Raw genomic sequence first — 57,671 nt, 5'->3', positions numbered from 1 at the left:
CGACGAACGAGCCGATGGCCGCGGTCGCGAGCGCCTGCGCCGCCCTCCCCGCCTTGGCCATCCTGTTCCCCTCGATCGCGGTGACGACCGAGGACGACTCGCCGGGCGTGTTGAGCAGGATGGAGGTCGTCGAGCCGCCGTACATGCCGCCGTAGTAGATGCCGGCGAACAGGATGAACGCCTGGGTCGGGTCCATGCCGTACGTCACCGGGAGCAGCAGCGCGACCGTCATGGCAGGGCCGATGCCGGGAAGCACCCCGACGGCGGTCCCGGCGACCACGCCGAGCAGCGCCATGAGCAGGTTGCCGGGGGACAGCACGTTGACGAACCCGTCGAGCAGGTTGCCGAGGTTGTCCATCACAGGATCCCCTGCAGCACGCCGGCCGGCAGGTTGACCCCGAGGCCGATCGCGAACGCGTAGAACGTGGCCAGCGACAGCACGATCGCGATCACGAGTCCGCGCACGTGGTGCCTGTTGCCCAGGGCGAAGGCCGCCCCCCAGAACAGGACGGTCCCGCTGATGACCCAGCCGAGGGGCTCGATCAGTACGGCGTTGGCCACGAAGGCGCCCGCCAGCAGCAGGACCGTCCGCCAGTCCACCGCCGTGGACAGGTCCACGTCCTCACCGGCCTCGGGTTCGCCGCGGCCTCCCCTCGCGACGTCCACGCCGTACACGACCGCGACCGCCAGAAGGGCCACGCCCAGGAGCACCGGCACCGGGCGGGGGCCGATGGGATCGTTGCTGCTGGTCAGAGGGGCGATCCTGAGAGCGTCGACGATCACCAGCGCGCCCAGCAGGGCGAGGAACGCGCACACGCCGTACTGCGCGCGGTCCCCGTCCCGGGGCCCGCCGTCCGCCGAGGGCCGCTCATCCGGCGAGAGCCGCTCCCCCGGAGACCGCTCGCCCGGGGAAGGCCGCTCGCTCCGCGAGAGCCGTTCACCCGCCCGCACGCCGGCGTGGCCGTCCTCGCGGCCCTCCCCGGGCTCGCGGGCGGGCTCGCTTCCCCCGCTCATGCCAGTCCGAGCTCTGCGAGGATGGAGGCGACGCTCTTGTCCTGCTCGGCCAGATAGGCGGCGAACGCGTCACCGGTGACGAAGGAGTCGGTCCAGCCGCGCTTGGTCAGCTCGGCCTTCCACTGCTGCGAGTCGTGCATCCGGGTGAGCGCGTCGGTCCACATCCGCCTGTCGGCGTCGCCGATGCCGGGCGGGGCCACGATCCCGCGCCAGTTCGTGAAGACCAGGTCGATGCCCGACGCCTTGAGGGTGGGGACGTCCTTCAGCACCGGGACCGGCTCCGTGCTGGTCACCGCCAGCACCCTCAGCTGGCCGGCGTTCACCTGGTCCAGGAACTCGCTGTAGCCGCTCGCGCCGAAGCCGACCTTGTCACCGAGGATCGCCGGCAGCAGTTCGCCGCCGCCGTCGTAGGAGACGTAGTTGACCTGCCGGGGATCGATCCCGACGACCTTGGCCAGCCGCATCGGCAGCAGGTGGTCCGGCCCTCCCGGCGACGAGCCGCCGCCGACCGTGACCTTCTTCGGGTCCTTCTTCCAGGCGGCGACGAGGTCCTCGATCGTCCGGTAGGGCGAGTCCTTCGACACGACGATCGCGCCGGCCTCCTCGATGAGCTTGGCGAGGGGGGTGGTCTGGGACAGCGTCGCCTCCGACTTGGACGTGTACGACGCGCCGACGACCCCCAGGCCCATCTGCATGGCCAGCTTGCCGTTGCCCTTCTCGTTGATCATCCGCTGGAGGCCCACCGTGCCGCCCGCGCCGGGAAGATTGAACACCTGGACGCCCGAAGCGATCTTCGCGTCCTCCATGACCTTGGCCGCCGTCCGCGCGGTGGTGTCGTATCCCCCGCCGGGGGTGTTGGGCACCATGAGGCGCAGCCCGGTGACCGGGCCGCCGCCCGCCGCCGCGCCGGTTCCCTTCTCCGCCGTCGCGCCGCAGCCCCCCGCCGCCAGGGCCGACAGCGCCGCGAGGGCGGCGAGGAGAACGCTGATCCGGTTTCTCACAATCGTCTCTTTCCTGGTGAGAGGTTTCGCGCCATGATTATGCGAGCCGGGCGGCAGGCCGTCTTCCTTCTGTGAGCAGCGGAGATTGAGTTCATTGTGGTCGTCAACGACCCCCTCCTGAGGGAGGGGGCTTCCAGATGCGGCACCGTGCCTGGAAGCCCTGTGTTGACCAGCCCGTGTCGATCATGGTGAAGGAGGTGCCTTCGGTTGGCGGCGTTTCACGTAGGTGAGCGGACCCACCAGGCCGTGCTTCCTCAGCGGCCTGCTCTGGAATCCGCGGGAGCAGACAACCCCCGGGGTGGGGACGAAACGGCTCGCGGACTCCCGGCTGTGCCGGGCACCGGCGTGGAACAGGGGCGAGGGGAGATCGGTCCGGGTGGCACCCGCCCGGACCGGCGTCACCCCGACGGCATTTCAGCGCCGGAGGGAGCGAACCGTGAGGTTCACCCGGCCGTGTTCGTTCTTGACAAGCACGGTCGTCCGCTTGATCCGTGTCATCCGGCCCGAGCTCGCCGCCTGCTGGCCGCAGGGCGGGCCGTGGTGATCCGGCACACCCCGTTCGTGATCCGGCTGAAGGATCGGACCCGCGCCGAGTCGACCGTCCAGGGCGTCGCGGTCGGGGTCGATCCCGGCTCCCGACACACCGGTATCGCGGTGTTCACCGAACATGGCGGGAGAAGAGCCGGGAAGTACAGCCTCCGGCTCGGCCATCGGGGACCGGCGATTCGTGACAAGCTCGCCACCCGCGCCGCCTACCGGCGGGGGCGACGTTCCCGCAACCTGCGCTACCGCGCCCCCCGTTTCCTCAACCGCACCAAATCCACCGGGTGGCTGGCGCCGTCGCTGCGCCACCGGGTGGAGACCACGATGTCGTGGGTGGGACGGCTGACCCGCTGGGCGCCGGTACGGGCCGTCCACGTCGAGCGGGTCTGTTTCGACACCCATGCTTTGTCGGCGGGCCGGCCGCTGGAGGGGGCGGAGTACCAGCGGGGCGCCCTGGCCGGATACGAGGTACGCGAGTATCTCCTGGTCAAATGGGGCCGAATATGCGCCTACTGCGGCGCGAGCGGTGTGCCGTTGAACCTCGACCACATCCATCCGCGCAGCCGGGGCGGCTCCGACCGCCTCAGCAACCTCACCTTGGCCTGTATCGCGTGCAATCAGGCCAAGAACACCACCCCGATCGGAGAGTTCCTCAAGACCAAGCCCGCCCTCTTGGCGAGGATCCTCGCGAAGGCGAAGACTTCGCTGCGGGACGCGGCGGCGGTCAACGCGACCCGGTGGGCGCTGTGGCGGGCGCTGGAGACGACCGGGCTGCCGGTGCACGCCGCCTCGGGTGGCCGTACGAAGTGGAACCGCTCCCGCACCGGCGCACCGAAGTCCCACACCCTCGACGCCTTGCACGTCGGCGACCTGGAAACCGTCACCACCTGGCCGTCGATGGTCCTCATCGCGCGCGCGACCGGCCGTGGCGTCTACTGCCGCACCCGCACCGACCGCTACGGATTCCCCCGGCTGCGGCTGCCCCGTACCAAACGCGTCAAGGGTTTCGCCACCGGCGACCTGGTCCGCGCCGCCGTGCCGAGTGGCAGAAACACCGGGACGCACATCGGCCGGGTCGCGGTCCGCTCCACCGGCAGCTTCAACATCACTACCCGGCACGGCACCGTGCAGGGCATCGGCCATCGGCATGTCCGGTTGCTCCAGCGCGCCGATGGCTACGGCTACACCGCTGAGCCCGAAGCGCGGCACCGTGCCACGTTTCTCATCGGCTCTGAAGGACCGGGTCTTCACGCTGAAGGTAGTTGATGAGATCGCGTGGCCCGACCCTGGCGGGCGAGTTGCTGGCCCTGCAACTCGTCATCGTCGTGGTGGTGCTGTTCGCCGTCGGCGCCATCTCGCTGGCCCAGTCCGAGGCGACCTTCGACCGGGTGGAGGGACGCCGGGTGACGGCGCTGGCCGAGCAGCTGTCGTGGAACCCCCTGGTCCGCAGCCAGATCGACCAGCCGGCGCCCGCCGAGGTGCTCGCCCCGCTGGTGCAGTCGACGCTCACCGAGTCCGGCGTCACCTCCGTCTCGATCGCCGACGTCGGCGGCAGGATCGTCGGTTCCTCGGACGCCACGCTGCTCGGGACGCCACTGCCGCTGAGCGCTCCCGGCGCCGCCCGGACCCGGGGCTGGTCCGGTTACCTCCCGGTCGGCGGGACCCGTGAGCTGGTCGCCCAGGTCCCGGTGCTGGGGGCCGAGCCGGAGGACCACGGCCGCCACCTCGGGACCGTGATGATCGGGGTCGCCGCTCCCACCGCCTGGCAGCGTCTGGTCGGCGCGTCGTCCTACCTGCTGGTCCACCTGGGGGTCGCCAGCGCGCTGGGGGTGCTGGGCTCCTGGCTGCTGGCCCGGCGCATCAAACGGCAGACCCTCGGCATGGAGCCGCGCGAGATCGCGGGGCTCGCCGAACACCGGGAGGCCATGCTGCACGGCATCGCCGAAGGCGTCGTCGCGCTCGACCCGCAGTTGCGGCTCACGCTGGTCAACGACATGGGCCGGACGCTGCTGGACCTCCCCGGCCACTGCGTGGGGATGACCCTGCGGGCGCTCGGCGTCGAGGGACGCCTGTACGACGTGCTCGCCGGGAACGAGGAGGCCCGCGACGAGATCGTCATCCACCGTGGGCGGGTGCTGGTCATGAACCGGATGAGCGTCGTCAAGGACGGACGGCGCCTCGGCTCGGTGACCACCCTGCGCGACCGGACCGAGCTGGCCCAGCTGGAGCGCGAGCTGGGGTCCTTCCGCAGCTCCACCGAGCTGCTGCGCGCCCAGGCCCACGAGTTCGCCAACCAGCTCCACGTCATCTCGGGACTGATCCAGGTGGACGAGCACGACGAGGTGGTCCGGTACATCCGGGCGCTGAGGAAGCACCGCGAGTCCCTCGACCTGGCCCTGGCCACCAGGGTCCGTGACAACGCGGTCGCCGCGCTGCTGACGGCGAAGTCCGCGCTCGCGGCCGAACGCAGGGTCGAGCTCCGCCTGTCCGACCGCACCACCCTGGACCGGCTGGACCCGGTGGACGCTGCCGACGTGGCGACGGTGACGGGTAACCTGGTCGACAACGCCATCGAGGCCGCGGTCGACGTGGCGGGCGCCGCGAGCGGCGAACCGGAGGCGTGGGTGGAGGTCGAGCTGCGTCAGGACGCCTCCAGTGTCGAGATCGTGGTGCGCGACTCCGGTCCCGGCGTCGCCCCCGAGCTCGCCCGGGAGGTCTTCACCCGGGGTTTCACCACCAAGGCCGCGCTGGGGGGCGAGCGAGGGATCGGCCTGGCGCTCACGCAGCTCGTCTGCCGCCGCCGCGGCGGTGAGGTGGCCGTCACCAACACCGCCGACGGGGCGATGTTCACCGCCCGGATGTCCGTCGGCCGCGTGCCCCGGGAACTGCTGGAGGCGTCCCTGTGATCGACGTGCTCGTCGTCGACGACGATTTCATGGTCGCGAGGATCAACAGCGGGTTCGTCGGCAGGGTCGGCGGGTTCCGCGTGGTGGGCACGGCCGGCACCGGGGAGCAGGCCCTCACCCGCGTCGGTGAGCTGCGTCCGGACCTCGTGTTGCTCGACCTCTACCTGCCCGATGTCTTCGGGCTGGACGTCATCAGCCGGATCCGTGCCGGGGGCCACGACTGCGACATCATCGTGATCAGCGCGGCGCGCGAGATCGAGGCTGTCCGCGGCGCCGCCCGGCGGGGGGTGAGCAACTACCTTCTCAAGCCGTTCGACTTCGACGACCTGCGCGTACGGCTGGAGCGGTACGCCGCCCGGCGGACCGAGCTGGGCGGCGTGGTCATCAGCAGCCAGGCCGACGTGGACCGGGTCCTCGCCGGGGCCGGGCCGTCGCCCTCCCCGGTCCTGCCCAAGGGCATGAGCGTGGAGACGGCGGAGCTGGTCCGGCGGGAGCTGTGCGCGGCGGACGGCACATTGTCGGCCGGTGAGTGCGCCTCCCGCGTGGGCATCTCCCGGGTCAGCGCCCGCCGCTACCTGGAGCACCTCGTCACCCTGGGACACGTCCACGTCTCCCTGAAGTACGGTGCCGCGGGACGCCCGGAACGCCGCTACCGGTGGGACCGCCCCCGGTGATCTCCCGGTTCCCCTCCGGTGAGGGAGAACGCGTCGATGTCGCGTCCCAGAAGTACGGGGCGGCGGTGAAGGCCCGCGAACCGCTGCCGCCGGCCGGTTCCCGGCTTCCGGGGGCGCCCGCCGCGCCGTCCGCCCCGGTGCCGCCCTCCTGAGGTTCCGCGAGAGGAGCCGGCCCGCGTTCCGGCGCGACGGCGGGTGCCGGGGCGGCGGGCGTCATAACCGGTGTGATCCAGGATCATGATCCGTTAGCGTTCGTACCCGGCACCCGTCCTGAACCCTCTGGAGGCCCGATGTTCGCCCTGCCCCTCACCGAGCACGCCGAGCTGCGGCCGCTCGACCCCTGGAGGGCCGAGGAGTTCCTCGCCCATCTGGATCGGGCGCGCGAGCACATCACGCCGTGGGTGTCGCCCCTGTTCGCCGCCTCCGACGTCGCCGGGGCCCGCGCCCTGTTGCAGCGCTACGCCGACAGATGGGCCCAGGACGCGGGCGGCATCTGGGGGATCTGGCTGGAGGGAACGCTCGTCGGCGGCGTGCTGTTCGTGTCGTTCGACGCGGCGCTGGGGCTCTGCGAGGCGGGCTGCTGGCTGGAGCCCGCCGCCGAGGGGCGCGGGCTGGTCGGCCGCGCCGCCGGGCGGATCATCGACTGGGCGGTGACGGAACGCGGCATCCAGCGCGTGGAGTGGCGGACCAATGCCCGCAACACCCGCAGCATCAACGCGGCGAAGCGGCTGGGCATGTCGCTCGACGGCACCCTGCGCCAGGTGTACCCCGGCGACGGCGGCCGCATCGACATCCAGATCTGGTCGGTACTGGCCGAGGAGTGGCGGACGCGTGAGGCGCGGGCGACCGCGGAACGGACCGGTTCAGCGAACTGACGACGGTCTCTCGTGACCCCGGAGCCAGGGCCCGCCTCCGGGGTCACGCCCCGCTTCCGTGCGGCGCGAGGTCGGTGGAGGAGAGGTCAGGACCGGCGGGGCTTCCCGGTGGCCTTCGCGGAGACGGCCGCGTGCTCACCGTGGTCCGCGTCCGGCGTCCCCGTGAGCTCCGGGGGCCGGTAGCCGAGCTGCCGGAGGATCGCCGTGAAGTAGGCCTTGATGGCCCCGGCGTCCTCGGTGTCGGGGTAGGAGCCCAGGTGGTGGAGCACCGAGCCGTTGAGGATCTCCTGCAGGACGGCGAGGTCGGAGTCCGGCGGGAGGTGGCCGCGCTCGCGCGAGCGCCGTAGCGCGGCGTGCTCGGCGGCTGCGCGCCGCTCGCCGTTGGCCCCCCGGTACGCCCGGAGCAGCTCGGGGTAGTCGTCCACCGCGCCGTAGAGCCGGCGCAGCATGCGGCGGTTGCGGGAGTCACTCAGATAGACCGCCCAGTCGTCGAGCATGCGCTCCACGTCGGGCCATTCCAGCGCGTCGGGGGCGTGGTCCCGGTGCACGGACTCGATCGCCTGGATCAGCAGGGCCGTCTTGTCCGGGAACCTGCGGTAGACGGTGGCCCGGGTGACGCCGGCGCGCTGGGAGACCCGTTCGATGCTGGTCTCGCCCGCGCCGCGCTCGATCAGGAGGTCGAGCGCGGCCGTGAGGACCGCCACGTCCACCTCCTGACTGCGTGGCCGCCCCGGCAGGCGCGAGGTGCGCGCGTCGCCGGTCATGCCCCGGCTCCGCACCGCGTGAGCGCGGCGCCGTCCTCGCGGCGGCCGGGCGTCTCGGGTTCGGCGGCGACGCGCCGGCCGGAGCCGGCGGGCCTCTCCCGGTCGGCGATCAATTCCGCGGTGTCCTTTCTCTCAGGTCCCGGTCCCGGTTCCGGTCCCCCGGATGAGACGTTAGCCGGTCCTCGTGACCAGGGCGTCGAACGCCCGATCGGGCAGGATCCTGTTCAGCGTCAGCAGCGTTCCCGCCAGATGGCCGACGTGGTAGCGCGGTCTCGGCCTCGGGGACTCGATCACGGACCTGATCGTCTCGGCGACCACGGCGGGGTCCGATCCCCGGGTGGCGCCCTCGGCCCGGCTCGCCATCGTCTCGGCCAGCGCGCCGTACGCGCCGCCGCCGGAGACGGCGCGCAGCCTCCGGGATGTGTCCTCCTCGAACTCCGTCTTGATGATGCCCGGCTGGACGACCACCACGCTGACGCCGAACGGCCGGCACTCCTGGCGGAGCGAGTCGGAGTACGTCTCCAGGGCGTGCTTCGACGCGTGGTACCAGGCCACGAGGGGGAGGGAGATCTCACCGGCGATCGAGGAGACGTTGACGATCGTTCCCGATGACCGCTCGCGCATGTGCGGCAGGACGAGCCGGGTGAGTTCGGCCGGTCCGAAGAGGTTGACCTCGAACAGGCGACGCGCCTCCTCCACGGGTACGTCCTCGATCGCGCCGTGCAGTCCGGCTCCGGCGTTGTTGACCAGCACGTCGATCCGGCCCTGCTCGTCGAGGACGGTTCGCACGACGCGCCGCAGGTCGTCCTCCCTCGTGACGTCCATCGCCAGGGCGTATCCCCCGGCGTGGCGCAGGTCGTCCATCAGCCGCACACGGCGCGCGACGCCGTACACGATGTGACCGGCCCCGCTCAGGCGCAGCGCGGTGGCGCGTCCGATCCCCGACGAGGCTCCGGTGACCAGACAGACCCTGCCCGCGACCCGTCTCCTCCCCCAGCGGACCATGTGTCCCTCCCGGATCTATTTGAATACAGGTATGTACTGTATTGTAATTGAACCTGGAGGCGATGTCATCCGGACGGCCTCCCTACGCCGCGGACCCGCACGGGTGAGCCGGAGCGCTCTCCGCCGGGCCCGGGGCGGACCCGGCCCGCGCACGAAAGACGAGAACCAGCCATGGACGCCTGCATACTCGGGTTCCACGACGTCGACAGGACACGACTCGCCCTGGCGGGAGGCAAGGGCGCCAACCTCGGCGAGCTGTCCGCGATCCCCGGCGTCCCCGTGCCGTACGGGTTCTGCGTCACCACCGAGGCCTACGAGGAGGTGGTGGAGCGTGACGCGTCGGTCGGCGCACTGATCGGAGAGCTGTCCGGACTGCGGGCCGACGACCGGGCGGGGATCGCCGCAGTCTGCGGGCGGCTGCGGGCCGCCGTCGAGGGCCTGACCGTACCCGCCGGGGTCCGGCGCGACATCGCCCGTCACCTGGAGGAGGCGGAGGCCCGGGAGGCGGAGGCCCGGGACGCGGACGCCGGCGGCCGGGGCGAGACGGCGGGCGGACGGGGCGCGGCCTACGCGGTGCGCTCCAGCGCCACCGCCGAGGACCTGCCGTCCAACTCCTTCGCCGGGCAGCAGGACACCTACCTGAACGTACGTGGGGCCGACGCGGTGATCGACGCCGTACGGCGGTGCTGGGCCTCCCTGTTCACCGACCGCGCGGTGGCGTACCGCATCCGGAACGACGTCGACCACCGCGCCGTACGGCTGGCGGTGGTCGTCCAGCGGATGGTCTTCCCGGACGCGGCGGGCATCATGTTCACCGCCGACCCCGTCTCGTCCAACCGCACGGTGGTCTCGATCGACGCCGGGTTCGGCCTGGGAGAGGCCCTCGTCTCCGGGCACGTCGACGCCGACACCTACCGGGTGCGAGCGGGACGGATCATCGACAGGAGGATCGCCACGAAGACGAAGGAACTGCGCGCGCTGCCGTCCGGCGGAACCCGGGAGCACCCGGTCGAGCCCGCCCGGCGGGACGCCCCGGTGCTCGGCGACGAACAGATCCTGGAACTCGAACGCCTGGGACGGCGCATCGAGGCGCACTTCGGCGCGCCCCAGGACATCGAGTGGGCCCTGTGCGACGGCGCGTTCCACATCCTGCAGAGCCGCCCCGTCACCACCCTCTACCCCGTGCCGCCCTCACCCGCCGGCGCACCCGCCGGCGAGAAGCGGGTGTACGTCTCCTACGGGCACCGGCAGATGATGACCGACGCGTTCGCCCCCCTGGGCCTGTCGTTCTTCTCCCTCCTTCACGACAGGCTCGGCCGTACGGCGGGCGTGGTGGCCGGCAACCGCTTCTACAAGGACGTCTCGGCCGAGCTCACCTCGCATTGGGCCAGGCCGGCCATGCTCAGGAGCCTCGACCAGGTCGACGTGCTGATGGCCGACGCGCTGCGCGCCGTGCTGAAGAGGAAGGACCTCGTCGCCTCCCTGCCGCACGGCAGAACCTCGATGCTGGACTTCGGCAAGGGCGGCCCGTTGCCGATCGCCCGCCAGTACCTCAGGCTCGCCCGCGAGGACGACCACCGCGTCGTGCCCGAACTCATCGCGCGCACCGAGGCCACGGTGGACCGGCTGCGGCGCGGCATCGCCGGAAAGACGGGCGACGAGCTGTTCGCTTACATCATCGACGACCACGACGTGCTGGCCGAGCTGACCTTCGACCCGCGCAGCGTGGCCGCGGCGTTCATCGGCATCCAGGCGGTGAACTGGGTCGACAGGCACATGGAGGCCTGGCTCGGCGAGAAGAACGCGGCCGACGTCATCGCCCGGTCCGCCGACCACAACGTCGTGGCCGCCATGGGTCTCGACCTGCTGGACGTCGCCGACGCCGTCCGCGGGCACCCCGGCATCGTGCGCCACCTGGAGACCGCCGGGCGTGACACCCTCCTCACCGGCCTCTCCCGGTTCGAGGGCGGCGCGGCCGTACGGGACGTCATCCTCGGTTACCTGCGCCGGTACGGCATGCACTGCGCCGGCGGCATCGACATCACCAGGACCCGGTGGAGCGAGGACCCGACGCTGCTCGTTCCGCTAATCCTCGGCGACGTCAGGAACTTCCCGCCCGGGGAGCGCGGCCGCAGGGTGGAACGGGGCCGCGCCGACGCCGAACGCGCCATGGAGGACCTCCTGCACCGCGTCGGAAAGCTGCCCGGCGGCGCGGGCAAGGCCAGGAAGGCGGCCAGGAAGATGAGCCTGATCCGCCACTTCATCGGCTACCGCGAGTACTCCAAGCACTCCCTGCTCCTGCGCTACGGGATCTACAAGACGGCGCTCATGGAGGAGGCCGCCAGGCTGGCCGCGCGAGGAATCGTCGAGCGGCCCGAGGACGTGTACTTCCTGTCCATCGAGGAGTTCAGGAAGGCGGTCGTCACCGGCGAGCTGGACCACGCGCTCATCACGGCCCGGCGGGAGGAACACGACGCCTACCGGAGGCTGACCCCGCCACGGGTGATCACCTCGGAGGGCGAGGTGATCACCGGCGGCTACGACGCGGGAACCCTCCCGGAGGGGGCGCTGGCGGGCGTCGCCGTCTCCTCCGGCGTCGTGGAGGGACGGGCACGGGTCGTCCTCAGCATGGCCGACGCCGATGTGCGGGAGGGGGACATCCTCGTCACCGCCTTCACCGACCCGAGCTGGTCCCCGCTGTTCGTCTCGGTGAGGGGCGTCGTCATGGAGGTCGGCGGGGTGATGACGCACGGCGCCGTGGTGGCCCGCGAGTACGGGCTGCCCGCGGTCGCCGGGGTGGAGGCGGCCACTCGGCGCATCGGGGACGGGCAGCTCATCCGGGTGAACGGCTCCGAAGGATACGTGGAGATCCTGCCGGACTCCTGACCGCGGCGACCGCCCCGGGGCGACGCGGGCGACGCGGGCGACGCGGTCCGGTGGCCGCGACGACCGCCGAGACGGCCCGTGGTCAGGCCCGAGGGGGCGTCATCCTCCGGCACCGCCGAAGCTGATCTCGTTGCCCTCCGCGTCCCGGTAGGTCACCTTGGTCACGCCGCCGTCGTACGTCTCACGCCTGGCGGGCTCGACGCCTCGCCGCGCGATCTCGGCGACCCGGTCGTCCAGGTCGTCGACGAACGACAGCACCAGGGCGTTCCCCGCCCGTTCCGGGTCCTGAACGATGTAGACGTACCGGTTCTCGGCCATCTCCCACACCGCCTCGACGTCGTTCGGCAGGAACGAGGGCTCCCGGCCGAAGAGCCGCTCGTACCACGGCAACGCCGCGGCGCAGTCGGTGACGGGGATGCCGACGAAGAGGTCACGTGCCATGCCGTCCTCCGTACGGGGCCGAGGTGTCGTCGGCACTGATTCTGACAGCGCCGGAAACCCCTCGGCACCCATCCGCGAGGCAAGGAACTCCAAGGGGGCCGTTGCCCGGCCTCACCCGCCGAGTTGCCGGCGGGCCTCCTTCTCCATCATCGCGGTGAAGCGCGCGTCGCGCTCGCCCTCCGCGCGCCGGGCCGTGTAGACGACGGTGTACCCGTCCGGGTCGGTGACGCGCAGGTCCCTGGTGTTCCACGGGGTGTCGGCGGGACCGTCGACCGTGCCGCCGCCGTGTGCGCGGGCCCGGTCGGCGAGGGCGTCGAGCTGCTCCAGCTCGGCCATCACTCCGATCGTCCAGCCCTCCCCCGGGTCGGCCTTGCCGGGACGCACCAGGATGTCCTGGTACCGCCAGCGGCGCAGGTGCACCAGCGCGGGCTCGCCGCCGGGTCCGGGCACGGTGAACAGCGATATGAAGTCCAGCCCGTTGACGTACCAGTCGACCGTGCGGTCGAGGTCGGCGACGGTCAGTGAGACGAAGGCGGGCATGCCGTAGATGTCGCGGGTGATCTCCGCGGGAATCGAATCCATGCGGCCCATCGTCGAGTCTCCAGCCGCTGGAAGGTCAAACGCTCCCCGGCTCCTCTCCTCGCCGGGCGGCGCGCGGGGTTCCTCGCCGGGCGGCGCGCGGGGTTCCTCGCCGGGCGGCGCGCGGGGTTTTCGGACACGCGCCTCGCCCGGTACGGCGCGTCCGGGGGCGGTCTCCGGCCAAAACGTGGTGCGGCGTCGTGGGAGATCGAAGTCCTCGGCGGCCAAGAGGCGAAACCGTCCTACGAGGCCGCACGCCTCAGACTGCGGAGAACCCACGGCGGGCAGTCCGCGGTCGACTCGGCCTCGGCGACGGTGAGCCAGACGAACCCGGCCACCTCCTCCACCGAGGCGGCCACGGGCTCGGCGTGCGCCGGTAGCTCGCCCCGGAACACCACGTTGATCACCGGGTCGCCGTCGTCGGTCACGAAGAACCCGCTTCCCGCATAGACGAGCGCGGCTCCCGTCATGTCGACGCCGATCTCCTCCGCCACCTCCCGGCGCGCCGTCTCCTCCAGCACGTCGGCTCCGGCTCCGTCGAGTTCGACCTTGCCGCCGACACCGGCGAGGGCACCGGGAGCATGGGACTCCCCCATCCCACGCCGGATGAGCAGCCAACGGCCGTCCCTCTCCAGGAAGACCTCGACGTTCACGACGAAGGCCGGTCGGCCTCCTCGCGTCGTACAGGCCGACACGCCGGACATGTGAGTACTCATGCTCGGAACCCTACGCGTGAAGGAAAACGAGAGGTTCGTGGATCCGGAGGAGGCCGTCCCGCCCCGCGGGCCTCCGGCCGGTGTCATGCGCGCGTTCCCCCGAGCGCGGCGGTGAGTTCGCCGGTGGTGGTGATGGCGTGGGCGAACGTGGGGCCGTTCAGCTCGTGGGCGGCGTGCATCATCTCGGGGAGGAACGCCGCGGTGGCGTCCCGGACCAGCGTGACGTGGTAGCCGAGCTCCATGGCGAATCGGCCGGTGGACTCGATGCAGGTGTTGGCCAGCAGGCCGACGAGCACGACGTGGGTGACGCCGTGCTGCTTGAGCTGGAAGTCGAGGTCGGTGTTGGCGAACCCGCTCTGCGCCCAGTGCTCCCCGGCCACCACGTCGCCGGGCTGCGGCTGGAAGTCGGGGTGGAACTCCCCGCCCCAGGTGCCGCGGGCGAAACTGTGCCGCCCCATGATGGCGCGCTGGGTGGGGTTGGGGTGGTTCCACGTCTCGTAGTCGCCCGGCTCCCAGCGGCGGTGCGGGACGAACATCACCCGTACGCCGGCGTCCCGGGCGGTTTGGATCACGGAACGCAGATGGTCCAGCAGCCCGACCTGCCTGGCCACGGACTCCACGCGCGGCCAGATCTTGCCGCCTTCTGACAGGAAGTCGTTGTAGGGGTCGACCAGCAGGACGGCGGTGTGGCGGGGGTCGTATGTCTGGGACATGGCTCCGCTCCGGTGTGGATGGTGAAGAACATCCGCAGTCAAGGCTATTCCCCTCCCCCGAGGATCAGAGCGTCGGGTGAGGCGATGACGTCACTCCGCCGCGCGCGCGGAGCACCTCGCGGCCACGCCGCGACTCGGGGAAACGGCCGAGCATGGCGCGCAACTCGACCGCGCCGACGTTCGAGCCGAACGGCTCCGTTCCCGGCTCCATCCGGACGCCTTCGGCGAGCGGGCCGGCGATCACCGGGTCGAAGCCGAGCGCGTCCACGATCGAGGCGGCGACCTCGACGTCGTCCGGATCGTCGCCCGCCACGGCGACCGCGCGGCGGCCGGGCGTGCCGGCGGGACGGGCGCCCTCCTCCAGATCGTGGTAGCCCATGTGGTTGAAGGCCTTGACGACCCGGGCGTACGGCAGGAACGCCTGGACGACCTCGCTGGAGGACGTACGCGGGTCGGTGAGATCGTCGCGCACGCCGTCCACCTCCCACCAGTGGTTCATCGCGTCGAGCACCAGCTTGCCGCGCAGCGCTTCGGCGGGGACGTCGCGGTACTTGCCGAGCGGCAGGGCCAGCACCACGACATCCGCCTCGGACGCGGCCTCCGCCGCGGTCACCGCGACCGCGCCAGGCGTGACGACCTCGACGATGAGGGAGATCCGTGCGGCCTCCCCGGAGCCCGCGATCAGGACGCGGTAGCCCGCCGCGACTGCGAGGCGGGACAGTACGGTGCCGACCTTGCCGGCGCCGAGGATGCCGATGGTACGGATGTCACCGGGTTTCATGGTCGCTCCAGCTCGTGGGTGGATCACGCGTGGACCGGGTCCGCCGCGAGCAGCTCGCGTACGCGCGGGGCGACCTCCCGGCCGAGCAGCTCGATCGTGCGGGCACGGGCGTCGCGGGGAAGATGCAGGATGTCGTACTTGAGATCGAAGCGGCTCAGGTGGAGATCGCGGGCCACCTCGGCGATCCTGCGGGCGACCGTCTCGGGCGATCCCACGAAGAGCGCGCCGTGCTCGATCTCGGCTTCGTAGCGTTCCCGGTTCGGCGCGTAGAAACCCCGCTCGGCCGCGAGCGCCTCGACGACGCCCTGCCAGTATCGCCACCAGGTCTCGACGGCCTCCTCGTCGGTGTCCGCGACGAGACCGAGCGAGTGCTGGCCGATCGGCAGCTCGGGACGGCCGAAGCGCTTGAGCGCCGTGAGGTACAGCTGGACGTTCCGGGCGAACCGCTGGGGCCGCCCGCCGATGACGGCCATCATGAGGGGCAGGCCGTGGCGGGCGGCGCGCACCACGGAGTCCGGGCTGCCGCCCACGCCGATCCAGGTGGGGATGCCTCCCGGTCTCATCCGGGGGTGCAGCCGCTGCCCGGTGAGAGGCGGCCGCACCGTTCCCGACCAGGTCACCTCCTCCTCGCGCTCGAGACGCAGGAAGAGATCGAGCTTCTCCTCGAACAGCCGCTCGTAGTGGGCCAGGTCATAGCCGAACAGTGAGAACGACTCCGTCGCGGAGGCGCGGCCGAGCACGATCTGCGCGCGGCCGTCGGACACCGCGTCGAGGGTGGAGAACTGCTGGTACAGCCGGACCGGGTCGTTCGTGCTCAGCACGGTCACGGACGTGCCGAGCCCGATGCGCCGGGTGGCGGTGGCGATCGCGGCGAGCAGCACCGGGGTCGCGGAGTCGTTGTGCCCCTCCCGGTAGTGCTCGCCCACGCTGAAGACGTCCAGCCCCACCGCCTCGGCCAGCCGGGCCTCCTCCACGAGCAGGCGCACGGTCTCGGCGTCGCTGAGCACGCGTCCGCCGTCCGTCGCCACCTCCCCGAACGAGTTGAGCCCCAGCTCGAAGCGTGGGTGTTCGGCCTTGCCGGCGATCACGTTTCCTCCTGCTTGCGTCGTGTGTGTGGTGTACGGAGGCCGCCGTGCGGCCGGGATGTGCGGAACGGCCCCGGCCGGCACGGAGTGTGTCGGACGGCCCCGGCAGGCACGGGGTCAGGCGGCCTGGCGGAGCGGGGCCAGGGCGCGGCTCCAGGCGACGATCTCGTCGAGCATGGTCGCGAGGGCCGCCACCTGATGCTCACCGGCTGCGAGCTTGCTGAAGTCCTGAAAGTCGGTGAACAGGGACAGGGTCACGTTGGTCCGCACGTCGGCGAGCTTGAGCTCGCCGGCGATCAGCCGCAGGTGCTCCGCCGCCCGGGCGCCGCCGACGCTTCCGTAGGACACAATGCCGAAGGCCTTGTGGTTCCACTCGGCGTACAGGTAGTCGATCGCGTTCTTCAGCACGCCCGAGATGGAGTGGTTGTACTCGGGCGTCACCATGACGAAGCCGTCGTAGGAGCCGATCTCGGCGGCCCACGTCCTGGTGTGCTCGTTCTGGTACTGGCCGTAGGCCGGCGGCATGGGCTCGTCCAGGTGCGGGAGCGGGTAGTCCAGCAGATCCACGATCTCGAAGGTGGCGTCGATGCGCCGGGAGGCGTTCTCCAGCACCCACCGCGCCACCTGTTCGCCGTTGCGGCCGGGGCGGGTACTTCCGAGGATGATGCCGATACGGATCATTGCGGGGTCCTTTCAATGCAGATGCCTCTTATGGCGGTCGGCACCTGCCGATGGCAGATGGTGCCGTCCCGCGGAGTGCTGGGAGAGGCCCGGTCGCCCCGAACGTGCTCCGGCCGGCGGTCACAGCGTGTCCTCGCGGGTCCTCGCCCAGGACGAGGACCCGGCTGGCCGGGGCTTTCGATCACCCGCCCGGCCGGCGGTGGACGGCCGTTCCGGCACGCCGGACGTACCGATCATCTCCCGTGCGTACGCCGACGGCCTGGAACGGGACAGCCGCGGCGACTTCCGCATACTTGGATACACACCGCTGATCGGTAACTTCAATTGAACCTGGGTCACATGAAGTGAACCGACGGGTTCTCAGTCGAGATCGCCGATATCGGGGTCGGCCGCCTCGTCGAAGACGCGGCGGTTGGCGCGGATCGTGTCCTGGTTGTCGGCCGCCCACCGGGTGAGCGTCAGGACGGGCTCGGACAGGGTCCGTCCGAACGGGGTGACCTCGTACTCGACCCGCGGCGGGATCTCCGCGAAGACCACGCGCTTGACCAGCCCGTCACGCTCCAGGCCGCGCAGTGTCAGCGACAGCATGCGGCGGGAGATACCGGGTGCCGTCCGCAGCAGCTCGGTGAAGCGCATCGGCCCCTTGTCGAGCAACCCGATGAGGATCAGGCTCCATTTGTCACCGACCCGGTCCAGCACCGACCGCAGAACGTCCGGGTCGTGCTCTAGGCACGCCCTGCCCAGCGAACGCAGCACCTTGTCCGCCTCAACCTGGTGCGACATGGGGCCCCCGCCTCCTCCGTCACCGACGGTGATCAGATCACGTCGCTGTCACCGGTTATCGAAGGGTACATCGGCAGGCAAAAGGGTTGATCCCTTGATCAGATACACCAACCCGATAGAAGGCCCCGTCATCGCCGGAGTGAGCACACAGCAGGGCCGACCCGCAGAGACCGCTGCGGACCTGGCGGAACTGCCCGGTCACCGTCCGGGCGGGTCAGCCGAGAGGAGATCGAGGACCGCGGGCGATGGCCCGGCGCAGCTCGTAGCGTTCGGCGATCCTCATGCCCGCCCACCTTCCTCATCCGTCACCGTCGGGTCGGCAAAACACGTTCGAGCGACCGCAGCAGGTCCCGGACGTCGCGGGTGTCGGGGTGGCCGGCGCCGCTTTCGGCTTCCAAGTCGGCCAGCAGGGGCCGCAGGACCGCACGCGCCCGCTCGTAGTCGCCCAGCCGGATGAGGAGCGTGCCGAGTTCCCTGCGCAGTTCCAGGACGAACCCGTCACGATCCCCCAGCACCGGCCGCGCGTCGCGGAGCAGGCCGTCCATCTGCGAGAGCGCGACCCGGTGCCGCCCGAGCGCCGCCGCGCAGAGCGCCCGGTTGAGGCGGCAGCCCAGCACCGCCGGGTGGACGGCTCCCAGCAGCGCCGACAGCCGGGGCAGGAGGTCGTCGTAGTCCTCGGCCGCCCGCCGGTAGTCCCTGGCCGCGAAGCGTGAGCCGGCCAGCCGCATGCGCAGCGCGAAGACCACCGGATCCTCCGGCGCAAGGACGCCCCCGGCCCCGGCGAGCGCGCTTTCGAGCAGTTCGACCGCCTGACTGAACCGCCCTTCGAGGGCGAGTTCCTCGGCGCGCTCGTTCGCCGCCCGCAGCTCCGCCTCAGAGAGGCTCCGCCCGGGTCCGGCATCCCGTATCGAGGCGCGGGGGCCGGTCAACGCGGTCTCGGCGACGCGCTCGGCGACGGCGGCGTACATCCGCAGCGGGTCGGGCGACGGCGGCGCGGCCGTCACACCGGGCAATGGCGGTGGGGCCGTCACGAACGGCAGCAGCCTCCCGTACACCTCCGCCGCGTCCACGGGCCGGTCGGCGGCGCTCTTGGCCAGCAACTCCAGGACCAGCCGTTCGATCTCGGAGGGCACATCCGCGCGGAGCGACCGCAAGGGGGTGGGCGCCTCGGTGTAGTGGCGGCCGACCTCGGCGGCGGTGTACGCCGACTCGAAGACCCGCGACCCGGTCAGCAGCTCGTGCAGCACGCAGCCCAACGCGTACAGGTCGCTTCGCGGACTGGCCAGACCCGTGACGGCCAGTTCGGGCGACATGTAGTGCGGCGTGCCGACGGTATGCCCGTCCTGGGTGATCTGGGTGACGTCCGCCGAGCCCAGCATCGCGACGACGCCGAAGTCGAGGACCTTGACCGTGCCGTCGGCGCACAGGACCAGGTTGGTCGGCTTGAGATCGCGGTGGATGAGCGAGCGGGCGTGCGCGACCGTCAGGACCGCGCAGATCTGGGCGGCGATCGCCGCCGCCCAGGCGACCGGAAGCGGGTGGTGGCAGGCGATCAGGTCGTCGACGCGGAAGCCCTCGACGAGTTCCATCACCAGGTAGAGGTCACCGTCATGGGTACCGAGGTCATGGATGACCGGAACCCCGGGATGCCCGATCCGCGCGGTGACCCGGGCCTCACGGCGGAAGCGCCGCTCGGCCTCCTCACGCAGTTCCGGGGTGGGGAACCGCTCCGTACGGATGAACTTGACCGCGACATGCCGGTCCAGCGACCGGTCGAAGCCCTTCCAGACCTCGCCGTAGCCGCCGCGGCCGAGGTAGTCGGCCAACTCGTACCGGTCACCGACGACGTCTCCCCGGTTCACGCGGCCTCCTCCAGGAAGAAACTTGTCCCCTCCCGGAGGAGGCCCGTCCCCCTGGAGGGGAGATCTGTCCCCTTTGGGGGAAAATGCGCTTCCTCCGGGGAGAGACCCATCCCCTCAGGGAGAAAGCACCTGACGGCCGTCACAGTCCCTCGCTGTCGCGGATCATCCGGTAGACCTGCCGACGCCCGATCTCGGTGATCCGCGACCGGAACAACGAGTCGTCGTAGAAGCGCTGCATCAGGCCGGTGTTGCCGGTGTGCCGGTCGATGACGACCTTCTCCAGGTGGTCGGCGAACACCTCGCCGAAGTTGGCCTCGTCGTTGACGAGGGCGGCCTGCCGGAGCGCGTCGGCGCCCGCCGCCTCACGGAACTGCTGCTCCACCCAGACCTGGTCCGCCTCTGACAGGCCCAGGCCGTACCTGTCGTTGAACGCGGCGATCAGGTCGCGCAACGAGGCCGTCTCCGGCTCGGGGGCCGCGCCTCCCCCGCCGTCCGGGCCGGGGATCGTCACCTCCTCCGCCTCGGAGAGGCTGATGTCGTGCTCACCGGTCAGGCTGATCCTCAGGTGGGTGAGGTCGATCTCGCCGATGTCCACCGCCGGGTCCTCCCGGCGCGGCAGCCGGTTCAGCAGGAAGCGGCCGAACAGGTACAGCCGCTCCAGGTCGGGGTCGACGTACGGCACGACCTGCGACAGGAAACCGTACAGGCGGACGTATCCGCGCAGGTCGCCGCGGAATTCCTCGGCCGCCTCCCCACCGTTCTCGGCGTCCTCGCGCTGCCGCTCGACGAAGCGCCGCACCGCGGGCCCGGTCAGCCGGTACAGCTCGGCGTGCGCCTTCTCCAGCTCCCGCCGGGTCGCCGAGGTCCGCTCGGCCCGCAGGTAGCCCTCGGCCAGGGCCTGCATCTCCGACTCCACCAGCAGGGCGTGCCCGAGCACGGCCGCCTCGCGGGTGTACAGCAGGTTGGGGTCGATCCGCTCGGTGGCGCTGCCCTCGTAGTACGGCCGGAACGCCTCCTGGATCTCCTCGGCCTCGTTGGCGAAGTCGAGCACGAACACGTCGCCCTGCGACTTGAGCCGGTGCGTACGGTTCAGCCGCGACAGCGTCTGCACCGCCGCCACCCCGGCGAGCTTCTTGTCGACGTACATCGTGGTCAGCAGCGGCTGGTCGAACCCGGTCTGGTACTTGCCGGCGACGACCAGGATCCGGTGCTCCGCCTTCTCCGCCGCGCCCGGCGAGGAGTCGTCGGCGCGGCAGTAGCCGAACCGCTCCGGCAGCTCCCGCTCGCTGAAGCCGTTGAGGCGTGCCTCGGTGTACTCCACCCCGTCGACCTTCAGCGTCTGTGAGAAGGCGATGAGCGTGCCGCAGTCGGAGTAGCCGTTCGCGGCGACGTGGTCGCGGATCGCCTGGCCGAGCCGTACGGCGTGCTCGCGCGAGCGGGTGACCACCATGGCCTTGGCCCGGCCGCCCATCCGCCCGGCGGTGTGCCGGCGGAAGTGCTCGACGATGATCTGCGCCCGCTGCTGCATGCTCGTCGGGTGCAGCTCGGCGAACCGGGTGAGCAGCGCCTGTCCCTTGCGCCGATCGACCTCGCGGTCGTCGGGCTCACTGCTGGCCAGCCGCCAGAACGTCGCGTAGGTGACGTAGTTCTTCAGCACGTCGAGGATGAAGCCCTCCTCGATCGCCTGCCGCATGGAGTAGGTGTGGAAGGCACGCGGTTTGCCATCCTCGCCGGGCACGCCGAAGAGGGTCAGCGTCTTGCCCTTCGGCGTCGCGGTGAACGCGAAGTACGACAGGTTGTCGTGCCTGCCCCGGGCGAGGGCGCTCGCGGTCAGCAGGTCGCCGTCCTCGTCGATGTCGTCGGTGCTCGCAGCGCCGGCCGCGTCAACAGGCGCGGCATCTGGTGTGGCACCGGACGCCCCGCCAGTCACGTCGCCGGACGCGGTGCCGCCGCCGAGCTTGAGCAGCACCCGCTTGAGCGCCGCCGCCCCCTCGCCGGACTGTGACGAGTGCGCCTCGTCCACGATGACCGCGAACCGCCGACCGCGCAGGCCCTCGATCTTCTGCAGGACATGAGGGAACTTCTGCAGGGTGGTGATGACGACCTTGGCCGTCTCCCCTTGCAGCGCCTCGGCGAGCTGGTCGGAATGCTGGTCGATCCGCCGGACGACGCCCGGCGTGTGCTCGAACTGGTAGATCGTCTCCTGGAGCTGGCGGTCCAGCACCACCCGGTCGGTGATCACGATGACCTTGTCGAAGACAGGCTGGTCAGGCTCATATCCCTTGGCCAGCGCGGTCTCGTCGATCCCGGCGAGGGCGGCCGGGGTGTGCAGGCCGGACAGCGCGTGCGCGAGCCAGGCGATCGTGTTGGACTTGCCCGACCCCGCCGAGTGCTGGACGAGGTAGTTATGGCCGGCGCCGTACCGCCTGGCGTGCCCGGACAGGGTCTGTACGGCGTGCCACTGATGGAACCGGGGGAAGATCAACGGCAGCCGGTGAGCCTTACCCGGGGACGGCTTGCGGCCCTTGCCCTTCCTGACGTCCTCGTCGTCGACGTGCAGGAACCGCCTGAGCAGGTCGAGCCAGGTGTCAGGGTGCCAGATCCGCGTCCAGAGGTAGGCGGTCCGGTAGGCGCTCGCGCCGTACGGATCACCCAGGTCGGCTGCGTCGAGCACGCCGGGGGCATCGGGGTTGCCCGCGCCGCCCGGCCTGCCGGGGCCGGCCGTACCCATGTTGAACGGCAGGAAGCGGGTCCGCTCCCCCGCCAGCCGGGTGGTGACGAACACCAGGTCGGGGTCCACGGCGAAGTGGACGAGCGTCCGCCGGGCGAACAGCAACTCCTGGGGGTCGCGGTCCTCACGGTACTGCCGCTTGGCGTGCTCTACGGTCTGGCCGGTGAGCGGGTTCTTCAGCTCGGCCGTGGCGACCGGGATCCCGTTGACGAACAGGGCCAGGTCGAGGGCGTCGGTCGTCTTCGCCGAGTAGCGGAACTGGCGGACCACGCTGAGGATGTTCTTGCCGTACGGTTCCAGCGCGTCGGCGGCGACGGTGTGCGCGGGCCGGAAGTAGGCCAGCCGGAACAGGACGCCCCGGTCCTTGACGCCGTGCCGCAGCACCTCCAGCGCGCCCTCGTCGTCGATCGCCCTGGCCACCCGCTCGACCAGCCGCCGCGCGGCCACCGCCTCGTTCCCGGCATGCGCGACGACCAGCCGCCGCCACTCCTTGGGCTGCGTCGCCCGCACGAAGTCGAGCAGCTCCTGCGTGTTCAGCCCGAGGGCGTGGTCGTAGAGGTCGTTCGAGCCCTTCAGCCAGCCCGCGCCGATCAGCGCCGACTCGATGACGTCCTCGAAGACCTTCTCGTGGTGCACGGGGGGCACGGTCACCGGTCCTTCAGGTTCTGAGGTTCTCAGGGGTCTCGGGTTCCTCGGAGGGGAAACTTCAGAGCCCCCAATTGAAACAGAAGGGACGGGGCGATGGGGGATATCAGTGGAACGTTCCGAACATTCCTCCCCAAGCGGACTGCCCGAGAGCGGTTGCCTGGAGGGCACAGTCGGGGAAGCACGTGAAGCGCGGGGAGTGAGGCGGGAATCAGCTAGCGGAAGAGGGCTCGGGGGTGCCGTTAGGCCAGATGCAGGGCGACGAAGCCCCCATGCTGAGCACTACATCGTCACCGTCATAAGCGGACAGCAGTGAGAGCAGGAAGTCGTCAGGCCTGGAGCGCCCCGTAATGTTCCGGCCGTTGGCGGAGACTCCGGAGATGCGATATCCCTGCTGTTCCCAATAGCTTTTGATCTGGCCAACGACTTCAGAGACCTTGTCCTGGGGGATGCCTCGCAGGTAATAGGAGCGATTCACCACGATTCGATCTTCCGACCCGCCATCGGTCGGATCTAGGCACATATTGGGGTTGAGACTGGGAGCATAAAGGTCAAGGCGGGGTTTCGGCTGGACGACGGCAGCCGTTTCCTTGATGAGTTGCTCCACACGAGCCAACGCCTGAGCCTCAGTCATTGTCGGCTTGTCCACAGCATCTCCTCCAGTACAACCGGTCACGATCACAACGACGACGACGATTATCGCGGCGAGACGAGACATCTATTCACCTGTCGGCGTAGGCGGGGGTTGCGGAGCGGGTGAGGGTTGCGGGGCAGGCGGTGGCCTGTCGACCGGCATCGCACCCGACGGGTGTGGCGACGGAACAGGATGAGCCAAGGGAGGCGGAGGCGCAGGCGGCCCAGGGAAAGGAACAAGGTCGCCATATTTGCCATCGATCAGGTAACCGATGTTGGCGAGGGAATCAGATTCATCGTCCCAATAGCTGGAGTGAGCTTTGAAGTTTCCTGCGAAGTCTCCGGTATCCGGGACATAGAACTGCTTAGCGCCGAACCTCGGTTCACTAGGGTCGGCTCCAAGGAACGGAACAATGGTTCCCACGTCTCCTACCGGGTCGTTAGGAGCCTCTCCCACCCACACCGAACCGACTCCCAGCTCTTTCGCCTTCCTCGCGCTTGCGCCTGGACTGCCTACAAAGATCAATTGATCCGCGAAGGAATGGGGACGCAGTTGCGCGGCATCGCCGACCGTCGTCGATCCGTAGCTGTGCCCCAGGACGGTGAGGCGAGCTTCGCGGTTCGGAGCATGGGCGGCATGCAGACCATCTGTGAAGCTTGCCAGCAACGGGCCGCCCTTCCATGCGGCAAAGGGAAGCCCAGGCGTCTTGTCATGGATGACGAGATTTATTCCCCACTGCGGGGCGTCGTAGCCGACCCAGGCGATGGAGGCGACCTTCTTGCCCAGCGCGAACCTGTTCGCCTGGTCCCAGGTGACGGCGGCTCGTTCCGATTCGGCACCCCCGAACCCATCCAGTTTGGTGCCGGTGCCGGGAACATAGACGGCTACGTTGTCAGCTTCATCAGGGTTTCCGAATGAGACGACGGCCTTACCCAATCCTCCCGGTTCGAGTTGCAGCAGGAAGGCCGGAGCGCGGCCGTTCTGCCCACCCCGTGCCATCCCCTTCTCCACCGCCGCGAGCTGCCGCATCTTCAGCTCCTGCTCCTCAATCGACCCCTTCACTCGCTCCGAGGACTCGCGCAGTTGCTCCAGTCTCTGGCTGAGGCCGTACTTCTGCTGAGGATCGCGGATGCCCGCCATCTGGTCGCTGAGCTTCTTCATCTCCGCTCCCAGCGCGGCCGAGGAGGCACGGAGACGCTGCAACTCCGGTGGGATCACGGCTTTCTGGGCGGCGAGGTAAGCCCGGTTGGCCTTGTCACGGTCCACCGCGGGGAGCCCGTTCAGGCTGCCGACCAGGCCCGGGGAGGCGTTCATCAACTGACCTTGCGCCAGTGGACCGAGCTGCCGCCACCACACGCTGAGCCGTCCGGCGAGCGTCTTGTCCTTGCCGGTCTTCTGCAGGTCCGCCAACGCCTTCAGCGCCGCGACGTCCCCACGGGCTGCGGCGGCGGTCAGCTTGCCCACCCCGTTGGAGTCCGGCGCATGCCCGCCGAACAGGCCGAAGGCGGCCGTCGCCTGGGAGGCGGTGCCGATGTCGTGGGTCTGCTGGATCACCGCCAGCCGCTGCCGCAGGTCGCGGACCTGCTCCTCGGCCCAGACGCCGGCGTCACCTACCTGCCGCACGGAAGGCGAGGCGACGCACAGCGCCGACAGTTCGGCGGAGAGCCGCTGCCCGGCCCCGATCAGCTCCGGCCCGGCCCGCTGGAGGTCGGCCACCAGGCGGCCCATCGCGGCGACGTCCATCCCGGAGAAGGAGGACGGCCGGGCCGCCGCCGTGCCGACCGACGTGGAGAACGAGGGCGCCTGCGCCTGGCCGCCGAGCTGCCTGATCCGCCGCGCCATCTCCTCGGCCGCGTCCTGGAAGGCCGACTGCAATGCCGTACGGCGGGCCGCGAGTGCCTGGGCGAACGCCGGCGCTCCCCCGCCGACCCAGGCGTTGGCCGCCATGTACCGCACGGACGAGTCCAGCGCCGCCGCATGGCTCCGGCCGAGCTGAGTGATCCGCGACAACGCCGCTTCCAACTCCGCAGTCGCATTCGCCGCCACAATGCGCCAGAGTCTCACGCAAGGCCATCCAGGATCAAGGTCCGGCGTTGAAGTCTCCCGAAACAGACATTCCCGATATACGGTCCCTACAAAATCAATTCAACACCGGAAGCGACCAGGTTCCTGACACCCAGCCGCCCGCCCCGAGCAGGCCACTGAAAAGCGGCGGCCCGGCCCGTCGATGCCGGGCCGGGCCGATTACGGCGCCTCCTACCGCTCGAACCAACCGGTTCTCTTACTACGAAACAGGATGAAAAGGATGGCAAGAGCAAGCGCCAGGCCCACAACGACGATGTTGACCACTCCGAACAGCGTGAACGCGGTGCCACCGTACTCCAGCGCCGCAAGCCCCTCGATCACGACGGCCGCCACCCAGGCCCCCCGCCGCCGCATGGCGATGAGGACCGACAGCGGACCCGGTACCAGCAGGGGAACCGGGAACAGGTAGATGTACCAGGGCAGGACGTCGAGGCTGGGCAGCCCCATCATCACGAGGAAGGCGAACGCGATGAAGGTCATCACCGCCCCGAGGCCCGTCTGAAGCCACATGAGCACCATCAGGGCCGTTATCTCCACCGGCATACGCTTCTTTCTCGGCGCGCTCTCCGGCCGGGATAACGGTTCTACGGGGATGTGCGGGTCGGGCACCGGACCTCCGGATGTCGAAGCGGATGCGGAACGGCTCGCAGGCGCCCTTTCCGAGAAAAGGATCCCCGAAGGTAAGCCGCCGGAGGAACGTATCAGCGGAGGCCCGATCAGACAGCCGTCATGCCCTTCTTGCCGGATTTCAAGGACGACGGCGTGAACCTCAACGCTCGCCGCTCGCAACCGTTCCGGTGCCCGCCACGACCTCGTCCGGGCACGCTGAACGCATGCATTCCGAGTTAAAGAAAGAGAGCGTGGAAGAGGCTCTCCAAGCGTGCGCGACGCTGAGCAGATACCACTACACGCCCAACCCGGACCTTTTCCTGCTCGGCGAGCGGTGGATCACCCGCGCGGAGCGGAGCGTGGCGTCCGTTCGCCGCTTCGTGCGCGACACGGCCGGCGACTGGGACGCGGCCGGAGACGCCCCGGAGATCGCCGAACTGCTCGTCTCGGAGCTGGCCACCAACGCCATGGCGTACGGCACGGCCGACGCCCCCACCCGCAACGTCATCCGGGTCACGGTCGGCAAGCTGGGCGCGCTGCTGGTGGTGGACGTCTACGACTCCTGCGTCGAGATCCCCCGGATGCGCAGGCCGTCCGACCTGGAGACCTCCGGCCGCGGCCTGTCCATCGTCGAGGACCTCTCCTGCAACTGGGGCTGGACCCTCAACCCGTACGGCAAGTCCGTCTGGTTCCAACTCCTCGCCTGGCCCTGAGCGCCCGATCGGCCGGGACCCCGGCCGGTGAAGGCCGGGGGCGCCGTACGGCGAGCCTCCGCCGAGGCGGCGTCGCGAGTGCCAATCTCCCGATCGGGGTCGGCGACCGATCGCCGTCGCGGTGACGGTCGAATCCGGCTTTCTCATCCACCCCATGCGCGCACCGGATTATCGATGGCGATATATCCGGGCAGACCAGATCAGAGCTCCAAGCCAAGCAGATCAACCTTTCTTGCAATTCATCACAACCGATGATATGGAGTAATTGATACCTTCAATCGAAAAGAGGGCGAATGAAGGCTGTCCGGCGGCTGGGAAAGACTCCGGAAGCGCGCGGCGACACCACTGCCGCCACAGGGTCACCGGATATCATCGAATTGGATGACGGAAACTTCGCCGTCATCGGGACCGATATCACCGACCAGCTCGGCGTGAATCCACTGCACGACGCACGATGTGCCCCGGACGAACGGATCGTACTGATCTCACGCGCCACGCTGATCTCGGCGAAGAGCGACATTCCGGAGCAGTAGATGCGTCCTCCGCGGTGGGCAACGGCCTCAGGCCGGCGACTGGACCTCGACGAGTTCGGGACGTGCTTCCTGGATGCCTGGTCACGCACGGACGAACGGTTCCTCAAGCTTGAATGCTGGCAGAGCTACCGCGAACGCGACATCACCACCTCCCAGGCCGCCTACGAGCGGGGTGACCTCACCGAGGCCGAACGGCTGCTCCGGACGGAGTCGGAGGCCGAGCGGTCGCTGTACGAGGACGTCGAGCGAAGAGGCATCGACTACGCCCGGATCCGCCTGATCCAGGAGCCGTTGACGCCCTATCTCGACTACGAGCTGATCGCCTATCGCATTCGGGTGAAGGTCGGCGAGAACATCGAAGTCGTGCGTTGCGACCCCGCGATGAGACTCCCCGACGAGGAGCATTTCGATTTCCTCCTCTTCGACCGGCACACGGCCCTGATCCATGATTACGGGGAGATCGGTCTCCAGTCGGGAGGGTGGGTGACGCACGACTCCGATGTGATCGCCGCGCTGGAGAAGAAAGCGGTCGCGCTCCGGCGGCGGGCCGTACCGTTCGAGGAGTTCATGGCCGACATCTGATCGGGCATGGACGGCGGCCGGTCCTCCGGATACGTTCCGATGATGAGTCGCCGCCGGTGGTTGAGAGCCGTCGCCCTTTCCTCCGCTCCGATTCTCGGTATCGCATTGGTCGCGATTGTGCTGGTCATACCTGCGATTCTGTTGCTCCGCTCCGACGCCGCGACCCTCGACAAGTGGTCGAAGATCGGAGAGGCGCTGTCGCCGATCGGCGTCTTCTTCTCCGGCGTCGCGTTCATCGGCATCGCCCTCACCCTCTTCCTCCAGGGCCGGGAGCTGCGCAACCAGCGCGAGGAGCTGACCATCGCGCGTGAGGAGCAGCAGCGCAGCAGCGAGATCGCGCTGCGTGAGCTGCACACCAGTTTGATCAGGATGGCGATCGACGACGCCGAGCTGCGGGAGGTGTGGCCGCTGATGTCGCCGGGGGTCGAGGCGACGAAGAAGGACCACTACTGCAACCTGATCCTCAACCTGCAGAAGGTCGCCTACGAGACCCGAACCATCGAGCTGGCCGAACTGCGCGGCGCGCTCAGCCACCTGATGGAGAGCAGGGACATCTACCGTTTCTGGCAGAAGGCCCGGACCGTACGGGTGACGGTCACCCGGGGCGACGAGGGCGAGGACTTCTTCACCGCCGAGGTCGACCGCGCCTTCGCCGCCGCCGTTCCCCCTCAGGCCAGAGGCGTTCTCCCCCGGCTCCAGAACGCCGTCACACGACTGCGAAGCAGGTAGACCCGAGAGGGGCGATATTCGCCTCACCCGCCGAGTTGCCGGTAAGCCGCCTCCGCGTCATCGGAGATCAGCGGGGCGTTTCCCGAAGGTGTTCGGCGCAGCAGCGGGCGGCGTCCTCGCGAAGCCGCTCGTAGGACCGGTTACGGCCCAGCGGGCTCCTGGTCAGCCCGAGCGTCACGGCCCGGTCGAGGACGTCCGGGGCGTCGGTCTCCCGATAGCGGCGGCCCGAGCCGCTGACCTCCTTCATCAGGATCTGCTTGGGGTCGGTCAGCTTGCCGGTGTCCCGGCCCCGGTGGCGGGCCGGGACCGACCAGGTGCCGCAGAGGGCGGTGAGGGCGTCCGGGAACAGCAGCAGCCACGACTCGATCTCCGACACCGCCAGGGCGTAGTGAGCCGTGCCCAGCGCGGACTCCAGCGCCTTCTCCACCCGCAGCCGGACGAGCGGATACCGGTCGTCGTCGACCGCGTCGAGGTCCTCGTGGACGAAGACGCACGCCACCGTCGTGTCGTCCCGTACGGCCCGCGCCCGGACCTTGCGGGCGAGCGTCTCGGCACGCGCGGTCAGGTTCGCACCGGTGGCCTGACGCAGGCGCACCGGGTCGCTGATCTCCACGACCCGACCCCGCATGTCGGGGCAGAGGTCCTCCAGCAGGATCCGGATGCCGAGCCGGTCGTTCCGGTCCTCACCGGCGACCACCACGACCGGTTTCCTGGCCGGCCGGGCGCGGGTGCCTCCGCGCCTGCTCACAGATCGCCGCCTAACGCCCCGGAGAACCACAGCTCACCCAGCGGCATCCCCTCGCTGGCCCGCACGATCTCCTCCACCCGGGCCGTCGGGATGGCCGGGATCAGGGAGGAGCCGTCCTCGCCACGTTCGCACACGATGAGCTCCTCCGGCCTGAGCCGGTCGGCGAGGGCCGGCGAGTGCGTGGCGATGATGAACTGCGTCCGCTCGCTCGCCTCCCGGACCCGCTCGACCAGCAGCTCCAGCGCCTGAGGATGCAGGCCGTGGTCGATCTCCTCCACGCAGGTGAGCGCCGGAGGATTCGGGTCGTGGAGCATGGCGAGGAGGCCGAGCAGCCGGATGGTGCCGTAGGAGGCGTCGAGCAGGGGGGTGCCACCTCGCAACCCCCGCTCGCGCAAGGTGACGACGACGGTGTGAGCCGCCCCCCAAGGGTGCTCGAAGTCGATGGCTTCGAGGTGAGGAAGGACCTCCACCGCGTCGGCCTGGAGGCGTTCCCAGGGCTCTTCGCCGGCGTCTCGCAGCGTCATCAGGAACCCGGCGAGGTTGGAGGCGTCGTCCTCGATGGCGTCATGACCGCTTTCCACGACACGGGACGGCAGACAGGCGCGGGTGACATCTACATCAAAGACACGGAAACCGGCAAGAAAATCAGCCAAGGCTACGACCTCCTGGCCTCCAAGCTTCTCGGACAGCCGAGGCAGGGTCGATAGAGCACTGGTCAGAGCGCTGAGGGTGAGTGCACTTCCTCCAGTGGATACGATCCTAAACGGAGGGGGTAGTCCCCCGATATTCCTGTCGCTGACCACGCCATCTTCCTTGACCTGGATCTTACGTCTGCCGCCGTTCGGCAGCGCCAGGTCGAAAGCCTCCGTTCGCTTCAACAATCGATCGTTCAGCACCATCTCGTACTCATCTGGCTGGTCACTGGCGAATGCTGACCACCTGCCTTTGAGACCGACCATGACGCGGTGAATCTCAGGATCGCCGCCACGGAAGACCAGCCGGTCAAACCCCCCACGCCTATCAAGGGCTGGACCCAGATCACTGCGGACGACGTCAGCCAAGAAGTCGAACACCTTCAGAACGTTCGTTTTTCCCGCGCCGTTCGGTCCGACCAGCACGTTGACCGGATTGAGGGGCAGCGTCACGTCCCTCAGGCTGAGGAAGTTCTGCACCTTCAGTTCGCTCAGACGCCGTACCATGATCCCCCGCTCTCCGGCCGGCTGGTACGGAGGTCGCGCCGCCGACCGTCCCCGGCTGTCGCGCACCATCTTCCCCGCCTCCGCAGCAGTGATCCAACAGGTTGACGAGCGTAGCGGTACGGAGATCCCATTCGGCGGTGAAGCCGTGAGACTCACCGGCCGCCGAGGGGACACCTCGGCGGCCGGTGACTCGGTAGGGGCAGAAGCGGGTCAGTGGCGGTCGAACTCGCCGGCCTTGGCGCCGTTGAGGAAGGCGTCCCACTCGGCGGGGGTGAAGAACAGCTTGGGGCCGTCGGGGTCCTTGGAGTCACGTACGGCGATCAGGTCGGGGTGCCCGTCCTTGTGACCGGTGCCGTCGCCGACGCTCGTCAACTCCGCCACTTCAACGCAATTGCCGCCATTGTCTCCGGAGAAGCTTGACTTGACCCACCTGGCGTTGCTCAGGTCCATTTCTCGACTACCGCCTTCTTGATGAGATCGATAGACATGTTGATCGGCAGCGCCTCGCTACGGATGGCGTCGAAACGCTCCAGGGCCACGGCGACGTCCTCGGGGTCGTTCGTGGTGATACCGCGCACGGCCGTCTCGGCATACAGTACGTCGCGCCCCGTCTCCAGGGTGGCGATTGCGAAGCCGCCCATCAAGCCCGAGTGCATGCCGTTCGGAATCACCTGAACGCTGAGGCGCTCGCCGGTCATCGACACGAGACGCTCCAACTGCTCTCGCATCACCTCCGGCCCACCGACCGGGCGGTAGAGCATCGCCTCGTCGATCACACACCGGAAGGACGGCGGACGCGGGCTCTGCCGAGCAAGGATGGTCTGCCGGTCCATGCGGGCCTCCACCGCCGCTTCGTTTCCGCGCAGCAGCACGCGGGCGTACGCCTCCGTCTGGAGCAGGCCGGGGAATACCAGTGGCTCATAGGTCCGGAGGGCGATCGCTTCCTGTTCCTTCTCGCGCCAGGGGCCGAACCAGGAGGGAAAGGTCTGGCCCTTCCGCCAGTCGAGGAGGCGGTGCAGGGCCCCACCCGTGTTGAGGACCTTGTCGCAGGTTTCGGCGAAGTCCGGGCTGGCGGGGAGCTGACCGGTCTCTACGCCGCTGATCAGCGACTCGCTGAAGTGGATCTTCTGGGCTAGCTGCCCCTGAGTGAGGCCCGCTCCCTTGCGGTAGTGACGAAGCTCCCGGCCCCAGATCGCCTGGGGGGTGTAGATGTTGGCCATTTCGCCCTCCTTGCCCGACTTCAAGGACAGCGCCGACAACCCAGCGCTCACCTTCCGCAACCGATCGAACACCCAAGGTAACTGAAATTCGGCGTGCTGAACATATTCACTCCGAGAAAGGCGAGGTGTTCAGAGCGGACCATCAGGGCATGCGGAAATTGTCGGACTTCAACGCACGCCAAAACCTGTATTTTTTCAGTTCAGCGAGAGGGGGTGCGAGAGCGGCAAGCGCCCATTGGTTCGCGACTAGGCCGCCCAACCTCCAGCTCACCGAATCAGGCCGAGCCTCACAGCCCATAAAAGTTGCTTCCCAATTGAATAAAGTACAGCTACGCCGGTCACCTCATGTTGTCGCCATATCAATTTGCCCGGTGACCGCCGCCACAATCAATGCCTGCTGCCTTTCTGAAATTAAGAGGATCTGATTCTTTAGAACTTTCATCGTTCGCTCATATCGACCGAATTCCACATCGATGCGCCGCGCAATTTCTTCTTGCTCTTGCCGCGGAGGGCAAGGGACGAGAAGATCAAGAAGGGCTCCAATGTTCACCCTAGCAAAAATGCTACCAATCTGAAGCGCCTCTAGCTGACTTTGCGCCATAAAATTCAGCACGTAATAAAGGTAAAGCTGACTCTCGGATTTGCTAGTTATCCTGCAGACGTCTTGCCCCATAGTAAACGGCTCATCCGTATCTACGTAAGAGGCGATTCCAACAGATGCGTTTCTGCTATAAATAATGTCTCCGCGCCGCGGCCTTCGCGGCCCATCGGCCAAATCTCTAAAGTCATCCCCATCTACGAAACGATGAGCTCGACTCAAGTCAAGCCTTCCGACCGTCACATCACCGGGACTCACCACAGGGTAACCATGGTCTACGTAGTCAGGGGTTCGATGCTTACAGTCAACTATCGACCATCTCCGCTTTAATGGAAGAACTCCCCAATGAATTGGGACACTAGGAACCCAGGGGCTACCGGTTTTGCGCCTGGTTGCCGACGAACTTTCACCCGCCACTAAAGATCTTATAAAAGCTGAACGTCGTTCCGATATTAAATTAACTTGACGTTCACGGAGCTCTTTCAAAGAATGCAAATATGCGATTTTAGCATCTAGATACTGGACGATACGCCGCTGCTCATCAGTTGGAGGCAGAGGAAGCCTCAGTTGCTCAATATCCGGCATATAGATCGTTTTATGCGTTGACCCTGCCGCCACCCGGCGAAGGTCAGGCGCCATCGCCCTCAGAGCATGCAGCAGATAACGCGGCTCGATCTTCGGGCCGCAGGTCCAGGTGGCGAAATCTTGGCTGGTCGCCATGTCCTGTCCCATGATCGCTGAGAAGCCGACCGACGCCGTGCGGGAGAGGATGACCGTCCCCGCCGGATGGAGAACCGCCGCCGAGTTGGCGAGGCCAAGGCGGCTGATCTTCTCCTTGGTCTCCACGACCGTGTCGCGCGTTCCGTCCCGGAGTTGCCAGACGTCGGCCAGAGTGATCCAGGGGATGGTGCAGTCTTCCCAGTACTCCGAGTGCTGGCGACTCGGCGTGTGGCCCGTGCCCAGCTTGGCGACGTACCTGATCGGTACAGTAGGCCACTTCGACTGTGCGAGCCACGGGGCCAGATCAGCGCCGCTCATCGAGTCACCTCACCCAAGAGCTTCTGAATCTCCGCCTCCAGCGCCCGAAGCTCCGCGTCGATCTCCTCCAGCGGCCGAGGCGGCGTGTACACGTAGAAGTGCCGGGTGAACGGGATCTCGAACCCCAGCTTCGTCTTCGTATGATCCACCCACGCGTCTGGCACGTGCGGCAGCACCTCGCGGCGCAGGTACTCCTCGATCTCCGCCTCCCGCTCCGCCGGGGTGGAGTTCATCGAGGTCAGCGGCACGTTCTCGTTGTCCCGCAGGTCCGGGTCGGGCAGCGGGTTGTTCTTCCGGTCGGTCTGGAGCTGGCCCTCGGGGTCGCCGGCCGCGACCTCGGCCCAGACGGCCTTCTCCACCGGGGCGGGGAGCTTGCTCAGGCCGTGCTCGGCGAGGGCGGCGTCCAGTTTGCCGGCGAACTCCAGTTTGGTGCCGCACGCCGTACCGGACAGGGAGCGCAGGGCGGCGAGCAGCGCGTCGCTGTGGTCGAACCTGGCGACGGCCTTGGCCTCGGCGACCGCGTCGGCGGTCGCGTCGGTGACCTCGAAGCGCTGGCGGAGCGGGCGTTCGACGGTGACGCGCTGGTAGCCGAAGGCGTGGCGCGGGAAGACCTTCACCTTGGCGTGGTGCTCGTGGTCGGCGTCGGCCGCGACGGCGAGGGCGTCCTTGTAGATCGCGGTCAGCTCGTCGATCCGCTCGTCGGGGATCACCTTGCGCTTGTCGCCGAGGGACTTGCGCATCTTCGTCCAGCACTCCCGGGCGTCCAGCAGGATCACCTTGTCCTTCAGGGCGGGGGCCTTGCGGTTGGACAGGATCCAGAAGTAGGTGGAGATGCCGGTGTTGTAGAAGAGCTGGTCGGGCAGGGCGACGATGGCCTCCAGCCAGTCGTTCTCCAGTATCCAGCGGCGGATCTCCGACTCCCCCGAGCCGGCCGCGCCGGTGAACAGCGGGGAGCCGTTGAAGACGATCGCGATGCGGGAGCCGCCCTGCTCGACCGGCTTCATGTGGGAGATCATGTGCTGGAGGAAGAGGAACGAGCCGTCGTTGATCCGGGGCGTCCCCGCGCCGAACCGGCCGGCCCAGCCGAGGTCGCGGGCCTCGTCCTCGACCTGCCTCTGCACCTTCTTCCACTCCACGCCGAACGGCGGGTTGGCCATGAGGTAGTCGAACCTCTTGTCGGCGTGGCCGCGGTGGGTGAAGGAGTTGCCGAGGATGATCTGGGAGGGGTCCTGGCCCTTGAGCATCATGTCGGAGCGGCAGATGGCCCACGATTCGGGGTTGAGCTCCTGGCCGTGGACCTTCACCGTGGCGTGCGCGTTGTAGCGGGTGATGTGCTCCTCGGCGGCCGACAGGATGCCGCCGGTGCCGCAGGCCGGGTCGTAGATCGTGCGGACGATGCCCGGCGTCATGATGTCCGCGTCGTCGGGGGCCATGAGGAGGTTGACCATCAGCTTGATGACCTCACGGGGGGTGAAGTGCTCTCCCGCGGTCTCGTTGGAGATCTCGGAGAACCTCCGGATGAGCTCCTCGAAGATGTAGCCCATCTGATGGTTGTCGACGACGTCCGGGTGCAGGTCGATCTCGGCGAACTTCGCGGTCACGAGGTAGAGCAGCCCGGCCTCGTCGAGGCGGGTGATCTGCTCGTCGAAGCGGTACCTGTCCAGCACCTCGGCGGCGCCGCCGGAGAACCCGCCGATGTAGGAGCGGAGGTTCCGCGCGACGTTCTCGGCGTCACCGATGAACCTGCCGAAGTCGAGAGGGCTGCGGTTGTAGAAGCTCGCCCCGGCCACGTCGCGCAGCATCCGGTCCACGGCCTGCTCCGGCAGGCCCCGGTCCTTCAGTTCCCCGGCCCTGGCCAGGACTGCCTGCTTGGTGGGGGCGAGCACGCAGTCGATGCGGCGCAGCAGGGTGAAGGGCAGGATGACCTTGCCGTACTCCGACTGGCGGTAGTCGCCGCGCAGCAGGTCGGCGACCGACCAGATGAAGTCCGCGTACCTCTGGTGGTTACCGCTCACGGCTCTCCTTCTTCACGTCGTGCGGGGGGCGGACGGGTCGTCATCGACGGGCGGGCGGAGGCCGCCGTGGGTGAGCCCGTCGGCGGTCAGCCGGATCAGATTCTCTCCCACTTCGGCCGCCTCCCGCAGCGCGGCGGCGAAGGACGTCAGCCGCCGGAACGCCTCGCCGTACGCGCGCTGTTCCTCGATGGGCAGCAGCGGCACCTCGGCGCGGCGGACGTCCACGCGGATGCCGGTGCTGGACGCCGGGCCGTAGTGGCGGAGGTTGGCCGGGCCGCTCAGGAAGCCGGCCAGGAAGTCGGGGTCCAGCGTCTCGGGGTCGGTCCGCAGCAGGTGTAAATGAGTGCCGAGTACGGCGCCGCCCCGGGTGAGGACCCGGGCGACGGGGACGCGGACGATCTGGGGCACCGCGACGTCGCCCGGCCGGGTCAGGATCTCCCGCCGCACCGCGTGAGCGGGGGTGCGGCCGGAGGGCGGCCGGTCCAGCACGACATCCTCGGCGGTCAATACGGCGGAGCCGTCGGTGACCTCGGTCTCCTCGCCGGGGCGGACAGGCGCCTGCTGGTGCAGGGTGAGCATGCCGCGCCGCAGGAGTTCCGACAGCGGCATGAGCGGCAGGTCGCGCGGTTCGGTCCGAACGGCGGGGGCCAGTTCGGCGACGGTGCGCAGCAGGTCGGCGAGGCGGTCACGGGTGCCGGTGACCCGTTCGGGCGCCAGGTTCGCGGCGGCGGTGGACAGGTGGCGGGCCGGGGTCAGGTCGATCTCGTCGTCCAGCAGGTCGATGACCGGCACCGTACGGCTCACCCCGGGTTCGTCCAGCTCCTTCCCGGCGTCGAACCGCCGCCAGGCCGCGACGGCCGTCTCGGCGTAGTCCTCAGGCCGTCCCGAGGTGTCGGCCATCAGGACGTGGCGGGGGGTGCGGGGTTCGGCGGGTCTGCGCAGCACCCACAGGTTCAGGGCGACCGCGACGTTGGGCACGGCTCCGGCGGGCAGTCCGATGACAGCGCGCAGCGCACCGCGGCGCAGCAGCTGGCCGCGGATGCGGCGGCCGGACCTGCGGTTGCCCACGGCCGGCGGCATCAGCAGTACGGCGACGCCGTCCGGGCGCAGGTGGGCCAAGGCGTGCTGGACCCAGGCGAGCTCGGACTCCATCCGGGGCGGCAGGCCGTACTCCCAGCGCGGGTCGGAGGTCAGCTCCTCGTAGCCCCAGGCGCGGTCGTTGAACGGCGGGTTGCACACCACCGCGTCGGCGGTCTCGCCGGGGAATGCGTCGGCGCGCAGGGAGTCTCCGGTGCGGACGTCGGTGTCGTCGCCGCGCAGGGCGAGCCGTACGGCGGTGAGCCGGGCGACGGCCGGGTCGGATTCCTGACCCATGACCCGGACGGCGGGTGAGCGGTCCAGCATCGCGAGGAGGTGGTCACCGGCGCCGCAGGCCGGATCGAGGACGCTGCGGACCCGTCGGCCCGGCGTCCCCGGGCCGGAGGCGCCGCGGACCCGCGAACCGGCCGATTCCTCCGGACCGGGCGAACCACCGTCCTGCGGACCGGCCGGTTCCGATCCGCTGTCACCGCGGGCCCGCGGACCCGCCGGTTCCTCCGCGCCGAGCCCGGCCAGCTCCAGGGTGAGCTCGATGATCTCGCGCGGGGTGAGGTGGAGCCGCCGGGAGTGGGTCTCGAAGTAGCGTTCGCGCAGGAACTCGAAGGCGTCGGATGCGCCGCGCTCCACGCCGAGCCGGGCGACGGCGCGGATCAGCGGAACCCGGTCCGGGGACAGGGCGGCGGGGAAGGACGGTGTGACCTCGCCCGCCCTCGCGAGGAGGGAGGGCATCACCTCGCGGACCCTCGGGGGGAGGCCGACGGCGAGCGCCGCGTCGTCACCGGACGCGAGCTCCGCCCAGTCCTGGGCGCGGCGGTGCGTGTAGACGAGGAACGCGCCGAGGTCGGCGATCAGGTCGGCGAGGTCGTCGTCATCGGCGACGGCCCGCAGGTCCTGCCAGAGCCACTCGTCGGGCGGCAGTTCCCGGTCATGGCCGGAGGAGCCGGGCGAGCCGGGTGAGAGCAGCCAGGCGCGGACCTCTGCCAGGGAGAAGGCGGGGCTGGTGGCCGTACCGCCGACGGGTTGCGGGAAGTCGGCGAACCGGCGCCGCCAGTTGCTCACCGCCGCCCGGCCCACCCCGGCCAGCCGCGCGATGTCGGCAGCGGTCACCTGGACGTCTCGCCGCATGTCGGCCGCCTCCCGGGGTCTTTCCGAACGTGAACCAAACCCTAACGCTGGACGTCTCTTCCCGGCAATGTCGCGGAAATCGTTTGTTGATTGAATCAACACGTGCTCTACTAGGTGGCGTCGGTCACACCACGCTACTGGGCGAGGCGACGTGGCCGGCTGTACCCCGTATGCGTTCATCCCCCTGAGGAGCCCCATGTTCAAGCGTGTTCTGGCCGCGCTCGTCCTGGCCGCCGCGACCCTCACCACCGGCGCCGTGAGTGTCGACACCGCCCACGCCGACACCGCCTACCGGGGCGAGGGCGACGAGGTCGTCCGCGTCCGCCTCACCAAGACCCCCGGCCTGCTGCAGTTCCGGCACGACGGCGAGGCCAACTTCATCGTCTTCACCGTCACCGCGGCCGGGAAGAAGCAGGAGCTGCTGGTCAACGAGATCGGCCCCTACAACGGCACCGTCATGTACAACACCTATGGCGGCAAGGGGACGGCGGCACTGGAGATCAAGGCCGACGGCGCGTGGAGCGCGGTCTTCAAGCCGCTGAGCAAGGCCCGCTGCTGGTGCTCCGGAACCGTCCGCGGCACCGGCGACCAGGTGCTCAAGCTCTCCCCCACCCGCGGACTGCGGACCGTCCGCTCGACCTTCAACGGCGAGGGCAACTTCATCGTCCACAGCTACACCCGCCCCGGCTCCTACGGCGACCTGCTGTTCAACCAGATCGGCTCCTACCGGGGCAAGGCCCTGCTGCCGTCGGGCACCCGCCTGGTCACCGTCCACGCCGACGGCTCGTGGGTCCTCACCCGCAACTGACCCGTTCCACCCCTGCTCACACGCTTGTGGAACGAGCCAACGATTTCACCATTCGCACCACTTTTCTCCTTCCTGCGCGTCATCATCGGTGGTCCGCGTACGTCTCTCCCGTGACATGCGCCCCACTCCCCAGGGACGTGCGACTTCCCCAGAGAAGGACCAGCGTGAAACTTCTCCATGCCGCCGATCTGCACATCGACAGCCCGCTGCGCGGGTTGTCGGCCTACGAGGGCGCCCCGGCGGGAAAACTGCGGACCGCCTCCAGGCACGCCCTGGAAAACCTCGTCGACCTGGCCGTTTCCGAGCCGGTGGACGCCGTGCTGCTGGCCGGCGACGTCTATGACGGCGCCTGGCCCGACTACCAGACCGGCCTGTTCTTCGCCACGCAGATGTCCCGCCTCGGCCGCGAGGGCATCCCGGTCTACATGGTTTACGGCAACCACGACGCGCAGAACCGGATGACCAGGAGGCTGCGGCTGCCGTCCAACGTCCACCTCCTCGACACCAGCGGGCCGCAGACCGTCCTCGACGAGGCGCGCGGCCTGGCCGTGCACGGCCAGGGCTTCGCTCAGGCCGCCGTCACCGACAACCTCTCCCTCGCCTATCCCGCCCCGCGGGCCGACCTGTTCAACGTGGGACTGCTGCACACCGCGCTGACCGGGCGGGAGGGGCACGACCGCTACGCGCCCTGCTCGGTGGGCGACCTCACGGCCAAGGGCTACGACTACTGGGCGCTGGGCCACGTGCACCACCGCGAAGTCGTCTCGGAAGACCCGTGGATCGTCTTCCCCGGCAACATCCAGGGCAGGCACGCCCGGGAGACCGGCCCCAAGGGCTGCACGCTGGTCACCGTCGAGGACCTGCGGGTCGTCTCCGTCGTGCACCACGACCTGGACGTCGCCCGCTGGGAGCACCTGAGGATCGACGTCTCCGGGGCCGCCGACGTCGACTCGGCCATCGACCTGGTGATCCGCGGGCTCCGCGAGGTCCCCGGCGACCGGCTGCACGCGGTACGGGTCAGCGTCACCGGCCCCAGCCCCGCGCACCTGTCCCTGTGGCGGGAGCGTCCCCGGTTCCTCAACGAGGTACGGCTGGCCGCCACCGACCAGGGCGAGCTGTGGGTGGAGAAGGTGCGGATCGAGACCCGGCCGCCGGACGCCCCGGACGAAGGAGCCGCCGGGATCATCCCCGACCTGCGGCGCACCGCAGACGCGCTGCGCGCCGACGGGGACGCGCTGCGGAAGCTGGTCGAGACGAGCCCGCTCTACCCGCTGCTGCCGGCGGACGTCTTCGACCGGGACGGCACCCACCTCGGCGACCCACGGTGGCTGCTGCGGATCGCCGACGACGCCTTCGAACTGCTGGAATCCATGGTCACGGAAGGGCGGAGCCACCGATGAGGATCGACCGGCTGGACCTGGTGGCGTTCGGACCCTTCACCGGGATGTCCCTCGACCTGTCGGCTCCGGGCGTCCACCTGGTGACCGGGCCGAACGAGGCGGGCAAGTCGACCGCCCTGCACGCCCTCGACCAGCTCCTGTACGGCATTGACGTGCGCTCGCCGTACGACTTCGTGCACGCCAAGGGGGCGCTGCGGCTCGGCGCGCTGATCAGGAAGAGCGACGGCGGGACCCTGGAGTTCGTCAGGTCCAAGGCCCGCAACACACCGCTGCTCGGCCCGGACGGCTCGGCGGTGGGCCAGGCGGAGCTGGACGCCGCCCTCGGCGGCGTCGACCGGACCACCTTCCGTTCGGTGTTCGCCCTGACCAGCGCGGAGCTCCGCCGGGGCGGTGAGGAGCTGGTGCACGGCGGCGGGGACTTCCGGCAGGCGCTGACCGCCTCACGCTCCGGGCTCCGGCTCTCCGAGACCCTGAGAGCCATCGACGAGCGCATGGCGGAGCTGTACAAGCAGCAGGGCCGGCGTCCGGTGATCAACATGCGGATCGCCGAGCTGCGCCGCGCCCTGGAGCGGCAGCGCGCGGCGCTCCTCCGGCCCGAGGAGTACACCCGGCGGGAACGTGAGGTCGCCGAGGCCGAGGAGGCTCTCGCCCGGCTGGCCGGTGAGCTGAAGGAGGCGAGGAGGGAGGAGTCCCGCCTGGAACGGCTGAGCCAGGCCCTCCCCGCCCTGGACCGGCGCCGCATCCTGCTCTCCCGGATCGAGGAGGTCCGGGGGGAGGGCGTCCTCGCGCCGCAGGAGGCCGCCGACCGTCTCCCCGGACTGCTGGAAGAGCTGGGGAACGCGCGGAGAACCCTGGACGACGCCCGGCGCCGCCTCGCCTCGACGACGGACGAGATGAGCCGGCTGGTCGTCGACGAGGACCTGCTGGCCGTCGAGGGCACGATCGAATCCCTCTTCCAGGACCACCGGGACGCCCGGAGCGCGGCCCGGCGGCTGGCGAAGTCGGCCGGAGACGCCGCCGAGGCGCGGCGGACGGCGGAGGCGCTGCTGCGCCAGGTGCACCCCGACGCGCGCTTCGAAGACGCCGCCCGGTACGACGTGCCCCGGTCGGTGCGCAAGCGCGCCCAGGAACTGCACGACCGGCACACGGAGCTGGAGACCGCCCTTGCCCGGGACCGGCGCGCGGCGGGCAGGCTGCGGCGGAAGCTGGAGGAGGCGGAGAAGGAGCTCAGCGGGCTTCCGGCCGCCGAGGAGACCGGGCCGCTACGGGCCGTCCTCGCCGCGATCCCCGATGATCTGCTCAGCCGTATGGTGGCCGACGACGAGGATGAGCGGCGGCTCCGCGGCGCCGTCGAGCAGGGGCTACGCGACCTGAAGCTAGGGGCGCGTCCCGAGGCGGAGGCGGGAGGCGTCACCGTGCCCTCCGAGGCGGAGATCGGCGCGCACGCCGAGGCGCTCGACGAGCTCAAGAGGGATCGGCGTGACCTGGCGAGACGCACGAAGGAGCTGGCCAGGCGGCTCGACGCCGACCGCCTGGAGCTGGCGGGACTGCTGAACGTCGACCCTCCGCCCACCGGGGACGACCTCGCCGCCGCCCGGTCGGACCGTGACGCCCTCTGGCGGGAGATCCGCGACGGGCGCCGGGAGCGGGTGGAAGAGTTCACGCCGGCCGTCGCCAGAGCCGACCACCTCGCCGACCGGCTGCGCCAGGAGGCGGACCGGGTCGCCAAGCGCTACCGGCTCGAACTCCAGATCGGTGAGGGAGAGCGCGAGCTGGCCGAGTGCGCCGGGGAAGAGTCGGAACTCGATCGCCGCGCCGAAAAACTGACGGGTGAATGGGCCCGGCTGTGGGAGGACTTCGCCGGTCCCCGGCCCGCCAGTCCCAAGGCGGCCCCCGCTGTACTCCGGGCCGCCGAACGGCTCCGGGAGGACGCCGACCGGCTCGCAGCTGTGCGCGCCGGGCTCGCCTCCCGCCGGGAGCAGGCTTCCCAGCACATCGCGCGGCTTCGCGAGGTGCTGCGGGTCACGGGAGAGGCGTCTTCACTCGGTGCCGACAACGCCCTCGCGGAGCTGCCCGAGCTGCGGGAGCTCGCCGAGACCAGCCTGAGCCGGCAGGAGAGGGCTGCGCGGGAACACGCCGCCCTGGCCGACCGGGTCACCACCGCTCGCGACGAGCTGGCGGAAGCCGAGGCGCAGGTCGCCCAGGGCGAACACGAGCTGGACGTCTGGCGCGCCGACTGGGACGGGTTGCTAGCCCGTGCCGGACTGGCCGCCGGGCTGGAGACCGCGGAGGCCGTCACCCGCCTGGAGTCGCTCGAACAGGTGTCCGCCGCGGTCCGCTCGGCCGCCAGGAGCGACAGGGAGATGGAACAGGACACCGCCGTGGTCGAACGGTTCCACGCCTCCCTGGAGAGGGTCGCCCGTGAGTGCGGCAGGCGGCTCCCCGATGCCGAGGCCGAAAGGTACGGGTTCGTGGCGGACCTGCACCGGGAGGCGCAGGAGAACCGTTCGGCCGCCGACCGGCGCGCCCACCTCCAGGCCGGGCACGCCACGCTGGAGGCCGACGTCGATCACCACCTGCGCACCACCGCGGACCTGGACGCGGAACTCGCGGCCCTCGTCGGGAAGGCGGGGGTGGCCGACGCCGAAGCGCTGGGCGAGGCCGTACGGCGCCGCCGCCGGCACACCGAGCTGGCCGCCACCCTCGCCGAGGTGACCGCGACGCTCCCCGTCAAAGAGGACGCTCTGCGCGCTCTGGAGAGGGAGGCGTCTGACACCGACCCCGGTCATCTCCACGCGGACCTGGAAGATCTCGCGGACCGGATCGGGGATCTGGACCGGGAGCGGGCCGAGCATTCGGCGCTTCTCGGTGAGAGGAGGAGCCTGCTCGCGCAGCTCGACGGGTCGGCTGAGGCGGCCCAGGCCGCGGAGGACGCCGAGACGGCCGCTGCGGCGTTGGTCGAGGAGAGCGAGGAGTATCTCCGGTTGCGGGTGGCCAGGGAGATCGTCACCTCGTGCATGGAGAAGTATCGGCAGGAGCAGCAGGATCCGATCCTGACCAGGGCGAGCGCGCTTTTCCGGCGGCTGACCCTGGGCGGCTACGCCGGGCTGGAGCTGGACGAGGACAGGGACTCCCCCGTGGTGCTGGCTCGGCGCGGCGACCGGCCCCTCCAGGTCGAGCAGCTCAGCGAGGGCACCAGGGACCAGCTCTACCTGGCGCTGCGGCTGGCGTCGCTGGAGCGGTACGCCGAGGAGGGGCACACGCTTCCCTTCGTCGTGGACGACATCTTCATGACCTTCGACGACCAGCGCACCCGGGCGACCCTGCGCGTGCTGGAGGAGATGGCCGACCGCTTCCAGATGATCGTCTTCACCCATCACGACCACCTGGCGGAACTGGCGCGGGCGGAGCTTCCTGAGGGACGGCTGCACCTCCATCCGCTGCCACGGTTCAGGCCGTTCGTGTAGCCGGGTCCGTCCCCGGGCCCGCAGCAGGGCGCGGGGACGGACGCCCGCCCGCAAGGGCAGGCAACGGAAACCGCACCGGAACGCTATTTCTGTCAGATTGACAAAAAGCTAGTCTCACCGCATGACCGACGATCGCTGGGTTGCCCCCGCCGTACTGCTCGCCGTTGACCTGGTGATCCTGACGTTGCGCGGATCGCGGCTGCACGTGCTGCTCGTCGAGCGCGGCGTCGAACCGTACAGGGGCGCGGCGGCGCTGCCCGGCGGTTTCCTCGGCCACCTTGAGGAGGACCTCACCGCCGCCGCCCACCGGGAGCTGCTGGAGGAGGCGAACCTGGACGCCGAGACCCTGCCCTTGGAGCAGCTGGGTGTGTACGGCGAGCCCGGTCGTGACCCTCGCGGCAGGGTGGTGTCGGTGGCCTATCTGGCGATCGCACCGCGCCTGCCGGAGCCGACCGCCGGTACGGACGCGGCCGACGCCAGGTGGCAGCCGGTCGACCGGGTGCTCTCCGGAGAGCTGGAACTCGCCTTCGACCATCGGCGGATCGTCACGGACGGCGTCGAACGTGCCCGCGTCAAGATCGAGCACTCCGCGCTCGCGACGGCGTTCTGCGGGCCGATCTTCACGATCACCGAGCTTCAGGAGGTGTACGAGGCCGTGTGGGGCATCCCCCTCGATCCCCGGAACTTCTATCGCAAGGTCCAGAAGACCGATGGCTTCATCGTCCCGGTCGGGTCGGCGCGGAAGGCCGCGACCGGACGACCGGCCCGACTGTTCAAAGCCGGTCCGCGTGCGGTCCTGTATCCGCCGATGGTCCGGCCCGCCGAGTCGTCGAGCACAGAAGGAGCAGTGAAGTGAGCCGTCCCCCGATCGTGATCCTCACCGCGCTGGACCTGGAGTATCAGGCGGTCCGCGAGAGACTGGTCGATCCGCGTTCACATCGGCACCCGCAGGGCACCCGCTTCGAGGTCGGCCGGCTCGCGGACGGCCGGTGCAAAGTGGCCTTGGCCCACGTGGGCATGGGCAACCAGGCAGCGGCGGTGCTGGCCGAGCGCGCCATCGCCGAGTTCGCCCCGGCCGCCCTGCTCTTCGTGGGGGTGGCAGGCGCTCTGTACCCCCACATCGCTCTCGGCGACGTGGTGGTGGCGACGCGGGTCTACGCGTACCACGGCGGAACGAGCGAGGACGACGGCCTCAAGGGCCGTCCCCGCGCCTGGGACATCTCACACGCCGCCGACCAGGCCGCCCGGCACCTCGCCCGTGACGGTTCCTGGAAACGCCGTCTTCCCGCTGACGGTCATGGCTGCGAGGTGCGCTTCGCACCGATCGCCGCCGGTGAGGTGGTGCTGAACTCCAGGATCTCCGCGCACGCCCGCTGGATCCGGGAGCACTACAACGACGCTCAGGCGGTCGAGATGGAGGGCGCCGGGGTGGCGCAGGCCGGGCATCTGAACCGGTCGCTGCCGGTGGTCGTGGTCCGGGGCATCAGCGACCGGGCCGACGGCACCAAGGAGAGCACCGACCGCGAGTTGTGGCAGCAGCGGGCGGTGGCCAACGCGGCGGCGTTCGCCGTGTCCCTGGCCGAGGAACTGGCCGCCGAGGCGCGGGACGACGCCCGGCGTACGACGACCGAGACGAGGAGGCCGGCGATGCCCGAGACCGTCAGGAACGTCGCGAAGGGGAACGCGCGAGTGGGAGTGCAGGCCGGCACCGTGTACGGCGGAATCCGGATCACCCCGGAGCCCGCCCCGCCGGCCGACCTGGCGGAGGCGCTCACCGGTTTCCGCACCCGGCTCCAGCGGGCACGGGACGCCGGTCACCTGGACGACGACACCTATACGGCGGCGGAGGCGGAACTCGCCGTGGCCGACAAGGCGCTGGAGACCGACACTCCGCAGAGCCGGGGCACGCTGACGCTGGCGCTCAAGAAGCTGCGAGGGCTCATCGGCGACGTGGCGGAACTGGCCGCGGAGCTGGCGATCATCATCGGCCTGGCCCAGGGGCTGTCGTGACGGCTCCAGGCGCCTCCACGACGAACACCGCCGATGGTTCCGCGTATGTCGGAGCACAGGTGGGAACGGTCCATGGTGACCTTCATGCCTATGTGATATCCGCGGACGCCTCCCCCGAGGAGAAGTTCGAGGTCGGTGTCCGGTGCCTCGACGGTGACATGATCAGCCGGGCGTGGCGACTCATCAGTGAGGCCTTCATGGCCGGGTACCGCACCGACAAGGTCTGTTTCTATCGGCTACTCGCTCTGGTGAGCGGCAGGACCCGACGTGAACTGTCCAAGGAAGAGACCGCCGTGCTCCAGAAAGCGCTGAGCAGCCAGCACGTCGCCGGTGACGACGTGTGGGCGGAAGGGCTTGAGGTCCTCCACCGTCTGCTGGACTCCACGAGGAAGTCTGATGCGGACAGTCGCGTTCTCCTGAAGGAGGTCAACGAACTCGACCCGATCCAGCGCAGCTTGATTCTGCGGCACTTGGAGTCCTTCCTTGAAGGACCACTCAAGAACCAGATGTGGCACCAGGCATGGAGCCTGGCCGAAGAGAAGCGCATGGCCGGTGATCGAGCGGACCGGGTCTGGAAGTTCTTCGAACCAACGCCGGCCAGACCTCAGGCCCGCCAATCGCGGCCTCCCGTGATCCCCATGCCCGTCTGGATCCGGGCAGGGACGGCGACGGCCGTCTTCGCCATGGCGTGGATTCACATCGGCTACCTAGTGGTCCAGGCGGGCCGTATCTCCGCGTTCCTCGCCTACCTGCTCAGTGTTGCCTGCGGTTTCTTCGGCGCGCGTGACGGTGTGGAGTGGCGTTTCCGTGTCACACGGCGTCGCGCGAAGGACGAGGAGTACGGGACACCCCGGCCGCGTGCGACTAACGCGTCGCCTGGTGGCTTCGCACGGCAGGTGGAGCATCGCTTCGATCACTACTTCGCCATATACGTTCCACAAGGCGTCGACCGCGATTTTTGGCTGGCCACGACGGCGGGAATTCGCAGAAGCCTCCGTGACGAGGTGGTTACGGTCTATCGGGAGTCGAGGATCGGCGTCGAGAAGATCGCCTGGCTGATCCGGCATCGCGCCGGCGACGTCAGGACGCGATGGAAGAACGGCACGCTCTGGAGCTACCGCGACGAACTCACCACACCTCCGTCGGTGAAGGCGGTGACGGTCTTCGGGGCGACCGCCTTCGTCGCCGGAGGGCTTTGGGCGGTGGGTGTCGCGATGTCGACCGGCCCTCTGAGCGCGGCCGGTTCGGCGGGCGTCGCACTCGCGGGCGGGTGGATCGCCGTCCGCGCTTGGCTGTACATCATCCTGGAGCATCGCCGGTATACCGCCGACATGGTGGAGAGCATGCAGACGAAGGAGAGCGACGAGGTGGCCTTCGCCCGGTGGCGGGAGAAGCTGGCCGACAAGCCCAAGGACCGGGAGATGGCCGCTTGGCTGGACTACGACCGGAAAGTGCTGCTGAACAAAGCGTTACAGCACTATGAGCTGAAGATGAGTGACGTCATCGCTCACGCCTTCATCGAGACGCCCGCCGCTTCAAGCGCACGTGCTCGAGCGTTACGCGGCCCCTGGCGTTACAAGAAATATCGGCTCCTCATGTTCCTTCTCACCGCGGACGGGGTGCGGGAGCTCACCATCACGCTCGATTTCGAGCAGGGTTCGTTCCATATCCGGCGGCGGGCCAACTACAGCTTCGAGAAGATCGCGGCCGTACGGGTGAGCCAAGGAGACGACGGCGGACAGATGTTCGAGCTTGCGCTCGTCAACGGTCAGGAAATCCGTGTCGAGGCGACCGATCCAGGGCCCGAAGAACTCCAGCCGGGAGAAGAACCCAAGATGGTGTCCGAGGCGACGTTGGACGCCTCGGGCCTTCACCGTACCTTGCACATCCTGGAGGGGATCGCCGCCGAAGGGAAGGGGTGGATCACCCAGGAACACCACCGCGAGGGAAAGGAACGAGGAGCGGCGTGAAACCACAGGAGGCTTGAGGGCACATCCGCCCACCGGGCCCCACAATCGATCACCGCCATGAGCTCGCGCAGGTGACGGGGCCTCCACGGCGGGCGTTCCCGCGCGTGTTCCGCAGGGCGTAAATCCGGTGAACGCTCCCGGTCATCCCGCTAACGTGACCCGGGTGACGAAACCCCCCGAGCTCTACGTGGCCGTCAACGTGGAGGCGGACGGGCCCATTCCCGGCCCCTACAGCATGATCTCGCTGGGGATGGCCGTCGTCGGCCGTCCCGAGCTGACCTTCTACACCGAGCTCAGGCCCATCTCCGACGACTTCGTGCCGGAGGCCCTCGCGGTCTCCGGGCTCGACCGCGACCGTCTGGTGCGGGAGGCTCCGGCGGCCGAGGACGCCATGGCCGCGGCCGCGCGCTGGGTCAACGGCCTGCGCCGGATCGGCCGGCCGGTCTTCCTGGGCGGCCCCGCCGTCTTCGACGGCATGTTCACCCACTGGTACTTCCTCCGCTTTCTCGGCAAGAGTCCCTTCAACGCCTCGGGAGCCGGTCTGGACCTGCGGAGTTACTGGATGGGGATGACCGGTTGCGAATGGGCCGGTTCGCGCAAGAGCGAGATCAAGCAGCGCCTGAAGATCACGGACCTTCCGCATACGCACCACGCCGGCGAGGACGCCGCCGAACTGGCTCAGGTCTTCGACGCCGTGCTGAGCAGCCGCCGGGACGGCGAAGCCGCTCGGCACGAGGCGCAGCGGCCCTCTTCTCCTTGAGTTCCGGACCGCTTTCCTGGGCTCCGGGGACCGCCCCCTGAGCTCCGGACCGCGCCGCCGGCCACATCACCGCCGTCCGCCCGGCCCGGGCCCAGCCGCCAGGACACCCGCGCCGCCGGCGTACGGGATCGGCCTTTATCGCGGATGAAGCATGAAAGGAATTCCGTCAGTCGGCGGTCAGGCCCACAATGCCCATTTCGGCCCGTAGCTTTCCGTGTACACACAATTATAGGAGGTCCACCACCCCCACTGGATGCCGAGGTTTCCGCCATTGAGGCAGTCGGAGTAGAGGTAATAGACGTATCTGATGCTGTCGGCCTGAGCGGGGGCCGTCCCCACCGACAGCGTCAGGCCGGTGGCCAGTGCCGCGGTGACGGCCAGCGATCGAGCTCTGCCCATTTGACTCTCCCTCGGGTCTCGCGACGGACATCCTGGAAAGAATGACAGTGCCGCCCGCCCCCGGCGAGTCCCTGAATTCTCGCGGCGCTCCTGCGAAATCGTGACCTCGCCGGATATCGCCGGGGGCCTTCGACGTCTCTGAAACATTCACACGCGGGACGCCGACCCGGCACGGGGGATCCGAGCCGGCGGTCACCACGTCGTCGCGGCGGCGACCGGCCTCCTGCGGTGTCAACGCCGCCTGAAGGGTGCCCCTGACGCGATGGCCGCAGTACGGTCCGCCACCCCGATCAGGTTCCTCCCGGAGGTCACGTCGCGGTCCATGAAGAAGACGTCCCGGTTCCGCGGCGGCAGGGGTGATCGAGGACACGCCGGCGGAGGGCTTCGAGACGGGCGTCGTCCCGCCGTACAGGCGTCATGACCGAGGTGAGCGTCGGGGTGATCGGTGTGAACACGGCCGCCGGGGCGGTCAGCGCATTTCGCCTCACGGGCTGAATCGAAGGCGGATAGAGAGGGGACGCCGAATTGTTCCCGCAGCGGTGAATATCGTGAAGACGGCCGAAGTCGAGTAAAGTTGTGCCGCAACCACGGTCGGGGTCCCCGCTTGAGAACGGATGCCTATTTCGTGCTGCCCTTGGATTGGTGCACAACCGAGGCCGAGCGACTCGCCAAACGCCCTGAAACCACCGAGCAGTTCACCGAGGTTCGCTTCGGTGCAGGTTTCGGCCCATCCGGATTACCGCACATCGGGACGTTAAGTGAGATTGTCAGGACGGCGTTCCTCCAGCGCTCCTTCGGCGAACTGACCGGCCGGCCGACCCGGATCGTAATGGTCTCGGACGATCTGGACGCTCTTCGTAAAGTCCCGGAGTCCTTTCCCCGGCAGCGTATGCTCGCCGAGCATCTGGGCCTCCCCCTGTGCCGGGTGCCCGATCCGTTCGACGAGGCGGAGAGCCTGGCCGAGGGCGTCAACCGGCGGATGCTCGCTCTCCTCGCCGATTTCGAGATCGAGTGCGAGTTCGTCCGGAGTTCCACCGCGTACCTCTCCGGCGTCTACAACCCGACCATCCTCGAGTTCCTCGGCGCGTACGGCGCGGTGAACGAGCTGGTGGCCCGGTCCGTGGGCGTGATCCGCCGACGCTCCTACAGCATCTTCATGCCCATCTCGGAGGCCACGGGGCGGGTGATCGAGCACATCCGCGTGCTTGAGGTCGACCCATCGACCGGGACGATCACCTATGAGATCCCCGAGGACATCCTCATCCAGCGTCCAGGGGATGAGTACAGCGTCGAGCCGGACGAGTACTACGAGGGCGAGCCGATCGGGGTTCCGGCCACCGTCTCCGTGCTGGACGGCCGATGCAAGCTCCAGTGGAAGGCCGACTGGGCGATGCGCCTGATCAACCGGTCGATCGCCTACGAGATGCATGGGGACGACCTGGCGGATTCGGCGCGGGTGGTCACCCGGATCTGCGCGCATTTGGAACGGCCTGTCCCGAGCTTCTACAAGTACGGCCTCTTCCTCGATGATCTTGGCCGGAAGATATCCAAGTCCAGGGGAAACGGCTTCGACCTCGGCCAGGTCGACCGCTATCTCGACCGGGCGAGCCTCCTTGGGTTCCTTCGGCTCAAGCCGAAACGCAACCGCCGGTTCGCCCCTGTACTCGCGCCGGACCTCTGCGGCCCGGCCTATCGCAAGCTGCTCCGTATGATCACCGCCTGCAGCCCGGTGGATCTCTTCTCCGCCCGGGAGTTCGCTGTTCGCTACCTCGGGCGGGCACCCGCCGAGCTCGACCAGGTCTGGGCTTACTACTGCGACTTCGTCCGGTCCGCCCGCCCGCCGTTCGTCCCGGCCCCGAGCGAGGCGGAGTTCCTGCACGCCCTCGGCCATGAGCTGAGCGGGTTGAACGCCCCGATCACCGGCCGTGTGCTGCGCGCCCTGATTCCCGAAGGCCTCTACCCGATCGTCTACAAGGCGCTCACGGGCGCACCCCGCGGCCCACGGCTCACCACCTGGCTGGAGATCACCGGCCTTGAGCGGAGCGTCGATCTGTTGCGCCGTTGCGCGGCCCAGACCCTCTGAACCCTCACAGGAGTCGTACATGCAGGAGCGCGTCATCGACTTCGCCGACGTGGCGGAGCGGGCGTCGAAGTTCGCATCCGTCCTCCGGGAACGGGCGGAGAAGATCGTGGAGAGCCTGTCCGGATACGAATGCGCCGGCGTGGCGCTGGACGAGATCGACCGCTCTGTCGAACTGCTCGACAACCTCCATCGCAACCGCACCTACTTCCGCCGGCGGATCGGCGGTGTCACCAGTTTCCTGCCGCTGAACCAGCCGCTTTACGCGACGGCCTGTTTCGGGATCGTCCCCGCCCTCATGGCCGGGGAGGTGGCGGTCCGTCCGCCCACGGCGATGCAGCCGCACTATCGGGCACTCGTGGAGACCATCGAGCTCACCGGGTTCTTCCCGAACCTGCACGTCTCGTATGCGGGCAGGGAGGAGTTCGTCGCCGAGCGCGCTCGCACGACCGAGGCGATCATCTTCACCGGATCCCCGGAGAACGGGTTGAAGGTGCGGCGCCACTTCCGCAAGAAGACCCTGTTCATTCTCAATGGGGCGGGCCACAACCCCCTGGTCATCGCTGAGGACGCGGACGTCGAGGCCGCCGTCACCAGCGCTCTGCGCGTCGTGCTCTACAACCAGGGGCAGGACTGCGCCGGGCCGAACAGCATCCTGGTGCACACCGGCCGGACGGCGGAATTCCAGTCCAGGCTGCTGGACGAACTCCGCCGGATCGAGCCGCTGGTCGGCCCCTATGACGACCGCAGGAACATCGTCGGCCCGAACAGCGATCCCGACCACACGATCAGGGTCGCGCAGATGTTCCAGGAGAACAGGAGGTACTGCGTCCACGGAGGCGAGATCAACCCGGTCACCGGGCTGATCCGGCCGACGGTCTTCGTCCGCCCGTTGAGGGAGGGGGGAAACTTCCGTGAGTTCTTCGCGCCGGTCTTCTGCCTGCAGCCCTATGAGACGGACGCGGACCTGGCCGAATACTTTGAGGACGAGAAGTACGGGCCGAACGCGATGTACGTGTCGCTCTTCGGCGCCAGCCCGTACACGGAGTCGCTCGTGGACACCCGCTGGCACACGGCGGAGTCGATCCTGCGGGGAACCGACCTGCACCTGACCGAGAAGGGATACCTCCCGTACGGGGGTATGGGACCGGCCGCCTCGTGCGTCTACGTGAACGGTGAGCGGGTGGAGGGCGCCACGTTGCCCCAACGCGACATCTACCGCCATCTCGTCGAACCATCGCTGGCCGGTGCGGAATGACGATCGCGTCCGCCGTCCCGCGGGTCGAGGCGGCCGCCGCGATCGGAACGGCGGCCATGGTCGGCCTGGCCACGGGCTTCACCACGCCGCTCGTGTCGCTGAGGCTGGATTCGATGGGAACCGGGTCCAGCCTGGTGGGGCTCGTGGCCGCGATGCCCGCGGTGGGTTTCCTCGTCAGCGCGCCGTTGACCCAGGTCCTGGCCCGCAGGGTGCGAGCACGGCGCCTGCTGCTCGGCGGAACGGTCGGCTCGGCCGTCAGCATCCTCTGTCTGGCGCTCACCTCCGATCTGGCGGCCTGGGTCGTACTGCGACTGTGCATGGGCGTCGCCACCGGGATCCTTGTGATCATCGGTGAGACATGGATCAATGCGCTGGCGCCGGACTCGGCCCGGGGGCGGCTGGTGGCCGTCTACACCACCGTGTTCACCCTGTGCCAGACGGCGGGCCCCTCCCTGCTCGCAGCGCTCGGGCACGAGGGGGCGGCTCCGATCGTGATCGCCGCCGCCGTCCAGCTGACCGCGGTGATTCCGCTGCTCCTCGCCTCCTGCGTGATCAGCGGTCTCGACGTCGAGGACCGCATGAGCCTCCTCGGGTTCATGCGAGCCGCCCCGGTGATCGTCGTCGCGGTGCTGGCGTTCGCGTTCTTCGACAGCGCGGTGCTGACGTTCCTGCCGCTCTACGGTCTGGATCACGGCATGACGGTCGCGACGGCCTCGATCATGGTCACGATCGTGTTCCTCGGTGACACCCTCTTCCAGATCCCGCTGGGCTGGCTGGCCGACCGGTTCGACCGCCCCGCCCTGCACCGGTACTGCGGGCTGGGAATGCTGGCCGCGGCGCTCCTGCTGCCGTTCCTGATGGGAGCACCGATACTGCTGTGGCCCGCGCTGCTGGTGCTCGGTGCGGCGGCGGGCGGCATCTACACCCTGGGGCTCGTCCGAATGGGGGATCGCTTCAAGGGAGCGCGTCTCGCCACCGCCAACGCCGCGGCGGGCCTGGTCTGGGGGCTCGGCGGGGTGGCCGGCCCCCTGGCCGGCGGAGGCGTGATCGATCTGATGGGATCCGAAGGGCTGGTCGCGGTGCTGATCCTTCTGTCCTTCGCCTTCCTCACCGCCACTCGCGCCTCGATCCGTGACGGCGTGTCCGGGGGTCGATCGTGAAACCGTCCCGTGGTGAGGCGTGGGGTTGCGTCCGCGGACGCGGTGCATGAGCGGATCCCGGCGGTCACCCCGGCGGTGGAGTGCTTCCGGCCAGGGCGGCAGGTCACGTCCTCGCCGAACCGGTGGGGGCGATGAGCGGCGGAAGGACTGGGCGCCGGGCCCCACCCCACGCCTCCCGCCTGGCCGGCGTGTCCCAGGTCACGCTCACGACCGCGCGTACCGGGCACGCGGGGGAGGTGAAACCTTCAGGCCGGCACCGGCCGGAAGGCCATGCCCCGCCGGGGGCGGGCATGGGGATACGCTCGCCTGCGTCGTCCGGAACGACGGGAGAGGCGGTTGTGCCGTGCGGGAGGTACGGAGGGCCGGGCCCGGGGAGGCTGCCGAGGCCGCCGGGGTGCTGGCACGGGCCTTCGACGGGTACGCCTGGACGAGCTGGACGGTCGCCGCCGACCGGCACCGGGAACGACTGGCCGGGTTGTTCCGGATCACGGTCGAGGAGGTCGGCCTGCCGTACGGGGAGGTGTGGGCCGCGGACGGCGGCGACGGGCGGATGGCGGCCGTGGCGGTGTGGCTGCGGCCCGACCGCCCGGTGCCCGGCGAGGTCTGGCAGGGGCTCGCCGACCGGGAGGAGGAGCTCTCCGGAGACCGCCACGCGGCGATGCTCGCGGCGGAGTCCGCCTGCGCGGTGCTGCGGACCGGTGAGCCGTCGTTCGTGCTGGCCACCGTGGGCGTGCTTCCGGAGCGGCAGGGCGGCGGGGCGGGTACGGCGGTGCTGCGCCCCGGCTTGGCCGAGGCGGACCGCGTCGGCCTGCCCGCTGTCCTTGAGACCTCGTCCGAGGGCAACGTGCGCTTCTACCGGCGGCTGGGGTTCGAGGTGACGGGCGAGATCCGGGTGCCCGGCGGCGGCCCGCGCGTCTGGGCGATGCGCCGCCCGCCGGCTTCGCCGTCACGATGAGGCGCCCCGCTTCGTCATCATGAGGCGCGCCGTATCAGGCATCGCGTGGTTCGGGCGGGTTCTCCTCCCCGCCGCCGACAGACGCCGCGGAGACACGCGCCGAGTCGCGTAACCGCCGGGTTGGTGGTGAGATCGTGCCCGGTTCCAAAAGGGCGAATGCCCGGAACCGACACGAAGCTCACGTCCGGCTGTGAAAGGACCCGTCACGTGACCGACGAGACCGCGCTCAACGCGCTGCGCGAGGCGGCCCGCCTCTCCCCGGAGAACCTCCCGCTGCGGCGGCACCTGGCCGGCCTGCTGCTGGCGGCGGGCCGCTTCGCCGAGGCCGCGGACGAGCACCGGGCGGCGCTCGCGCTCTCCCCCGGCGACGTCGATCTCACGATCGGCCTGGCGGAGGCGTACGTCGGGCTGGGCGAGTACAACCGGGCGCTGAGAACGCTCGACCCGCTGGTGGACATGCCCGACCGCCCGATACGCATCGACATGCTCATGGTCAGGGCGGCGCTTCCGGTCAACAGACCGGGCGCCGTCCACTGGTACCGCCACGCCGTCGGCCGTGACCCGTCACAGGCCGACCCCGAGCTCGCCGCCCGGCTCGGCCTGGAGGACGCCCCGCCCGCCGCCCCGGTGCCGCAGGCTCCCGTGCCGCCCGCTCCGGCACCGGCCGCGCAGCCGCCCTCGCTGATCCCCGCCCCCGCAGCACCGGCCCCCGCCTCACCGTCCACCAACCCGCTTCCCCCGCTGATCCCCGCCTCGCCGCCACCCCCGTACACGCCGCCGCAGCCCGCGTACGGCGCGCCGTACGGCTCGGCGGAGGCGGAGCCGACCGCGGAGGTGGAGCGCTCCCGGGTGGACTTCTCCGACGTGGCCGGGATGGAGGAGGTCAAGGAGTCGCTGCGGATGAAGCTCCTGCTGCCGGTCATGCAGCCGGAGCTGTTCGCGGCGTACGGCAAGCGGGCCGGCGGAGGGGTGCTGCTGTACGGGCCGCCCGGCGCGGGCAAGACGCACCTGGCGCGGGCCGCCGCCGGTGAGCTGGGCGCGGCGTTCATCGACGTCGGGCTGGCCGACATCCTCGACATGTGGACCGGGTCGAGCGAGCGCAACCTGCGCGCGACCTTCGAGATGGCCCGCCGGAACCGTCCGTGCGTGCTGTTCTTCGACGAGGTGGACGCGCTCGCGGCCCGTCGTTCCGACATGCGCCAGGCCCACAGCCGGCAGATCGTCAACCAGTTCCTCGCCGAGCTCGACGGGGTGGACGAGCACGCCAACGAGGGGGTGCTGGTGCTGGCGGCGACCAACGCCCCCTGGTACATCGACGTGGCCTTCCGCCGCCCCGGCAGGTTCGACCAGATGGTGTTCGTGCCGCCGCCGGACGTCGCCGCGCGGGCCGCGACGCTCTCGCTGATGTGCCGCGACAAGCCCCTGGAGAAGATCGACTTCGACAGGGTGGCCAAGGCCACCGAGGGGTTCGTCGGCGCCGACCTCAAGGGCCTGGTGGACCGCGCGGTCGAGGCCAAGCTGCAGGAGTCGATCCGGGCGGGCCGGCCGGTCCCGCTGTCCACCCCGGACCTCATGGCCGCCGCGAGGACGATGCGGCCCACCGCCGTACGGGAGTGGCTGGGCACGGCGCGCAACTACGTGCTGCACGCCAACGAGAGCGGCGTGTGGGACGACCTGCTGCCCTGGCTGCGTGGTCTGCGGTGAGCACGACCGGTTTCGAGGGGTCCGGCCCGCGGGGCCCCGGTTCACAGGGCCCCGGGCCGCACGGCCCGGGGCTTCGAGGCTCCGGGGGCCCGGCGGCCTCCCCGGAGGACGGCCCGGCCGCGGCCGTGGAGCGGGCGCGGACCCTGCTGGAGCTGGGCCGCGCCGAGGCCGCCGAACGGGAGCTGCGCGGCGCGCTGGCCCTCGACTCCGGGCACGTGGTCGCGCACTGCCTGCTCGCGCTCGCCCTGATCTCCCGGCGGGCGGTGGACGAGGCGGTCGCCGAGGCCGCCGAGGCGGTACGGCTGGCCCCCGGCCACTGGTACACACACCACACGGCGGGCCAGGTCCTCTACCACGCGGACCGCTCGGAGGAGGCGCTGCGCGCCGCGCGGGCCGCGCTGGCGATCGACCATGACCAGGCGCAGATCTGGGAGCTGCTGACGCGGGTGCACGGGGACCGCGAGGAGTGGCCGCTGATGGCGCAGGCCGCCCGGCGGGGCCTGGCCCTCGACCCGCACGGCAGCCGGCTCGCCGGTCTCCTCGCGGTGGCCCTCGGCGAGCTGGGCGACCGGGCGGGGGCGCTGGCGGCCGCCTCCGACGCGGTGCGGCTCGATCCGGAGTCGCCGGCCGGGCACCTGGTGTACGGCCGGATCCACCTGGCCTTCGGCGCCGCCCGGGACGCGGCGCGGGCGTTCCGGGAGGTGCTGCGGCTCAGTCCCGGGGCGGACCACGCGCGGGAGCTGCTCGTGGTGGCGCTCAAGCGGCGCAACCCGCTGTACCGGGCGGTGTCGCGGCTGCCGGGCGGCCTGAGCGCCCGATGGATGCTCGCGCTGCCCCTGATCCCCCCGCTCATCGTCGTCTTCGTGCTGGTCGCGGTGGCCCACTGGACGATGTGGGTGGCCGAGTCGCTGGTCACGCTCGGGCTGGCCCGCGGCTCGTACACCCGGCTGCTGTTCCGGCGCGGCGAGGTGCGGTCGGCGGTTCTGTGCAGCGCCGTACTCCTCGCGGGCGCGGCGCTGCTGGGCACGGGCGTCGCCCTGTCGCAGCCGGTGACGGGCACGGCGGGCGCGGCGCTGCTGGCGCTGGTCACCCCGGTCCAGGAGGCGGCCCACACCGCCGCGCCGCGCGCCCGCAAGGTCCTCGCCGGGTGGGCGGGGCTGCTGGCGCTGACGATCGCGGTGTCACCGGCGCTGCCCGCGCTGTGGCCGGCCCTCCAGCGGCCGGAGAGCGTCCCGCTGCTGGCCGTGTGGGCGGGGCTGGGCACGATCTGGGTGGCCGCGGCGGTCCGGCGGCTGCTCGGCCGGATCCCCTCCCATGGGGTGGCCGGGCTCTGACCCTTCCCTCATCGATCACGTTAAGTGCCGAATCGATTACGAAAATCGTTCGAACGCCTGCGAGAACCGCCGTCGTACAGTGAAGATATGGGCATGCTGACTGTTGACCTCGACACCAGGGCGGAGAAGGCTCTGGACGAGTTGACCTCCGACGGCCGGTCGGTGAACGACGCCGTGCGAGAGGCACTTCTCATCGCCCAGCGTCTTCGCCGCATGGAGCTGGCCCAAATGGCAGCCGAGCGACTGGCCGGCGATCCGGCCGACAGGGCGGAAGCCGAGTCGATCATGAGGGACACGGAGCACCTGCGTGCGTGGTGACGTCTACCGGCTGCGTGCTCCTCGTGACGCCATGGCCCATGAGCAACGAGGCGAGCGCTTCGCCGTGATCCTTCAGTCCGATTTCCTCAGCCACCTCTCCACCGTGCTGATCGCTCCGACATCCACGGGTGCTTCTCCCGCGCCCTTCCGGCCCGAAGTCGAGCTGCTGGGCAAACAGACCCGTGTCATGGTCGAACAGACCGTGGCCATCGCACCGCATCGTCTCGGTGACTTCGCCGGACGGCTGGAGCCTCGCGAGCTGGAAGAGATCGACGAAGCTCTGCACACCGTCCTCGGGCTGCTGGTCTGATCGCCTGAACCTGTCACCCCACCAAGTCCTGGGTGAGGTCCGATACGGACAACCGGAAGGGCGGGGAAGCACGGTTGCGTCCACGGAGGTGGTGTATGAGTTTCCCCAGCTAGCAGGCGTGGCGCCG

The 57,671-nt window shown here is 69.6% G+C and carries 50 protein-coding genes (1 of these 50 running past the window's edge); 24 read left to right on the top strand and 26 right to left on the bottom strand.

All coding sequences use genetic code 11. The features are described from left to right. The 3 genes in view from AB0D67_RS14235 to AB0D67_RS14225 are tightly spaced (each overlapping or abutting the next) and all read right to left on the bottom strand, a layout consistent with a single transcriptional unit that may run on beyond the window. On the bottom strand, positions 1-358 hold the beginning of the coding sequence (locus AB0D67_RS14235) for a tripartite tricarboxylate transporter permease (RefSeq protein WP_362934022.1). 1,130 nt of this gene lie to the left of the window's left edge; 358 of the gene's 1,488 nt are visible here — the first part of the coding sequence; it begins with the start codon at positions 356-358; the stop codon falls past the left edge of the window. Continuing rightward, positions 358-1,014: a tripartite tricarboxylate transporter TctB family protein gene (locus tag AB0D67_RS14230; RefSeq protein WP_362934019.1), complete on the bottom strand. Its 657-nt coding sequence runs from the start codon at positions 1,012-1,014 to the stop codon at positions 358-360. Before AB0D67_RS14230 ends, AB0D67_RS14235 begins: the two co-directional genes overlap by 1 nt. After that, complete coding sequence (locus AB0D67_RS14225; RefSeq protein WP_362934016.1) at positions 1,011-2,015, bottom strand: tripartite tricarboxylate transporter substrate binding protein; 1,005 nt, start codon at positions 2,013-2,015, stop codon at positions 1,011-1,013. Before AB0D67_RS14225 ends, AB0D67_RS14230 begins: the two co-directional genes overlap by 4 nt. Positions 2,016-2,468: 453 nt before the next feature. Here AB0D67_RS14225 and iscB point away from each other — a divergent pair, with 453 nt between their 5' ends. The 4 genes from iscB (at position 2,469) to AB0D67_RS14205 (ending at position 7,013) form a co-directional block, all read left to right on the top strand. Then, the gene (gene iscB / locus AB0D67_RS14220; protein ID WP_362934013.1) at positions 2,469-3,824 is read left to right on the top strand and encodes an RNA-guided endonuclease IscB; all 1,356 of its coding nucleotides are present in this window, start codon (positions 2,469-2,471) and stop codon (positions 3,822-3,824) included. Continuing rightward, positions 3,824-5,464, top strand: a complete 1,641-nt coding sequence (locus AB0D67_RS14215; RefSeq protein WP_362934010.1) for an ATP-binding protein — start codon at positions 3,824-3,826, stop codon at positions 5,462-5,464. The genes iscB and AB0D67_RS14215 overlap by 1 nt, the downstream gene beginning before the upstream one ends. Continuing rightward, entirely contained in the window at positions 5,461-6,138 is a 678-nt protein-coding gene (locus AB0D67_RS14210) for a response regulator (RefSeq protein WP_362934007.1), read from the top strand. Before AB0D67_RS14215 ends, AB0D67_RS14210 begins: the two co-directional genes overlap by 4 nt. A gap of 290 nt (positions 6,139-6,428) precedes the next feature. Continuing rightward, the gene (locus AB0D67_RS14205) at positions 6,429-7,013 is read left to right on the top strand and encodes a GNAT family protein (protein ID WP_362934004.1); all 585 of its coding nucleotides are present in this window, start codon (positions 6,429-6,431) and stop codon (positions 7,011-7,013) included. A gap of 86 nt (positions 7,014-7,099) precedes the next feature. On the opposite strand, the gene AB0D67_RS14200 is transcribed toward AB0D67_RS14205, so the two are convergent. Beyond that, positions 7,100-7,777: a TetR/AcrR family transcriptional regulator gene (locus tag AB0D67_RS14200; RefSeq protein WP_362934001.1), complete on the bottom strand. Its 678-nt coding sequence runs from the start codon at positions 7,775-7,777 to the stop codon at positions 7,100-7,102. A 171-nt stretch (positions 7,778-7,948) separates the two neighbouring features. Further along, entirely contained in the window at positions 7,949-8,782 is an 834-nt protein-coding gene (locus AB0D67_RS14195) for an oxidoreductase (RefSeq protein ID WP_362933998.1), read from the bottom strand. A gap of 171 nt (positions 8,783-8,953) precedes the next feature. Here AB0D67_RS14195 and rph point away from each other — a divergent pair, with 171 nt between their 5' ends. After that, entirely contained in the window at positions 8,954-11,668 is a 2,715-nt protein-coding gene (gene rph / locus AB0D67_RS14190) for a rifamycin-inactivating phosphotransferase (RefSeq protein WP_362933995.1), read from the top strand. 99 nt (positions 11,669-11,767) lie between these two features. Here the strand turns inward: rph and AB0D67_RS14185 are convergent, their stop codons facing one another. The 13 genes from AB0D67_RS14185 to AB0D67_RS14125 form a co-directional block, all read right to left on the bottom strand. Continuing rightward, entirely contained in the window at positions 11,768-12,109 is a 342-nt protein-coding gene (locus AB0D67_RS14185) for a VOC family protein (protein WP_362933992.1), read from the bottom strand. A gap of 111 nt (positions 12,110-12,220) precedes the next feature. Next, positions 12,221-12,691: a VOC family protein gene (locus tag AB0D67_RS14180; protein WP_362933989.1), complete on the bottom strand. Its 471-nt coding sequence runs from the start codon at positions 12,689-12,691 to the stop codon at positions 12,221-12,223. 239 nt (positions 12,692-12,930) lie between these two features. Then, positions 12,931-13,404 carry an NUDIX domain-containing protein gene (locus AB0D67_RS14175; protein ID WP_362933986.1) on the bottom strand — a complete coding sequence of 158 codons (474 nt, stop codon included), beginning with the start codon at positions 13,402-13,404 and terminating at the stop codon, positions 12,931-12,933. An 83-nt stretch (positions 13,405-13,487) separates the two neighbouring features. Continuing rightward, complete coding sequence (locus tag AB0D67_RS14170; protein WP_362933983.1) at positions 13,488-14,117, bottom strand: isochorismatase family cysteine hydrolase; 630 nt, start codon at positions 14,115-14,117, stop codon at positions 13,488-13,490. Between the two features lie 64 nt (positions 14,118-14,181). Beyond that, positions 14,182-14,898, bottom strand: coding sequence for an NAD(P)-binding domain-containing protein (locus AB0D67_RS14165; protein WP_362933980.1), 717 nt, complete (start codon positions 14,896-14,898; stop codon positions 14,182-14,184). Between the two features lie 23 nt (positions 14,899-14,921). Beyond that, a complete protein-coding gene (locus AB0D67_RS14160; RefSeq protein WP_362933977.1) occupies positions 14,922-15,986 on the bottom strand; it encodes an LLM class flavin-dependent oxidoreductase in 1,065 nt (354 codons plus the stop codon). Between the two features lie 114 nt (positions 15,987-16,100). After that, complete coding sequence (locus tag AB0D67_RS14155; RefSeq protein WP_362933974.1) at positions 16,101-16,664, bottom strand: NAD(P)H-dependent oxidoreductase; 564 nt, start codon at positions 16,662-16,664, stop codon at positions 16,101-16,103. 360 nt (positions 16,665-17,024) lie between these two features. After that, positions 17,025-17,447: a helix-turn-helix domain-containing protein gene (locus tag AB0D67_RS14150; protein WP_362933971.1), complete on the bottom strand. Its 423-nt coding sequence runs from the start codon at positions 17,445-17,447 to the stop codon at positions 17,025-17,027. 305 nt (positions 17,448-17,752) lie between these two features. Beyond that, positions 17,753-19,309 carry a serine/threonine-protein kinase gene (locus tag AB0D67_RS14145; protein ID WP_362933968.1) on the bottom strand — a complete coding sequence of 519 codons (1,557 nt, stop codon included), beginning with the start codon at positions 19,307-19,309 and terminating at the stop codon, positions 17,753-17,755. Positions 19,310-19,448: 139 nt separating this feature from the next. Beyond that, the gene (locus tag AB0D67_RS14140) at positions 19,449-22,691 is read right to left on the bottom strand and encodes a type I restriction endonuclease (RefSeq protein WP_362933965.1); all 3,243 of its coding nucleotides are present in this window, start codon (positions 22,689-22,691) and stop codon (positions 19,449-19,451) included. A 205-nt stretch (positions 22,692-22,896) separates the two neighbouring features. After that, positions 22,897-23,403: a hypothetical protein gene (locus tag AB0D67_RS14135; protein WP_362933962.1), complete on the bottom strand. Its 507-nt coding sequence runs from the start codon at positions 23,401-23,403 to the stop codon at positions 22,897-22,899. Next, positions 23,404-25,383, bottom strand: a complete 1,980-nt coding sequence (locus AB0D67_RS14130; RefSeq protein WP_362933959.1) for an alpha/beta hydrolase — start codon at positions 25,381-25,383, stop codon at positions 23,404-23,406. Positions 25,384-25,575: 192 nt separating this feature from the next. Further along, positions 25,576-26,013, bottom strand: a complete 438-nt coding sequence (locus AB0D67_RS14125; RefSeq protein ID WP_362933956.1) for a hypothetical protein — start codon at positions 26,011-26,013, stop codon at positions 25,576-25,578. 251 nt (positions 26,014-26,264) lie between these two features. Between AB0D67_RS14125 and AB0D67_RS14120 the strand changes: the two genes are divergently transcribed. From AB0D67_RS14120 to AB0D67_RS14105, 4 genes are all read left to right on the top strand, one after another. After that, positions 26,265-26,726 carry an ATP-binding protein gene (locus AB0D67_RS14120; RefSeq protein WP_362933953.1) on the top strand — a complete coding sequence of 154 codons (462 nt, stop codon included), beginning with the start codon at positions 26,265-26,267 and terminating at the stop codon, positions 26,724-26,726. A 293-nt stretch (positions 26,727-27,019) separates the two neighbouring features. After that, on the top strand, positions 27,020-27,259 hold the full coding sequence (locus tag AB0D67_RS14115) for a hypothetical protein (RefSeq protein ID WP_362933950.1): 240 nt from the start codon (positions 27,020-27,022) through the stop codon (positions 27,257-27,259). Beyond that, positions 27,260-27,841 carry a DUF6879 family protein gene (locus AB0D67_RS14110; RefSeq protein ID WP_362933947.1) on the top strand — a complete coding sequence of 194 codons (582 nt, stop codon included), beginning with the start codon at positions 27,260-27,262 and terminating at the stop codon, positions 27,839-27,841. A gap of 141 nt (positions 27,842-27,982) precedes the next feature. Continuing rightward, positions 27,983-28,570 carry a DUF6082 family protein gene (locus AB0D67_RS14105; RefSeq protein WP_362933944.1) on the top strand — a complete coding sequence of 196 codons (588 nt, stop codon included), beginning with the start codon at positions 27,983-27,985 and terminating at the stop codon, positions 28,568-28,570. Positions 28,571-28,637: 67 nt separating this feature from the next. Here the strand turns inward: AB0D67_RS14105 and AB0D67_RS14100 are convergent, their stop codons facing one another. The 7 genes from AB0D67_RS14100 to AB0D67_RS14070 all read right to left on the bottom strand — a co-directional run bounded on the left by AB0D67_RS14100 (position 28,638) and on the right by AB0D67_RS14070 (position 37,611). Further along, the gene (locus AB0D67_RS14100) at positions 28,638-29,318 is read right to left on the bottom strand and encodes a hypothetical protein (protein ID WP_362933941.1); all 681 of its coding nucleotides are present in this window, start codon (positions 29,316-29,318) and stop codon (positions 28,638-28,640) included. Further along, positions 29,315-30,586, bottom strand: a complete 1,272-nt coding sequence (locus AB0D67_RS14095) for an AAA family ATPase (protein ID WP_362933938.1) — start codon at positions 30,584-30,586, stop codon at positions 29,315-29,317. Before AB0D67_RS14095 ends, AB0D67_RS14100 begins: the two co-directional genes overlap by 4 nt. Before the next feature lie 141 nt (positions 30,587-30,727). Further along, the gene (locus tag AB0D67_RS14090; RefSeq protein WP_362933935.1) at positions 30,728-30,967 is read right to left on the bottom strand and encodes a DUF397 domain-containing protein; all 240 of its coding nucleotides are present in this window, start codon (positions 30,965-30,967) and stop codon (positions 30,728-30,730) included. Further along, the gene (locus AB0D67_RS14085; protein WP_362933932.1) at positions 30,958-31,737 is read right to left on the bottom strand and encodes a helix-turn-helix transcriptional regulator; all 780 of its coding nucleotides are present in this window, start codon (positions 31,735-31,737) and stop codon (positions 30,958-30,960) included. The genes AB0D67_RS14090 and AB0D67_RS14085 overlap by 10 nt, the downstream gene beginning before the upstream one ends. Before the next feature lie 343 nt (positions 31,738-32,080). Continuing rightward, positions 32,081-33,373 carry a restriction endonuclease subunit S gene (locus AB0D67_RS14080; protein ID WP_362933929.1) on the bottom strand — a complete coding sequence of 431 codons (1,293 nt, stop codon included), beginning with the start codon at positions 33,371-33,373 and terminating at the stop codon, positions 32,081-32,083. After that, entirely contained in the window at positions 33,370-35,388 is a 2,019-nt protein-coding gene (locus AB0D67_RS14075; protein WP_362933926.1) for a class I SAM-dependent DNA methyltransferase, read from the bottom strand. Before AB0D67_RS14075 ends, AB0D67_RS14080 begins: the two co-directional genes overlap by 4 nt. Positions 35,389-35,400: 12 nt before the next feature. Next, positions 35,401-37,611 carry an N-6 DNA methylase gene (locus tag AB0D67_RS14070; protein WP_362933923.1) on the bottom strand — a complete coding sequence of 737 codons (2,211 nt, stop codon included), beginning with the start codon at positions 37,609-37,611 and terminating at the stop codon, positions 35,401-35,403. 196 nt (positions 37,612-37,807) lie between these two features. Between AB0D67_RS14070 and AB0D67_RS14065 the strand changes: the two genes are divergently transcribed. The 7 genes from AB0D67_RS14065 to AB0D67_RS14035 all read left to right on the top strand — a co-directional run bounded on the left by AB0D67_RS14065 (position 37,808) and on the right by AB0D67_RS14035 (position 48,026). After that, on the top strand, positions 37,808-38,419 hold the full coding sequence (locus AB0D67_RS14065) for a hypothetical protein (protein ID WP_362933920.1): 612 nt from the start codon (positions 37,808-37,810) through the stop codon (positions 38,417-38,419). A 164-nt stretch (positions 38,420-38,583) separates the two neighbouring features. Continuing rightward, on the top strand, positions 38,584-39,819 hold the full coding sequence (locus AB0D67_RS14060) for a DNA repair exonuclease (protein WP_362933917.1): 1,236 nt from the start codon (positions 38,584-38,586) through the stop codon (positions 39,817-39,819). Further along, positions 39,816-43,286: an AAA family ATPase gene (locus tag AB0D67_RS14055; protein ID WP_362933914.1), complete on the top strand. Its 3,471-nt coding sequence runs from the start codon at positions 39,816-39,818 to the stop codon at positions 43,284-43,286. The genes AB0D67_RS14060 and AB0D67_RS14055 overlap by 4 nt, the downstream gene beginning before the upstream one ends. 121 nt (positions 43,287-43,407) lie before the next feature. Continuing rightward, positions 43,408-44,142 (top strand): NUDIX domain-containing protein, encoded by a 735-nt coding sequence (locus AB0D67_RS14050; RefSeq protein ID WP_362933911.1) that lies wholly within the window; start codon positions 43,408-43,410, stop codon positions 44,140-44,142. Next, complete coding sequence (locus AB0D67_RS14045) at positions 44,139-45,296, top strand: 5'-methylthioadenosine/S-adenosylhomocysteine nucleosidase (RefSeq protein ID WP_362933908.1); 1,158 nt, start codon at positions 44,139-44,141, stop codon at positions 45,294-45,296. The genes AB0D67_RS14050 and AB0D67_RS14045 overlap by 4 nt, the downstream gene beginning before the upstream one ends. 59 nt (positions 45,297-45,355) lie before the next feature. Continuing rightward, positions 45,356-47,266: a hypothetical protein gene (locus AB0D67_RS14040; RefSeq protein WP_362933905.1), complete on the top strand. Its 1,911-nt coding sequence runs from the start codon at positions 45,356-45,358 to the stop codon at positions 47,264-47,266. A 163-nt stretch (positions 47,267-47,429) separates the two neighbouring features. Further along, positions 47,430-48,026, top strand: a complete 597-nt coding sequence (locus AB0D67_RS14035; RefSeq protein ID WP_362933902.1) for an exonuclease — start codon at positions 47,430-47,432, stop codon at positions 48,024-48,026. A gap of 177 nt (positions 48,027-48,203) precedes the next feature. On the opposite strand, the gene AB0D67_RS14030 is transcribed toward AB0D67_RS14035, so the two are convergent. Next, positions 48,204-48,425 carry a hypothetical protein gene (locus AB0D67_RS14030; RefSeq protein WP_362933899.1) on the bottom strand — a complete coding sequence of 74 codons (222 nt, stop codon included), beginning with the start codon at positions 48,423-48,425 and terminating at the stop codon, positions 48,204-48,206. 604 nt (positions 48,426-49,029) lie between these two features. On the opposite strand from AB0D67_RS14030, the gene AB0D67_RS14025 reads away from it, so the two are divergent. The 8 genes from AB0D67_RS14025 to AB0D67_RS13990 all read left to right on the top strand — a co-directional run bounded on the left by AB0D67_RS14025 (position 49,030) and on the right by AB0D67_RS13990 (position 57,544). After that, the gene (locus AB0D67_RS14025) at positions 49,030-50,508 is read left to right on the top strand and encodes a hypothetical protein (protein ID WP_362933896.1); all 1,479 of its coding nucleotides are present in this window, start codon (positions 49,030-49,032) and stop codon (positions 50,506-50,508) included. Between the two features lie 19 nt (positions 50,509-50,527). Continuing rightward, positions 50,528-51,763, top strand: coding sequence for an aldehyde dehydrogenase family protein (locus tag AB0D67_RS14020; RefSeq protein ID WP_362933893.1), 1,236 nt, complete (start codon positions 50,528-50,530; stop codon positions 51,761-51,763). Then, positions 51,760-52,923: an MFS transporter gene (locus tag AB0D67_RS14015; protein WP_362933890.1), complete on the top strand. Its 1,164-nt coding sequence runs from the start codon at positions 51,760-51,762 to the stop codon at positions 52,921-52,923. Before AB0D67_RS14020 ends, AB0D67_RS14015 begins: the two co-directional genes overlap by 4 nt. A gap of 343 nt (positions 52,924-53,266) precedes the next feature. Then, positions 53,267-53,878, top strand: coding sequence for a GNAT family N-acetyltransferase (locus tag AB0D67_RS14010; protein ID WP_362933887.1), 612 nt, complete (start codon positions 53,267-53,269; stop codon positions 53,876-53,878). Between the two features lie 207 nt (positions 53,879-54,085). After that, a complete protein-coding gene (locus AB0D67_RS14005; protein ID WP_362933884.1) occupies positions 54,086-55,582 on the top strand; it encodes an AAA family ATPase in 1,497 nt (498 codons plus the stop codon). Beyond that, positions 55,579-56,916: a tetratricopeptide repeat protein gene (locus AB0D67_RS14000; RefSeq protein ID WP_362933881.1), complete on the top strand. Its 1,338-nt coding sequence runs from the start codon at positions 55,579-55,581 to the stop codon at positions 56,914-56,916. Before AB0D67_RS14005 ends, AB0D67_RS14000 begins: the two co-directional genes overlap by 4 nt. 93 nt (positions 56,917-57,009) lie before the next feature. After that, a complete protein-coding gene (locus AB0D67_RS13995; RefSeq protein ID WP_362933878.1) occupies positions 57,010-57,234 on the top strand; it encodes a hypothetical protein in 225 nt (74 codons plus the stop codon). After that, entirely contained in the window at positions 57,224-57,544 is a 321-nt protein-coding gene (locus AB0D67_RS13990; protein ID WP_362933875.1) for a type II toxin-antitoxin system PemK/MazF family toxin, read from the top strand. The genes AB0D67_RS13995 and AB0D67_RS13990 overlap by 11 nt, the downstream gene beginning before the upstream one ends. Positions 57,545-57,671: the final 127 nt, after the last annotated feature.

It is taken from the genome of Streptosporangium sp. NPDC048047 (assembly GCF_040653115.1).
Lineage (GTDB): Bacteria > Actinomycetota > Actinomycetes > Streptosporangiales > Streptosporangiaceae > Streptosporangium.
The sequence above is the reverse complement of the archived record's forward strand: the minus strand, read 5'-3'. Positions and strand labels throughout refer to the sequence as shown.

What these genes read in the sequence shown, in the direction of transcription:
- AB0D67_RS14230 (WP_362934019.1), bottom strand. Translation starts at nt 1,014, where the DNA reads ATGAGCGGGGGAAGCGAGCCCGCCCGCGAGCCCGGGGAGGGCCGCGAG.
- AB0D67_RS14215 (WP_362934010.1), top strand. Translation starts at nt 3,824, where the DNA reads ATGAGATCGCGTGGCCCGACCCTGGCGGGCGAGTTGCTGGCCCTGCAA.
- AB0D67_RS14205 (WP_362934004.1), top strand. Translation starts at nt 6,429, where the DNA reads ATGTTCGCCCTGCCCCTCACCGAGCACGCCGAGCTGCGGCCGCTCGAC.
- AB0D67_RS14200 (WP_362934001.1), bottom strand. Translation starts at nt 7,777, where the DNA reads ATGACCGGCGACGCGCGCACCTCGCGCCTGCCGGGGCGGCCACGCAGT.
- AB0D67_RS14195 (WP_362933998.1), bottom strand. Translation starts at nt 8,782, where the DNA reads ATGGTCCGCTGGGGGAGGAGACGGGTCGCGGGCAGGGTCTGTCTGGTC.
- rph (WP_362933995.1), top strand. Translation starts at nt 8,954, where the DNA reads ATGGACGCCTGCATACTCGGGTTCCACGACGTCGACAGGACACGACTC.
- AB0D67_RS14185 (WP_362933992.1), bottom strand. Translation starts at nt 12,109, where the DNA reads ATGGCACGTGACCTCTTCGTCGGCATCCCCGTCACCGACTGCGCCGCG.
- AB0D67_RS14180 (WP_362933989.1), bottom strand. Translation starts at nt 12,691, where the DNA reads ATGGATTCGATTCCCGCGGAGATCACCCGCGACATCTACGGCATGCCC.
- AB0D67_RS14175 (WP_362933986.1), bottom strand. Translation starts at nt 13,404, where the DNA reads ATGAGTACTCACATGTCCGGCGTGTCGGCCTGTACGACGCGAGGAGGC.
- AB0D67_RS14170 (WP_362933983.1), bottom strand. Translation starts at nt 14,117, where the DNA reads ATGTCCCAGACATACGACCCCCGCCACACCGCCGTCCTGCTGGTCGAC.
- AB0D67_RS14165 (WP_362933980.1), bottom strand. Translation starts at nt 14,898, where the DNA reads ATGAAACCCGGTGACATCCGTACCATCGGCATCCTCGGCGCCGGCAAG.
- AB0D67_RS14155 (WP_362933974.1), bottom strand. Translation starts at nt 16,664, where the DNA reads ATGATCCGTATCGGCATCATCCTCGGAAGTACCCGCCCCGGCCGCAAC.
- AB0D67_RS14150 (WP_362933971.1), bottom strand. Translation starts at nt 17,447, where the DNA reads ATGTCGCACCAGGTTGAGGCGGACAAGGTGCTGCGTTCGCTGGGCAGG.
- AB0D67_RS14135 (WP_362933962.1), bottom strand. Translation starts at nt 23,403, where the DNA reads ATGTCTCGTCTCGCCGCGATAATCGTCGTCGTCGTTGTGATCGTGACC.
- AB0D67_RS14115 (WP_362933950.1), top strand. Translation starts at nt 27,020, where the DNA reads ATGAAGGCTGTCCGGCGGCTGGGAAAGACTCCGGAAGCGCGCGGCGAC.
- AB0D67_RS14110 (WP_362933947.1), top strand. Translation starts at nt 27,260, where the DNA reads ATGCGTCCTCCGCGGTGGGCAACGGCCTCAGGCCGGCGACTGGACCTC.
- AB0D67_RS14095 (WP_362933938.1), bottom strand. Translation starts at nt 30,586, where the DNA reads ATGGTGCGCGACAGCCGGGGACGGTCGGCGGCGCGACCTCCGTACCAG.
- AB0D67_RS14090 (WP_362933935.1), bottom strand. Translation starts at nt 30,967, where the DNA reads ATGGACCTGAGCAACGCCAGGTGGGTCAAGTCAAGCTTCTCCGGAGAC.
- AB0D67_RS14085 (WP_362933932.1), bottom strand. Translation starts at nt 31,737, where the DNA reads ATGGCCAACATCTACACCCCCCAGGCGATCTGGGGCCGGGAGCTTCGT.
- AB0D67_RS14080 (WP_362933929.1), bottom strand. Translation starts at nt 33,373, where the DNA reads ATGAGCGGCGCTGATCTGGCCCCGTGGCTCGCACAGTCGAAGTGGCCT.
- AB0D67_RS14070 (WP_362933923.1), bottom strand. Translation starts at nt 37,611, where the DNA reads ATGCGGCGAGACGTCCAGGTGACCGCTGCCGACATCGCGCGGCTGGCC.
- AB0D67_RS14065 (WP_362933920.1), top strand. Translation starts at nt 37,808, where the DNA reads ATGTTCAAGCGTGTTCTGGCCGCGCTCGTCCTGGCCGCCGCGACCCTC.
- AB0D67_RS14055 (WP_362933914.1), top strand. Translation starts at nt 39,816, where the DNA reads ATGAGGATCGACCGGCTGGACCTGGTGGCGTTCGGACCCTTCACCGGG.
- AB0D67_RS14050 (WP_362933911.1), top strand. Translation starts at nt 43,408, where the DNA reads ATGACCGACGATCGCTGGGTTGCCCCCGCCGTACTGCTCGCCGTTGAC.
- AB0D67_RS14030 (WP_362933899.1), bottom strand. Translation starts at nt 48,425, where the DNA reads ATGGGCAGAGCTCGATCGCTGGCCGTCACCGCGGCACTGGCCACCGGC.
- AB0D67_RS14020 (WP_362933893.1), top strand. Translation starts at nt 50,528, where the DNA reads ATGCAGGAGCGCGTCATCGACTTCGCCGACGTGGCGGAGCGGGCGTCG.
- AB0D67_RS14015 (WP_362933890.1), top strand. Translation starts at nt 51,760, where the DNA reads ATGACGATCGCGTCCGCCGTCCCGCGGGTCGAGGCGGCCGCCGCGATC.
- AB0D67_RS13995 (WP_362933878.1), top strand. Translation starts at nt 57,010, where the DNA reads ATGCTGACTGTTGACCTCGACACCAGGGCGGAGAAGGCTCTGGACGAG.